We start from the raw sequence: 55,430 nt of genomic DNA on the forward strand, positions 1-55,430 counted from the left end.
CCGAGCCGACGGTGTGGTGCCGGTGGCCTACTCGTCGACCGTCGACATGTCGGCGTAGCGGGCACCCTTCGGCGCGGCCACGTCGTCGAGCTGGTGCATCTGCTCGGCGTCGAGCACGACGTCGTCGGCCGCGACGTTCTCGTCGAGGTAGGCGCGGCGCTTCGTGCCCGGGATCGGCACGATGCCCTCGCCCTTGGCGAGCAGCCAGGCGAGCGCGACCTGACCGGGTGTGGCTCCGACGGCCCGGGCGACCTCGTCGACCTGCTGCACGATGCGGATGTTGGCCTGCAGGTTGTCGCCCGAGAAGCGGGGTGCGAAGCGGCGAAAGTCGTCCTCGGCGAGCTCGTCGACCGAGCGGATGGTGCCCGTGAGGAACCCACGACCGAGCGGCGAGTAGGGCACGAAGCCGATGCCGAGTTCGCGGACGGTCGGCAGGATCTCGGCCTCGGGCTCGCGACTCCACAGCGACCACTCGGTCTGCAGGGCGGTGATCGGGTGCGTCGCGTGGGCGCGGCGGATCGTCTCGGGTGCGGCCTCGGACAGCCCGAGGAACCTCACCTTGCCGGCCGTGACGAGTTCGCCCATGGCGCCCACGGTCTCCTCGATGGGCACCCGGGGGTCGACGCGGTGCTGGTAGTAGAGGTCGATGTGGTCGATGCCGAGGCGCTGCAGCGATCCGTCGACCGACCGGCGGACGTACTCGGGACGACCGTCGACCGTGCGTTCGGCGCGGGCCTCGGGGTCGGTGACGTTGCCGAACTTCGTCGCGACCACGGCCTGGTCGCGGCGGCCCTTGAGAGCGCGGCCGAGCAACTGCTCGTTCGTGTGGGGGCCGTACATGTCGGCGGTGTCGAGCAGGGTGACGCCGACGTCGAGCGCCCGGTGGATGACACGCACCGACTCGTCGTCGTCGGTGCTGTTGCCGGTGTAGAAGGCGGACATGCCCATGAGGCCGAGGCCGAGGCGGCCGACGTCGAGTCCGCCGTCGACCTGGCCGAGTGTGGTGTTCTTCATGGTCCCGAGCCAACTCCCTCGCCCCCGGCGACGGCACAGGCCCGGTGCGCGGCCGGACGGAACCGCAGGAGGCGCGGTGCCCGTCGACCGGACACCGCGCCTCCTCGGTCTGCCGGGTTCAGGACCCGGCGCTCACGGCCGTCAGCGGCGCTCCACCCGGCGCCGGACGACGGCCGAGCCGGTGACGAGGGCGAGGCCCAGGGCCAGTGCGGCGGCGCCGAGGCCGAGCGGCAGGCCGGGTTCGCTGCCCGTGTAGGCGAGAGGTCGGCCCGAGCCGCCGGTGCCCGATCCGCCGGTGCAGGACCCACCGGCCGCGGGCACGACGGGTGCCGGCGACACGGTGGGGTCGGGGCTCGGCGCGGAGTCGGGCACCGGAGTCACCACGGGAGGCGCGGCGAGGGTGATGGTCGGGACGGTGCCGTCGGCGAACGGTGCCGTGAACGACCCGATGGCCTCGCCGTCGGCCACGACGTCGTAGGTCGTGCCGGGGACGAGGTCGTCGGCCCGGTAGACGCCCGCGGCGTCGGTGGTCGGGGTGGCGACGGGCTCGGGGTCGGTGGCGTCCGCCTCGATCAGCGACAGCTCGAGGCCCGCGGCGGGGGTGCCGTCGGCGTTCACCACGGTGCCCTCGACGGTGACCGTGTCGGGCGCGGCGATCTGCACCGGCGGGATGGTCCCGCTCGTCGCGGGTGCGGTGATCGTGACGGCCGAGTCGACGTCCTCGTTCAGGATCACCTCGTACTGCTCACCAGGGGTCAGGCCGCCGGCCGTGAACGAGCCGCCCGCGCCGGTCTCGACGCTCGCCACCGGCGTGGTCTCGCCGACCGGCACGATGTCGACGGTCGACCCGGTCGCGGGCGCCGACCCGTCGGGGTTCACGATGCTCGTCGTGACCTCGACGGTCGGGTCGAGCGTGATCGAGGCACCGGAGGCCGTGGTGACCGGACCCCGGGCGATGCCCGTGACCTCGTCGACCACGTTGTACTCGGCCGCCGGGTCGAGACCTTCGAAGGTGATCGAGCCGTCGGCGCCGGTCGTCCCGGACGCGACCGGGTCGATCTGGCCGGGCACGACGATGCTCACCGGACGGTCGGCGACGGGCGTGCCGTCGGCCTGCACGACCGTGACCGTGAGGGGTGCGGTGTCGGCCGGGGCCACGGCGCCCGTGAAGGCGAAGTCGAGTCCTGGCGAGTCGTCTCCGGCCACGGTGACGGGGCGGGCGGGCAGGTCGGTGGCACCGTCGGGCGTCGTGACGTCGACCTCGTAGGGCGTGCCCGAGACGAGACCGGGGACCGACCAGGTGCCGTCGGGGCCGACCGTCGTGGTGGTCCCGACGACCTCGCCGGTCGCCGGGTCGACCACCGTCACGACCGCTCCGGGGTAGGCCGTGCCGTCGTTCGTCACGGCGCCGCTCGCCGTGAACGTCTTGGTCACGAACCAGGTCTGGTAGACGGGGAATCCGGAACGCTGTTGGTACGTGAAGGTCAGCGTCGAGAGCGGCACGGTCGGGCTGAACCAGGCGGCGGCACCCTCGGTGTCGGCCGCGGTCGCGTTGCCGGTCAGGACGCCCGTGGTGGCGTTCCACGAGGGCACGTCACGCAACGCCGCGGCGTCGCACGACGGCAACGGTGCACCGGCGGTGCGGCAGTAGTTGTAGGTGCTCCGGAACCCGAGGGCGCTCGCGGGCACGGCTGCACCGGCGGCGTCGGTGGCCGACACGGTCACCTGGTCGGCGTCGACGTCGCCCAGCACGAACGACCAGTCGCTCGCGGGGGTGGCCCGGTCGAAGGTGTAGGTCGTGACCGAGGCGGCGGCCGTGTTCGGCGAGTCCTCGGCGGGACGGAGGTTGAGGTACGGGCGACCGCGGCTCGAGTCGTATTCGGCGCCGACCGGTGTGCCCGTCCCCTGCCAGGTGCTCGACCCGCTGGGGATCGTCGCCTGGCGGGAGGTCGACGTGAACGTCGCCTGCGGGAAGTCCCCGGGCAGCGTCATCGTGCCGGTGTAGGCACGGGCCGTCCCGTCCACGGTGAAGTCGGCCCAGCCGACCGTCCCCGGCCCGGCGGCGGAGGCGCTCGTCGCGCCTCCGAGTGCCAGGGCACCGGCCATGACGACCGTCACCGTCGCCGCCGCCCACGTCCTGATCCGCCTGTCGACCATTCTCGTCCCTCCGAGCCCACGCCTGATCTCGGGCCACGAGGTCGAGGTTATTTCAGTTGTTGATCTCGTGTCACACCCGGATCGGCCCGAGGCGTCGTCGTGGGCGTCGTCGTGGGCCGGGGACGGCGAAGGGGCGCCGCCTCGCGACCGGTCACCCGGTACGGAGGTCGGCGCCCCCTCGGGGACGTCGTGCGTCAGCGCTTCTTGGCGTTGGAGACGATGTCCTCCGAGTGGCTACCCGTCGCTCCCTTGGCCTTCTTGTCGGCGCGCTTCTCCTTCAAGGAGCGCACGGCGACCTTCGCGGTGGTCTTCTTCGCTGATTTCTCTGCCATGGTGGTGCCTCCGTCGCGGACCGCGATGATCCGATCCGCCCGAGGCTACGGTGCCCGGGCCCCGGTGTCTGTAGCGGCGACCATGTTCACGGCTCCTACACTGCCCAGTGGCCCGATCCGCCTCGGCCAGGTGCCCGGGCCCGCCCCGCACCCACCCGACCCCGACCACCGCCCGACCCCGCACCCACCCGACCCCGACGACACGCAGAGACGACAGGCCCCGATGACCCCCGTCCCCACCTCGACCTCGACCTCGACCCCGGCCGTCCCGACGCGCAGCGAGCGTCTCGACGAGCTGCCGTTCACCTCGAAGCACCGTCGTCTGCTCGCCGGCTCGGGCATCGGCTGGGCCCTGGACGCGCTCGACGTCGGCCTGCTCTCGTTCGTCATCGCCCAGCTCATGACCGTCTGGAGCGACCAGGCCGGCCAACTGGCCTGGGTCGCCTCGGCCGGGTTCGCCGGCATGGCGATCGGCGCGGCCGTCGGTGGCTCGCTGGCCGACCGCTTGGGCCGGAAGACCGTCTTCGCCCTGACCCTGCTGCTGTACGGGCTCGCCACCGGCCTCTCGGCCCTGTCGTGGTCGGTCGGCGTGCTGCTCGTCCTGCGCTTCGTCGTCGGCCTCGGCCTGGGCTCCGAGCTGCCGGTCGCGTCGACCCTCGTCAGCGAGTTCTCGCCCCGGCGCATCCGCGGTCGCGTGGTCGTGCTGCTCGAGGCGTTCTGGGCCGTGGGCTCGATCGCGGCCGCCCTCGTCGGCTACCTCGTGATCCCGACGAGCGACGACGGCTGGCGCTGGGCGCTGCTGATCGGCGCGGCCCCCGCGCTCTACGCGGTGTTCGTGCGCCTGAAGATGCCCGAGTCGGTGCGTTTCCTCGAGTCGAGGGGGCGTCACGACGAGGCCGAGCGCACCGTCCGCGGCTTCGAGGAGGCCGCCGGCGTCCCCGCCCCGACCGTCTCCGCCCCGACCGTCCCCGCCCCGACCGTCGCCGCCGAGGAGGCGCGGGTCGTCGAGAAGCCGGCCCGCGCCTCCGTCGGTCGGTTGTTCGGTGCCGGCATGGCGCGCCGCACGGTCGCGATCTGGGTGGTCTGGTTCATGACGAACTTCTCGTACTACGGCGCCTTCGTCTGGCTGCCGTCGTTGCTCGTCGCGGCCGGTTTCCCGCTCGTGCGCTCGTTCGAGTACGTGCTGATCATCACGCTGGCCCAGCTGCCGGGCTACGCGGCCTCGGCCTGGCTGATCGAGAAGTGGGGGCGCCGGGGGACGCTCGCGACCTTCCTGCTCGGGTCGGCCGTCGCGGCCGTGTTCTTCGGCTTCGGCGCCGTCAGCGGCAGCGTCGCGCAGATCCTCGTCGCGGGCATGGCGCTGTCGTTCTTCAACCTCGGCGCGTGGGGAGCGCTCTACGCCGTGACGCCCGAGCTCTACCCGACCCCGCTGCGGGGCACGGGAGCGGGGTGGGCCGCCGGCGTCGGACGCATCGCCTCGATCGCCGCCCCGCTGTCGGTGCCGCCGCTGATCGCCCTCGGCGGCCCACCCACCCTCTTCGTCGTCTTCGGCGCGGTCTTCGTCGTGGGGGCCGTCGCCGCCACGATGCTGCCCGAGCTCCGCGGCACCCGGCTCGCCGAGTGAGCGCGCGTCGCCGGTCGCGGCGTCGCCTCACGCCGCGTCGCCTGCTCGGCCTCGTCGTGGTGCTGGTGGCGGGGGCCGTCCTCGTGGCGTTCCCGCGCCTCCTCGGCGACGGGTCGGCGGGCGTCGACCCGGGAGGCGCGGGTGCGGTTCCCGTGCCCACGAGCGTCCCGGCCGCGGCGGCCGAGGCCGTCGTCGAGCGCGTCGTCGACGGCGACACGGTGGTCGTCACCGTCTCGGGGGAGCGCGAGCGCGTCCGCCTGATCGGCGTCGACACCCCCGAGACCGTGAAACCCGACGCGCCGATCGACTGCTTCGGCCCCGAGGCCAGCGCCTTCACGACGGCCACCCTGCCCGAGGGAGCGACGGTCTGGCTCGAGGACGACGCCTCGCAGGGTGACTCCGACCGCTACGACCGGTTGCTGCGCTACGTCTGGTCGCCGGACGGCACGATGCTCAACGAGCGACTGGTCGCCGAGGGCTACGGGCGCGAGGACACCTACGACGACGCGTACCGCTACCGTGACCGGTTCGTCGCCGCCGAGGCGTCGGCCGAGGCCTCGCGGGTCGGGCTCTGGGCGGCATGCGGCTGACGTGACGCGCGCCGGCTCGGCCACCAGAAGGCGTCACCGGTGAGGAAGACGAGCGCGGGCACGAGCACGGTGCGCACCACCAGGGTGTCGAGCAGCACGCCCAGGCAGACGATCACGCCGACCTGGGTCAGGGCGACGACCGGCAGCACGCCCAGCACGGCGAACACGGCGGCCAGCAGGATGCCCGCGCTCGTGATGACGGCACCGGTCGAGGCCAGGGCCCGCACCATGCCCTCGCGGGTGCCGTGCACGAGGCCCTCCTCGCGGGCCCGGGTGGTGAGGAAGATGTTGTAGTCCACCCCGAGCGCGACGAGGAACAGGAACGCGTAGAGCGTCACGGCCGTGTCGAGCGCGGGGAACCCCAGCACGTTCTGGAACAACCAGGTCGAGGCCCCCAGGCTCGCGAAGAACGTGGCCAGCACCGAGGCGATCAGCAGCACGGGGGCCACGAGCGAGCGCAGCAGCAGGGCCAGGACGGCGAACACGATCGCCAGGATGATCGGTGCGATCAGGTCGATGTCGGCCTGCGCCGCGACCTTCGTGTCGTAGGCGGTGGCGTCGCTGCCGCCGACGAGCGCGTCGGCGAGGCGGCCGCCGGCGTCGGCGTACCCGGACCGCAGGCGCTCGACGGTGTCGAAGGCGGCGTCGCTCTCGGGCTCGGCGGTGAGCTGCAGGTCGACGCGGGTCAGTCCGCCCTCGGTCTCGCCGGTCGTCGCCGTGTCGACGCCGTCCGTGCCGGACGCGAGCGCGGTGGCCTCGTCGGCGACCGTCGACGGGACGACCACGGTGGTGCGGCTGGTCAGCCCCGCCGAGAACGACTCGTCGATCACCCGTTGCGCGGTGACCGAATCGGGGTCGCCGAGCAGCTGGTCGGTCTGCGAGAGGCCGACGGCGTAGCCGCTCAGCCCGAGGCAGAGGACGCCGATGCCCGCGACGGACGCGACGGCCACGACGGCCGGACGGCGTCGGACGCCGCGCCCGAGACGGTCCCAGAAGCCGCGTCGCGGTGCCGCGTGGTGCGCCGCGCCTCCCGCGGTCCGGTCGTCCCTGCGGGTCGCGTCGGTCGCGTCGGTCGCGTCGGTCGCGTCGGACGAGGAGGCGCGGGGCACGAAGGGCCAGAACAGTCCGCGACCGCAGACCACCAGTGCCGCGGGCAGCGTCACGAGGGCGAAGACGATCGCGACGACGACGCCGACCGCGCAGGCGAGACCGAGGGCCCGGTTGCCCGTGAGCGACGCGAGCAGCAGGGTCAGGAGGCTCAGCGCGACCGTGCCACCGCTCGCCGCGATGGCGGGGCCGGCGCTCGTCACGGCCGTGCGCATGGCGCGGTGACGGTCGGGCTGGCGGAGGAGCTCTTCGCGGTAGCGCGCGACGAGCAGCAGGGCGTAGTTGGTGCCCGCGCCGAAGACGAGGACCGAGAGGATGCCCGAGATCGAGGCGTCGAGCGGGATGCCCAGCGGTTCGGCGACGGCGGCCGCGACCCGGCCGGCCAGGGCGTCGGCGGCACCGACGACGGCCAGCGGCACGATCCAGAGCACCGGGCTGCGATAGGTGACGATCAGCAGGACGGCCACGACGATCACCGTGACCAGCAGGAGCCGGACGTCCGCCCCGGCGAAGGCGTTCGCGATGTCGTCCTGGAACCCGATCGGACCGGTGAGCAGGGCGTCCAGTCCGGCGGGCAGGTCGGTCGAGGCCGCGTCACGCAGGCTCGTGGCCGTGCCCGCGACGTCGGCGTCCGCCGTCGCGGCGTCGAGCGGGACGGCGACGATCGCCGCGGTGCCGTCGTCGCTGATCTGCGGCCTGACGGCCTGCGGGGTCGTCGAGAGCTCGGCGAGGGACGCGGCCCGGGCGTCGACCGCGGCGAGGTCGCCGGCGTCGAGTCGGTCGCCCCCGTGGCTGAAGACCAGGATGCCCACCGTCGTCTCGGCGCTCGGGAACGACGCGAGGATCTCGGTCACCTCGGCCGACTGGCTCGTGTCGGGCACGCCCGACGGTGGGGCGGCGTCGCCCTCGCTCGTCGGCAGGACGGCGAAGAGCAGGGCGACGGCGACGGCCGTCGCGGCGAGCACGGCCCAGGCGGTGCGGTGGCCGCTGACGATGCGGGCGAGGGTGCGCATGATGATCCTTCAGTAGCTGAATGTCTTAGTTGCTAAGAGTATTGCAGATCACAGGAGCATCGACCAGACTCGTCACGCAGGAGGTTCCATGCCCACCCCGACAGACCCGGCCCCCACGGCGCCGTCGACCCGTCCGCCGCGCTCGCCGCAGGCCGACGAGATCGTCACCCACATGCAACGGTTGACCACCGAGTCGCAGAAGGTCGCCCAGGCCTTCGCCACTCGGCACGGACTCGGCCACATCGACCTCGAGGCGCTGCTGCACGTCATGCAGGCCGAGCGCGACGGCGACCCCGTGACCGCCGGCGGGCTCGGCGAGCTGCTGGGCGTCACCTCGGGGGCGGCCACGGGGGTCATCGACCGCCTCGAGAAGGTCGGGCACGTGCAGCGGAGCCGGGACGACGCCGACCGACGCCGGGTGCTCGTCCGCTACTCCGATCGCGCCCGCGAGGTCGCGGGGGCGTTCTTCGGGCCGCTCGGCGCGATGAGCGACCGGGTCATGGCCGACTTCGACGAGGCCGAGCTCGAGACCGTCCGGCGGTTCCTCGAGGGCATGTCGGGCGCGATGGCCGAGCGGGCCCGCGAGGTGGGGCGTCCCGACTGAGGCGACCCGTGCCTCCTCGGTGCCCGGGGCCCTGCCGTCGGCGGCAGCGGGTAACGTCGTCGTGACCCCGGAAGGCAGGTGGCACGTGACCGATCACGTCTCGGCCCTCGATCTCTTCTCGATCGGCATCGGCCCGTCGAGCTCGCACACCGTCGGCCCCATGCGTGCCGCCCGCGAGTTCCTCCTCGGCGTCGAGGCCGACGGCCGGTTGGCCGACGTGGCCCGGGTCGAGGCCGTGCTCTACGGCTCGCTCGCCGCGACCGGCCTCGGCCACGGCACGCCCTCGGCCGTCCTCGCCGGCCTCGCGGGCATGCAGCCGGAGACCTGCGACCCCGCGGTCGTCTCGGGCATGCAGCAGGCGGTCGAGCAGGGCGGCGGCCTGCGGTTGCTCGGGCGACACCAGATCGCCTTCGCCCCCAACGACCTGCGGATGGCGCCGCTGACCCGCATGCCGCGGCACCCCAACGCGATGAGCGTCGAGGCCCTCGACGTCGACGGCGTGAGCCTCGCGCGCGAGGTCTACTTCTCGGTCGGCGGCGGCTTCGTCGTGCGCGACGGCGACGATGAGCAGGCCGTGCCCACCGCCGAGGCGCCGTTCGCCTTCGCCGACGCCGACGACCTGCTGCGCCTCTGCGACGCCGAGGGCGTGTCGATCGCCGAGCTCGCCTGGCGCAACGAGGTCGCGCTGCACGGCGAGGCCGACGCCGCGGCGGGCCTCGACTCGCGCTGGGCCGCGATGCGGGCCTGCGTCGACGCCGGTCTCGAGGCCACGGGCGTCCTGCCGGGCTGGATGAAGGTGCCGCGGCGTGCCCGCCAGTTCGCGACCATGCTGCGCCAGCAGGACGAGCGGGTGACCGCCTTCGCACTCGGCGGCTCCGCGATCGACCAGGGCCGCGCCTCCTCGCTGCTGGCCTCCGACCTGCCGGCCCAGTGGCTGCAGGCCTACGCGATGGCCGTCAACGAAGAGAACGCGGGCGGCGGCCGCGTGGTCACGGCACCGACCAACGGGGCTGCCGGCATCATCCCGGCCGTGGGCTACTACGCGATGCGCTTCCACGGCGCCACAGCCGACGAGCTGGCCCGCACCTACCTGCTGACGGCCGCCGCGATCGGTTCGCTCTACAAGCGCAACGCCTCGATCTCGGGGGCCGAGGCCGGCTGCCAGGGCGAGGTCGGCTCGGCCGCGTCGATGGCCGCGGGGGCGTTGACCGCGCTCCTCGGCGGAACGCCCCGCCAGGTCGAGAACGCCGCCGAGATCGCGATGGAGCACCACCTCGGTCTCACCTGCGACCCCGTGGGCGGTTTCGTCCAGGTGCCCTGCATCGAGCGCAACGCCATCGCTGCGGGCACGGCCGTCGCCGCGACGCGCATGGCCCTGCTCGGCGACGGCAGCCACGTCGTCAGCCTCGACACCGTCATCGAGACCATGCGTCAGACCGGTCGCGACATGAAGGACAGCTACAAAGAGACCAGTCGCGCCGGGCTCGCCGTCAACGTCATCGAGTGCTGACCACGGGTGGCGGGCGGCCGACCCGAGGAGGCGCGGGTCGGGTCGGACGTCGCCGCTAGCCTCGTCGCATGACCCCGCCGCGCCGCCCCACGCCGTCCCGCCCCGCGACCCCGGGCGGCACCGACGCCCCGCGGCTCGATCCCGTCGATCCACAGGGACTCGTCGACCTCGGCACCGACCTGCTGGGACCGCGCGACAGCCGTGAGCTCGAGCGCTACGTCGACGCCGACCTGACCGACCGCGACCTCGAGGGGGCCGAGTTCACCGAGTGCGTCTTCGAGGCGCCCCGGCTCGGGTCGGCCCGACTGCGCGGTGCGCGCCTGGTCGAGTCGGTGCTGGCCGACTCGTTCGCCCCCGAGCTGGCCGCCGCGCGCAGCACCTGGCGTGACGTCCGCGTCGAGCGGCCCCGGTGGGGGTCGGCCGAGCTGTTCGACGCCGAGCTGCGGTCGGTGCGCCTGGTCGGCGGCAAGATCGACTTCCTCAACCTGCGCGGGGCACGGCTCACCGACGTCGTGATCGAGGGGGGCACGATCGGCGAACTCGACCTCGGGGGCGTGCAAGCCCTGCGGGTCGCGCTGGTCGACTGCCGCATCGGCACGCTCGACGTGACCCGCGCCTCCTTGTCGCACACCGACCTGCGCACGAGCGACTTCTCGCGCATCGACGGTTTCGAAGGGCTTCGCGGCGCGACCATCGACGAGCTGCAGCTGGCGACCTTCGCCCCGACGATGGCGGCTCACCTCGGGCTCGTGGTCGGCTGAGCCCGGGCCGCCCGTGTTGCGCCCGGCTACGCCCTGGCCGAACACGTCGGGGCGGCACGAGGCGGCGGTGCTATCGTCACCGACAGAGCAACGCGCTCCGGGGTCAGTGAAAATCTGAGCCGGCGGTCACAGTCCGCGACCCGTGTCGTCACCGAAGAGGTGAGGGCCCGGTTGAACCGGTGAAACTCCGGTACCGACGGTCATAGTCCGGATGAGAGGTGGCGCGGGCCCGGTCGTCCGTCCGCGGACCCCTGGCCGATGCGGACCCTCGCGTCGCGCACCCCCGGAGAGCCCTCGGCACACAGCCAGGCAGACCGGAGGACGACATGACGACGCAGGCCACCACGCCCCACGGGACCGACGCACGGACGCGTCGACCCGTCGACGCGACGAGCACGGCGGTGCGCTGATGTTCACCGGTCTCGTCGAAGAACTCGGACGCGTCGCGCGCGTCGACGACCAGGGCGACAGCGTCCGCCTCACGGTCCAAGGCCCGGCCGTGCTCACCGACGCCGCGCACGGCGACTCCATCTCGGTCAGCGGCGTCTGCCTCACGGTGGTCGCGCGGCAGGGTGACACGTTCACGGCCGACGTCATGCGTCAGACGCTGGCCATGAGCACGGTCGGGGCGTTCGGCCCCGGCACGCCGGTCAACCTCGAACGCGCTGCCCGCGTCGGCGACCGCCTCGGCGGCCACATCGTGCAGGGCCACGTCGACGGCACGGCCACGGTCGTCGAGATCGAGGAGGGCGACGCCTGGCGTCGGGTCCGGTTCGACCTCGCCGACGACCTCGCGCCCCTGCTCGTCGACAAGGGCTCGGTCACGCTCGACGGCGTGAGCCTCACGGTCAGCGCGATCAGCGACCCCGGCGAGGCGACGGGCTGGTTCGAGGTCAGCCTCATCCCCGAGACGCTCGCCGTGACGACCCTCGGCGGCAAGGCCGTCGGCGACCGGGTCAACGTCGAGACCGACGTGCTCGCCCGCCACGTGCGCCGCATGCTCCGGTTGGACGCGCTCGACGCCGATCGGCCCCGGGACGCGACCGCACCGGTCGACGCGGTGGACCCGTTCGACCCCGCCGCGACGGGGCGCCCGTGACCGGGTCGACACCTGCCGAGGAGGCGCGGGTCGACTCGCGCCTCGCACCGATCGAGCTCGCCCTCGAACACCTGCGTCGGGGCCGACCCGTCGTGGTGGTCGACGACGAGTCCCGCGAGAACGAGGGCGACGTCGTCCTGGCCGCCGAGCTGGCCTCGCCCGAGTGGATCGCCTGGACGGTGCGGGTCTCGTCGGGCTTCGTCTGCGCACCGATGACGAACGAGATCGCCGACCGGCTCGACCTGCCGCCGATGGTCGCCCGCAACGAGGACGCCCGGGGCACGGCCTACACGGTGAGCGTCGACGCGGCCGCGGGTGTCACGACGGGCATCAGCGCTTCCGACCGGGCGACGACCCTCCGCACGCTCGCGTCGCCGACGAGCGTGCGCGACGACCTCCACCGCCCCGGGCACGTCCTGCCGTTGCGGGCCCGCGACGGCGGAGTGCGTGAGCGCGACGGCCACACCGAGGCCTCCGTCGACCTGATGAAGGCCGCGGGACTGCGACCCGTCGCCGTGATCAGCGAGATCGTGGGCGACGACGGCGAGATGATGCGCCTGTGCGCCCTGCTCGACTTCGGCGCCCGAGAGGGGGTCCCGGTCGTGACGATCGCCGATCTCGTCACCTGGTTGGGCGACCGCGACCTCGACGAACCCGTCTCGGCACCGGAGGCACCGACCACCGACGCCACCACCGACACCATCACCCGCACCACCGAAGGAGATCCCGCATGAGCGGAGAAGGCGCACCCACCGACCTCGACGTCGACGGCACGGGAATCCGTGTCACGATCGTGGCCGGCACCTGGCACGAGACGATCACCGACGGCCTGCTGGCCGGCGCACTGTCGACGGTCGAGCGCCTCGGCGCGACCGCGACGGTCGTCCGCGTGCCGGGCAGTTTCGAGCTGCCCGTCGTGGCCAAGGCCGCCCTCGACGCCGGGGCCGACGCGGTCGTCGCCCTCGGCGTGATCATCCGCGGCGGGACGCCGCACTTCGAGTACGTGTCCGACGCCGCGACCTCGGGCCTGCTGCGGGTGACCCTCGACACGGGCAAGCCCGTCGGGTTCGGCGTGCTCACCCTGGACGACGAGCAGCAGGGCCTCGACCGCGCCGGCCTGCCCGGCTCGAAAGAGGACAAGGGCGCCGAGGCGGCCCACGCCGCCGTCGCGACGGCCGTCCAGCTGCGCGACCTGGCCCGGGCCGGCACGGCCCGAGTGGCCGGCTTCTAGGACCTGCGCTCCGCTGGTCCCTCGACCCGCGCCTCCTCGGGTCGACGACCCGCGCCTCCTCGGGTCCACGACCCGCGCCTCCTCGGGTCCACGACCCGCGCCTGCTCGCATCCACGACCAGCGCCTCCTCGGGTCGACGACCCGCGCCTCCTGCCAGGCCGTTCGCGACCTCTCCGGCCGCGTCGACCGTGCCGAACCCGACAGCCGGACGACGACACGCCGCTCACCTCGAGAGGGGAGCGGCGTGTCGGGCGGTCGATGTCGCGAAGTGCACACCCCGGCCGGGGTGACCGGTCAGGCGAAGACCTCGGACAGGAACGTCTCGAGCTGCTGCCACGAGCGACGGTCCGCGCGGGCGTCGTACTGCGCACCGTGGTCGGGCGAGTCGGTGCCGGGCACGGCGAAGGCGTGCAGGACACCGCTGTAGCTCAGCACCTGCCAGTCGGGTGCCTCGGCGGCGCGCATCTCGTCCTCGAACGCGACGACCGCCTCGTCGGGCACCACCGGGTCGGCCGCGCCGGTCATCACGAGCAGCGGGGCCGTCACGGCACCCTTCTCGGCGGGCATGCCGGTACCGAGACCGCCGTGGAACGACACGACGCCGGCGACGTCGGCACCCGCGCGGGCCAGCTCGAGGGCTCCCGAGCCGCCGAAGCAGTAGCCCATCACGGCGATCCGGGACGGGTCGACGCCGGGCTCGGCCCGGAGGCGCTCGAGGTTCGCCAGCAGGCGCGACCGGAACAGTGCGACGTCGCCGTAGTACTTGCCCGCCTCGCCGGCGGCGTCCTGCGGCGACGGGCGCACGCCCTGCCCGTAGACGTCGCCGGCCAGCGCCACGTAGCCGAGCCGCGCGAGCATCTGCGCGCGCACCTTGACGTGGTCGACGACGCCGAACCAGTCGTGCAGCACGAGCACGCCGGGCACGAGCTCGGACGAGGAGGCGCGGGCCGGCGTCGCGAGGAACCCCTCGAGATCGACGTCGGTCGCCGCGTACACCGCGTCCGACGTCGTGACGCCGCCCGGGTCGGGCACGCTGTCGAGGACGCGCTGCAGGTCGGGGGAGAGGGCGGGAGTGGGTTCGGTCGTGGTCACACGGGGACGCTACTCCCGGCGGGTCGGACGGTGCCGACCGGTCGCGACCGGGTCTCGTCCCGGAACCCGGGCGGGGTCTCAGCCCGGGGCGACGATCCGGGCCACCGCCTGTCGCACGACGTCGCAACGCCTCTGTTGCGGGCCGGTGTGCAGGTTGGTGGCCTCGGGCGTGACGAACCAGGCCAGCACGACGCCGAAGACCATGGTCAGCAACTCGTCGGCATCCCAGCCGGACGAGATGTCGCCGGCGTCCTGCGCCGCGCGCACCGAGTCCCGGCGCGCCTCGAGCTGGCCGTGGTCGAGCACGCCGGGGCTGGGCAGCGCGACGCCCTCGATCTGACCCCAGAGCAGCAGCCGGGCGTCGTCGGGGTTCGAGGCCAGGTGGTCGTAGAGTGCGCTCGCCCAGCCGGGCAGGTCGTGGGCGTCGAAGGGGACGACGGCGACCCAGCGCCCGATGCTCTCGCCGAGCGCGGCGTCGAAGAGGTCGCGCTTGGTCGAGAAGTGGGCGTAGAGGCGCTCTTTGCTCGCCTCGGCGTCGCGGGCGATCGTGTCGACGCGCGCCCCGGCGAGGCCGCGGGCGGCGAACTCGGTCCTCGCTGCCTCGAGCAGCCGTTCCCGTGGTGGGGTGGGTCGTCGTGCCATGCCCAGAGCATAGGGGTTCGATCCCACCGGACCACCCGGTTCGGATCGAGGTCTTCGCTTGCCGGACCGACCGCTTCGCTCTGCGTCCTGGCGGGCGCCGTCGGACCGTCGGACGGGTCAGAGGGTGCGGGCATCCGCCAGGTCGACGCCGGCCGCGGTCGCGACGCCGGCGTTGGTGATGCGCCCGGCGACCGCGTTGACTCCCCGGGCCAGCGACGCGTCGGCCGCGATGGCGTCACGCCACCCCCGGTCGGCGAGGGCCAGCGCGTAGGGCATGGTCGCGTTGGTCAGGGCCTGGGTCGAGGTCTGGGGGACGGCGCCGGGCATGTTGGCGACGCAGTAGTAGACGCTGTCGTGGACGGCGAAGGTCGGGTCGTCGTGCGTGGTCGCGTGCGAGCCCTCGAAGCAGCCGCCCTGGTCGATGGCGATGTCGACGAGCACCGACCCGGGACGCATCGACGCCACCATGTCGTCGGTGACGAGCTTGGGGGCCTGGGCACCGGGGATCAGCACCGAGCCGATCACCAGGTCGGCCGCCGCGACCTGGGCACCGATCTCGTAGGCCGTCGAGGCGCGGGTCTGCACCCGGCCGCCGAACTGCACCTCGAGGGCACGGAGGCGCGGCAGCGACACGTCGATGACGGTCACGTCGGCGCCGAGGCCGAGGGCGTTCGCGGCGGCGTGCTCGCCGGCGACGCCACCGCCGATCACGACCACCTTCGCCTTCGGGGTGCCGGGGACGCCACCGAGCAGCACGCCCGTGCCGCCGATGGGCTTCATGAGGTGGTAGGCACCGACCATCGTGGACAGGCGGCCGGCGACCTCGCTCATCGGCGAGAGCAGCGGCAGGCTGCGGTCGTCCCGCTGGACCGTCTCGTAGGCGATCGCGGTCGTGCCGGAGGCGAGGACGGCCTCGGTGCACTCGGGCGACGCCGCGAGGTGCAGGTAGGTGAAGAGGGTCTGGTCGGCCCGCATCAACGGGTACTCGGCCGCGATCGGCTCCTTGACCTTCATCAGCAGGTCGGACTCGCCCCAGACGGTGGCCGCGTCGTCCACCACCGTCGCGCCCGCGGCGACGAACTCGGCGTCGGAGAACCCCGACCCCCGTCCGGCACCCGCCTGCACGACCACGTCGTGACCGCGACGGGAGAACTCGTGTACGCCGGCCGGAGTCGCGGCGACGCGGTTCTCGTTGTTCTTGATCTCGGTGGGGATGCCGACGCGCATGGTTCGTCCTCTCGGGAGTGGCCTCGACGACGGGCGGCCGGTGCACGCCTCTGTTCGCCGAACTGAGGTCAGTGTGCTGTTTCGTGCCGATGCGTGCCAAGCTTTCCGCACGAGATTCTGTGCGGGGCCCTTGTCGCCGCACGATCGACGACGAGAGGTGTGGCGAGGCATGGTTGCGACGAACGACGTTCGGCTCGACGAGATCGACCGGCAGCTCGTGCGCCTGCTGGTCGCGAACAGCCGCACCCCGAACGCCACCCTGGCCGCGCAGGTGGGGATCGCTCCGTCGACGTGTCTCGCGCGCCTCCGGTCGCTCGTCGAACGCGGCGTCGTCGCCGGTTTCGGTGCCGACATCGACCTGTCGGCACTCGGGCTCGACCTGCAGGCGCTGATCAGCGTGACGATCCTCGCCTCGGCCCGGCAGCGCATCGCCGCCTTCTCGTCCGAGATCCGGGCCCTGCCGCAGGTGGTGCAGCTGTTCTTCCTGGGTGGGTCCGAGGACTTCATCATCCATCTGGCCGTCCGTGACACGAACGACGTGCGCGAGTTCGTGCTCGACCACCTCTCGGCGCATCCGGCCGTCGCTTCGACCCGCACCAGTCTCGTCTTCGAGCACCACCACCCCGGCCCGACCGTCTGATCGACCGGTCGACGACGCGCCGACGCGCCGATGCGCCGACGGGCCGACGGGCCGACGGGCCGACGGGCGGAGCCGACCTCAGCGCGTGGCGGCGAGCGCCATCGGCAGGTGGGGGATGCCGTCCTCGAGGAACTCGTCACCGTCGACCACGAAGCCGAACCGTGCGTACCAGCCAGAGAGGTGGGCCTGGGCGTCGAGCCGGATCAGTCGCCCCTCGCACCCGTCGACGGCCGCCCGCATCAGGTCGGCTGCGAGCCCACGGCCACGGGCCGCCGCCGCCGTCGCCACCCGGCCGATCCGACGGTCGTCGCCGTCGTGCAGCACCCGGAGCGTCGCCAGGACCCGGGCGTCGGCGTCGCCGTCGGCGAACCAGAGGAGGCGCGCGGTCGGTTCGAGGTCGCGCCCGTCGAGCTCGGGGTAGGGGCACTCCTGTTCGACGACGAAGACGTCGACCCGGAGGCGGAGGATCTCGTAGAGGACGACGGGGTCGATCTCGGCGACGGACGACGAGTGCAAGGTGGGGTTCACGCAGCCACGCTACCGGCCTCGCGGTCGTGGCCGGATGCCGTCGCCGGGCCGATCACCACGCCTCGCCCAGGGGCATGGTCGTGAAGGTGCCGCCGACGGGTGCGTCGGGCGGTTGCACCTGCCCGGCGAAACGGTCGGCGAACGCCTCGGCGTCGTCCTCGGGGTGGTACCCGATGGCCTCGCCCGCCGCCAGCGACACGACGCGACGGGTGTTGCGGCTGACGCCCCAGACGACGTGGTGACCGGACGGGGCCGTCGACAGGGTGGCCAGGATCAACCGGGTCGCGTCGGCCGGTGACAGCCACGTGCCGAGGCTGCGGACGTCGTGCGGCTCGACCTCGGCCGTCATGATGCGCGCCGACACCACGGTCGAGCCGAAGCGGTCGGCGTACAGGCTGCCGACGGCCTCGAGCAGCACCTTGCTGACGCCGTAGAACGAGTCGGGGCGTGGCGCGGGGACGTCGTGGTCGGCCGCACTCGAGCCGGGTTCGAACCCCACGGCGTGCACCGAACTGGCCGCGAGCAGGCGGGTCACGCCGGCGCGACGGGCGGCCTCGTGCACGACGTACGCGCTCTCGACGTTGAGGTCGCGGATCTCGTGCCACGTGCGCTCGCTGGCGTGGGACGCGAGGTGGACGACCAGGTCGGCCCCGCCGAGCGCCACCGTGAGGGACTCGAGGTCGGTCACGCCGACGTGTTCGAACGTCTCGTGCGCTCGGAGGTCGTCGGGCGGCGTGACCACGTCGAGCAGCCGCAGGTCGTGGCCGGCCTCGAGCAGCAGGGGGCGGACCCAGGTCGCGATGCGCCCCGAGCCCCCCGTGATCGCGATGGTCGCCATGTGTGCCGCCTCTCGTCGTGGGCCCTTCGGCCCGTCTCGTGGTCCGCCTCGATCCTGCCCGGGACCACCGACACCGTCCCCCGGGGCACGTCCGACGTCCGCCGAACGGCCCGCGCGAGGCGTCCCCGCGTCCTCCGGATGCCCCACCCGAGCCTGGCAGGGCTCTGACGAAGGCCTGGCAGGGCGCTCCACGGCCGCGGTCGGTGACGCGTCACCTCGTACCGTGACGGAGGGCCCGACGACGTGCCTCGATCCCGTCCCCGACCGAAAGGCACTTCCATGTCGTCAGCTCTCTCGTCCTTCGGACTCCTCCTGGTCCGCGTCGTCCTCGGGGTCGTCTTCGTCGCCCACGGGTGGCAGAAGCTCGCCGTCGACGGTCTCGCCGCGACGCAGGGGGCCTTCGGCGGCATGGGCATCCCGCTCGCCGAGGTCGCGGCCCCGGTCGCGGCCGTCACCGAGCTCGCGGCCGGTGTCGCGCTGGTCGTCGGCTTCGCCACGCGGGTCGCCGCCGCCCTCCTGGCGGTCACGGCGGTCGTCGCCCTGGTCGCCGTCCACCTGCCGAACGGCTTCTACTCGACGACCGGCGGCTTCGAGTACGTCCTCGTCCTCGCGGTCGCCTCGATCGCGATCGTGCTCACCGGGCCGGGCCGCTTCGCTCTCGACGCCCTGGTCGTCCGCGGCCGGCGTGCCCGTCGCGAGGTCCCGGTCGCACAGCCCGCCGCCGCCTGACCGACGACCCGGACCCGGCCCGTCGGCGAGGCCGGGACGGGTGAACGTGACGTGCTCACGAGGGTGATTTGCGCCTCCTCGTCCCGTTCCGGCCCTCGATCCGTGGTCGGGTGGACGTCGATGACCGTCTCCGCCGACCGCTCCCGCCCCCCGGGCGCCCGACCCCGGACCGGGTCGCCCGTCCTCGTCTTCGGGGACGTCCTCGACGACATCATCGTCAGCCCCCGGACGAGCGGCGCCCCCGGAACGGAGACGGTGGCCACCATCAGGCACCGGGCCGGCGGATCGGCGGCGAACACGGCGGCCTGGCTGGGGTCCTTGGGGGTCGACGTCTCGTTCGTCGGTCGGGTGGGCACGGCCGACCTGCAACGCCACTCGCAACTGCTCGCCAACGCGGGGGTCGTGACCCGTCTGGCGTACGACGCGCACGATCCGACGGGCACGGTCGTCATCACCGTCGACGGCTCGTCCCGCACCATGTTCACCGATCGGGGGGCGGGCGCCTCGCTGGGCCCCGACGACGTGCCGGACGACCTCGTCGCCGAGGCCGGTCTCGTGCACTTCACGGGCTACACGGTCACCCAGTCCCGCAGCCCCGTCGCCCTCCGACGCCTGGTGGGCCGGGCTCGGCAGGCCGGGGCGCTCGTCTCGGTCGCCCCGGGCAGCGCCTCGATCGTCCGCCGGTTCGGGGTGTCGGCTTTCCTCGCGGCCGTCCACGGGGCCGACCTGTTCTTCCCGTCGGACGAGACGGCTCGCGAGCTGACCGGGCTGGACGAGCCGATCGCCTCGGCGACGGCCCTGGCCGAACACGTCGGCGTGGTGGCCCTCGTCGCCGACGACGGGGGAGCCGTCGTGGTCTCGCGGGGGCAGCCACCGGTCGTGGTCGACGGGGTCGTCTCGCGCTGGGTCGACTCGGTGGGTCTCGTCGACGCGTTCTCGGCCGGGTTCATCGCCACGTGGGCGACCTCGCGCAGCCTGGGGGTCGCAGGACGCAGCGGTGCCCGCGCCGCCGCCCGGGCCGCCGGGGTGGCCGGAGGGCGGCCACCCGCCTGACGGCGTCGGACCCGACGAGCGCCCGACGGCCCCTGGGTCAGCGCGGACTCTCGGCGCTCACCAGCACCGTCTGGACCCGGGGCGGGCGCTCGGGGGTCAGCCGGATCTCGAACCGGACGACGCCGCGGGCACCGCGCCGACGCCAGACCAGGTGCGACGGTGACGACGACTCGTCGGCCGCGAGCAGGTCACCGTCGCCGGAGTCGTCCCAGCCCCCCACGGACTCGACGAGAGCGGCCCAGGAGGCGCGGCGCCGGTCGAACGGGAGGTCCAGTTCGACGTTCTCGCTGAACAACCCGTCGGGGACGGACCCGCCGCGGACCACGGCCTCGACCGCGTCCCGGGCCGTCGACGTCTCGGGCCACGGGCGGACGACGACACGGGCGTCGGCGCGGTCGGCCATCATGCCGTCGAGTGCGAGCCCGATCGGTTCGGAGACCTTCGAGTAGGTCGCGTTCTCGAACCCGACGGCGCCGAGGCCGGTCGCGGTCTGCCAGCGCATGTGGGCCGAGAACCCGGGGTAGCCCCCGCTGTGCGACACGACGGGGCCGTGGTCGGGATAGTGCTCGACGAACAGGCCGAAGCCGTAGCCGCCGGGGTGCCCGGCCCGGGCGGGGACGAACCGTTGCACCTGCTGCATCTCGCGTCGGGAGGCGCGCGAGAGGATGCCGTCGAGGTCGCCCTGACCCTCGGGGTCGAACGCCGAGCCGAGCCAGCGCGCCCAGCGCGTGAGATCGGTCACGGTGCTGAACAACCCGCCGATCGGCGAGAACGCGCCCGGGCCCGAGAACGGCAGGGCGTCGCCCCCGTCGGAGGCGCGGCGGTGGCCGATCGCGACTCCGCCGGTGGCCGGGACGGTCGCCTCGAACCCGGTGCTCGTCAGACCGAGCGGCTCGAGGACGGTCGACTCGACGACCTCGCGGTAGGGCCTCCCGGCGACGGCCGCGATCGCCCGGCCCACGAGGGCGAAGCCGAGGTTGGAGTAGGCGAAGGTCGTGCCCGGCACGCTGTCGAAGCTCAGCCCGGCCCGCAGCAGGGCGTCGAGTTCGTCGTCGGTGAGGGACTCCTGTCGATCGCCCCACGGATCGTCGGTGGGGAAGCCGGCCGACATGGTCAGGAGCATGCGCAGGGTCGGTACGGGGGAGTCGGCCGTCGGGAGGGCCACCTCGCCGAACGCCGGCACGACGTCGGTGATCGGTGCGTCGAGCGACACGAGCCCGGCGTCGCGTTGGGCGAGCAGGGCCGTCGCGGTGAAGCTCTTCGTGCACGAGGCGATGCGGTAGGCCGTGTCGACGCCGGGTGTGGTGCCGGGGGCGATCTCGCCGTACGAGCCGTCGTGCGTGAGGCCCGTGCGGTCGAAGGTCGCCCAGACGGCGCTGGGCCCGCGACGCTCGGGCGCACGAGCGGCGAACACGGCGTCGATTCCCGTGGGTGGGCCGGTGCGGGCGGGTTGTGATGACGTCGTCACGGAGGTGGTCCTCTCGGGGGGCGGGGTCATTCGGTACGGGTGGTGCGGCGCATCGCCTCGTAGGCGTCGAGCGCGGCCCGGCGCGAGGCCTTGAGGTCGACCATGGGCTCGGGGTACGAGTCGTCGTCGACCTCGGGAACCCAGCGGCGCACGTAGTCGCGGTGCTTGTCGAACTTGTCGGCCTGCAGCACGGGGTTGAACACCCGGAAGTAGGGGGCCGCGTCGGCGCCCGAGCCGGCCGTCCACTGCCAGTTGGCGGGGTTGTTCGCCTCGTCCGCGTCGACCAGGGTGTCCCAGAACCACTGCTCGCCGACCCGCCAGTCGGCCAGCAGGTTCTTGACGAGGAAGCTCGCCGTGACCATGCGCACCCGGTTGTGCATGTAGCCGGTGGTCCACAGTTCGCGCATGCCGGCGTCGACCAGCGGGATGCCGGTCGTGCCCTGCTGCCACGCCTCGAGTTCGCCCGGCTCGAGTTCGTGCCACGGGAACTCGTCGAACTCGGGCCGGTAGTTCTTCGTGGCCAGGTGAGGGTTCGCGAAGAGGACCGTGTGGTTGAACTCGCGCCAGACGAGTTCGCGCAGGAAGCCCGAGGCCTGCTCGCGGGCGTCGGGCGTGAGGTCGCCCCGCATGCGGTGCCAGACCTGGAACGGGCTGACCTCGCCGAACCGGAGGTGGGGCGAGAGGTGACTCGTCGCCTCTTGAGCAGGTTCGTCACGGAGGCCGTAGTCGGCCAGGTGTCCCGTGGCGAAGCGTTCGAGCGTGTCGAGGGCGGAGGCTTCGCCCGGGGTCCACGAGTCGCGGAGTCCCCCGGCCCAGTCGGGTGCCGTGGGCAGGAGGGACCACGAGTCGAGGTCGTCGCTGTCGGGCGCCGTGCGGGGCCCGTGCACTTCGTCGGGGGCCGCCTCGGGGTGGCGCGGCTCGGGCCGGTCGAGGCATGCGCGCCAGAACGGCGTGAAGACCTTGAACGGTTGGCCCTGCCCGGTCTGGATCGTCCACGGTTCGAACAGGAGGTTCGCCTGGAAGCTGCGCACGTCGAGCCCACGCTCGCGAAGCGACGACTTGAGGTCGGCGTCCGCGTCGCGGGCGGCGAGGCCGTACCGGCGGTTCCAGAAGATGGCACCGGCGCCTGTCTCGTCGACGAGTCGGGGCAGTTCGCGGGCCTGGGGGCCCCGGCGCAGGGTCAGTCGGCCGCCGATGGCCCGGAGCGACTCGGCGAGAGCGGCGAGGCTGTGGTGCAGCCACCAGCGCGAGGCGCCGCCGAGGGGGCGGATGCCGTCGGTCTCGTCGTCGAGCAGGAAGAGGACGACGACCGGTTCGCCCTTCTCGACGGCGGCCACCAGGGCCGGGTTGTCGGCGAGGCGCAGGTCGTCGCGCAGCCAGACGATCGAGGGCGACGTCATGCGTCGGCCCCGACCGGCGAGCCGAGGCGCAGCTTGGTGCACAGCTCGGCCAGGGAGGCCAGTTCGTCGTCGTCGAGCGCCCCGCCCACCCGCCGGCGGATCGCCTCGGCGTGGCTGATCGCCGTGCGTCGGTACAGGTCGTAGCCCTCGTCCGTCATGGTCACGATGATGCCTCGTCCGTCGCCGGGGTCGGAGGTCTTCTCGACGATGCCCTTCGAGGCGAGTCGGTCGACGAGGCGGCTGATGCTCGGCTGCGTGAGCAACAGGTGGCGGGTCAGGTCGCGGATGCGAGCCCGACGATCGGGCTGGTTCGACAGGTTGAACAGCACGTCGTACTCGTTGAACGAGATCTCGCTGGTCGGAAAGCACTCGGTCAGTTCACGCATGACGCTGACCTGGGCCCGGAACAGGGCTTCCCAGGCCCCCACGGCCATCGATGTCTCGCTCATGTCGTACCTCACGTTCGTCGAGGACGAGTCTACGAAAGGCCACCGTCCTCGGGCCGACACGGGTGGGCGCGAGACGCGCGCACCGCAGGGTCGGGGCACACGACAGGTCGTCGGGGCACACGACAGAGGGCCGGTCGCCCGATGGCGACCGGCCCTCTTCCCTTGCACCAGGAGTGTCCTGCAATCACATTCCGCCTCGGTCGCCACAGCAAACGACGTCGGCGAGACACAATCTATAACGGATCGGTAACGGTGGTCCAGGGGTGAACCCGAGCAGTTCCTGGGAACTCGGACCGAGCCGGCACCGCGGCCGCCGTGTGATGCGAGCAGGGCTCAGAACACGTCGGGCGACGGCGTCGACGCGTGGCGGATCGAGACGTCCGCGTGGCGGTCGAAGCGGTAGCCGACACCGCGGACGGTGCGGACGATGTCCTCGAAGGCGCCGAGCTTCGACCGCAGTCGACGGACGTGCACGTCGATGGTGCGTTCGTTCGGCACCTCGTCGTCGCCGTCGGCCCACAGGCTCGAGATCAGTTCGGTTCGTTCGATGGTGCGGCCCTCGCGCAGGACGAGGTACTGCAGCAGCTCGAACTCCTTGTACGTCAGCGGGGCCACGTCGCCGTCCAGCAGCAGGCGCTTGCGCGAGATGTCGACGACGACGCCACCACGGGCGCCGGGCTCGTCGTCGTCGGCGACCTGCCGGCGCTTCGCCAGGGCGGCCGGGTCCTGCAGGGCCAGACGGACCACGTCGACGTCGCGGCCGCCGGCGCCCTCGGGAGCCAGTGCCACGGCGGCGTGCGTCTCGGCCGACGGGGCGATCCGACCGACGAGTTCTTTGATCTGAGAGACGACGTCGCCGAGCGAGGTGCCGTCGGCGGCGGCCTTCAGTTCGTCGAGTCCGACGTAGAGGACGAAGCCGCGGGCCTCGGTGCCTTCGGGTACGGCGCGGGGCCGGGGGGCCGCGGGAGCCGTGGCGACGGGCGCGGCGGTCGGGGCGGCCGAGCGGGAGGGCGCGATCTCGCGGAGGGACGTGGGGGCGGCGGAACGGGCGGGCGAGACGGTGCGGGTGGCGGTGACGGGGCGGTCGAGGATGAGGGACATGACAGGCGGGGTCCTTGCGTGACGGCGGCGGTCCCTCGGCCGACGGGTCGCCGGGGACGGAGGGACTGCTCGATGTGTGTCGGTGCTCGATCCCGCCGGCGATGGTGCCGTACGTCACGAGCAGTCGGTGCGATGCACCGTTCGGGATGCGCGTCGAGGGTGGCGACGCGGAGCATCCTGGAGTCGGTGGCTCAGTGACCGGGTGGGGCCAGGAGCTCAGCTGGCGGTGTCAGCAGCTTCGACTCGGCGAGGTGTGTGACCGGATCAGGCACACATTCGACACATGACAGCGTGCATCGGCATCATCATGCCGGTGCTCCCGAGGGCCTCACGAGAGGTCGGGGCGAGCACGCTGTTAGTCATGGGGTCGATCTTGTTACACCCCGTGTCCTGATGTCAAGCGACGTTCGCGTTCCGGCGGCGTGGGTGGCCCGGAAACGCCGAACCGCGCCTCCTGCGGTCGAGGAGGCGCGGCCCGGGTCGTCGGAGCGGCGCGCGTCAGGCGAGCCCGTACAGGCGGTCACCCGCATCGCCGAGGCCCGGCACGATGTAGCCCTGCTCGTTGAGCTTCTCGTCGACGGCGCCCAGCACGACGTGGACGTCGCGGCCCTCCATCGCCTTCTCGACGGCGGCGAGGCCCTCGGGCGCGGCCAGGATGCAGACCGCCGTGACGTCGACGGCGCCGCGGTCGAGCAGGTAGTCGATCGCCGCGATGAGCGAACCGCCGGTGGCGAGCATCGGGTCGAGCACGAAGCACTGACGGTTCGACAGGTCGTCGGGCAGACGCTCGGCGTAGGTCGTGGGCTGCAGGGTCTCTTCGTCGCGCACCATGCCGAGGAAGCCCACCTCGGCCGTGGGGACGAGCTTGGTCATGCCCTCGAGCATGCCGAGGCCGGCGCGCAGGATCGGCACGACGAGCGGTCGAGGCTGGCTGATCTCGAGGCCCGTGGTCGGGCCGACCGGGGTCTCGATGTCGACGGGGCTCGTGCGGACGTCGCGCGTGGCCTCGTAGGCCAGCAGCGTGACGAGCTCTTCGGTCAGCGCCCGGAAGGTGGGGGAGGGCGTGCTCTTGTCGCGGAGCACGGTCAGCTTGTGGGTGATCAGGGGGTGGTCCGCTACGTGCACTCGCATAGGCTCAACGGTAGCGGAGTCGGCCGGTTCCGCGAGCCGTCCCGACCCCGCAGAGGCCCCGTGATCGCCGTCCCGCCCGAGTTCGACGACTGGATGTCCCTCGCCCTCGCCGAGGCCGACGCCTGCCGCGTCTCGGCCGACGTGCCGGTGGGTGCCGTCGTGGTCGACGCCGACGGCGTGGTGATCGCGACGGGCCGGAACGAACGCGAACTGCGCCAGGACCCGACGGCCCACGCCGAGGTGATCGCCCTCCGGGCCGCCGCAGAGCACACGGGTGACTGGCACCTCACGGGCACGACCCTCGTGGTCACCCTCGAACCGTGCCCCATGTGCGCCGGGGCCCTGCTCGCCGCGCGCGTGCCGCGGCTCGTCTACGGCGCCTGGGACGACAAGGCAGGAGGCGCGGGCAGCGTCTACGACATCGTCCGCGATCGCAGGCTCCCGCACCGCGCCGAGGTCTACGCCGGCGTGCGCGAGGCGGAGTGCCGGGCGCAGCTCGACGCGTTCTTCGCCGAGCGACGCTGAACCGCACCGCCGCCGGTGGGCGACCCGCGCCTCCTCGGGGTCAGTCGGCGGCGCGGATGACGATCGCGTCGGTCGGCGGGTCGACCTGGCCCGGCTTCACCCAGACGTCGGGTTCGACGTAGATGACGCGGGCGATCGGCACGGCTTCGCGGATGCGCGACTCGACGGCGTTGATGGCGCTGGCGACGTCGGCCAGCACGGTGCGTCCGGGCATCGCGACCTTCACGCCGACGAGGAGCTCGTCGGGGCCGAGGTAGAGCGTCTTCATGTGGATGATCGACTCGACCTCGGGGCCGCCGGTGACGGCTGCGCGGATCTTCGCGACGTCGTCGGCCGAGGCCCCCTCGCCGACGAGCAGGCTCTTCGTCTCGATGCCGAGGATGATCGCGACGGCGACGAGCAGCACGCCGATGGCGAGGGTGCCGATCGCGTCGAACACGCCGTCACCGGTGATCCAGGTCAGCACGACGCCGACCATGGCGAACGAGAGGCCCAGCAGGGCGGCGGCGTCCTCGAGCAGCACGACCGGCAGTTCGGGGGCCTTGGCACGGCGCACGAACGACACCCAGCTCTGCTGCCCCTTGCTCGGTCGGGACTCGCGGATCGCCGTGCGCAGCGAGAAGCCCTCGAGGGCGAGCGAGATGGCGAGCACGAGCACCGGCAGCCAGGGCACCTCGAGCGGGTGCGGCTCGCGCAGCTTCTCGATGCCCTCGTAGAGCGAGAAGACCCCGCCGACGCTGAACAGGATGATCGACACGACGAAGGCGTAGACGTAACGCTCCCGACCGTAGCCGAACGGGTGCTCGGCGTCGGCCGCCTTCTTGGACTTGCGGCCGCCCAGCAGCAGCAACACCTGGTTGCCCGAGTCGGCCAGCGAGTGGACGCCCTCGGCGAGCATCGACGACGATCCCGAGAAGGCCCAGGCGATGAACTTCGTCACCGCGATGCCCAGGTTCGCGCTGAGTGCGGCGATGATCGCCTTGTTGCCGCCGTGACTGCTCATCGGTTCCGATCCCCTCGTGTGGTCCTGGTCGATCCTAGGATGGCCGGATGGTCACCACCCTCCCCACCACAGCGATTCTCGGAGCCGGCTCGATGGGCGGCGCGATCCTGCAGGGCCTGCTGCGCCCCCAGGTGTCCGTCGACGGGGGCGTGCGGGTCACGAACCGCACCGAGGTCAAGGCCCGGGCGCTGCGGCACGGCGCCGTCACCTCGCTCGCGACCGAGACCGACCCGAGCGCCAACTCCTCGGCGGTCGTCGGTGCGCGGCTGGTCCTGATCGGCGTGAAGCCGCACATGGTGGTCGACCTCCTGCACGAGATCGGTCCGGTGCTCGACGCGGGTGCCCTCGTGGTGAGCCTCGCCGCGGGAGTCACGACCGCCACGATGGAGGCCGCCCTCCCCGAGTCGGTCTCGGTGCTGCGCTCCATGCCCAACACGCCGTCGCACGTCGGTCTCGGCGTGACCGGGCTCAGCGCGGGCTCGCGCTCGACCGACGCCGACCTCGACCTGGCCCGGTCGCTCTTCGCGGTGGTCGGTGACGTCGTCGTCGTCCCCGAGTCGCAGATCGACGCGCTCAGCACGATCTCGGGTTCGGGCCCCGCCTACGTCTTCTACCTGATCGAGCAACTGCAGGAGGCGGCGGTCGCCTTGGGCTTCACGCGTGCGCAGGCCGCCACCATGGTCCAGGGCACGTTCCGCGGCGCGAGCGAGCTCCTCGCGACGAGTGACGTCCTGCCGGCCGACGCCGCGCCGGCCGAGTTGCGTCGTCGGGTCACCAGCCCCGGCGGCACGACCGAGCGCGCCGTCGCCGAGCTCGCCGACGGTGGCCTGCTCGAGCTGTTCGAGCGGGCCACCCAGGCCGCCCTCGCCCGCAACCGCGAGATCGCCGAAGGCCGCTAGCCGCGGTCAGCCCTCGAGGGCGGCGAAACGTTCGATCGCACGGCTGTCGCCCGACACGATGATCAGGTCGTGGTTGCTGATGACCGTCTCGGGGGTGGCCTCGACGAACGCACCCCCGGGGCTCTTCACGCCGACGATCGTGATGCCGTACTTCTTCCGGATGTTCGACGCGGCCAGCGAGGCACCGCGGACGGGCTTCGGCGGGTACATCTTGACGATGGCGAAGGCGTCGTCGAACTCGATGTAGTCGAGCATGCGACCCGACACGAGGTGTGCGACGCGCTCGCCGGCCTCCCGCTCGGGGTAGATGACGTGGTTGGCACCGATGCGGGCGAGGATCTTGCCGTGCGACTGGCTGATCGCCTTCGCCCAGATCTGCGGCACCTTCAGGTCGACCAGGTTGGCCGTGATGAGCACGCTGGCCTCGATCGACGAGCCGACGGCGACGACCGCGATCGAGAAGTCCTGCGCACCGATCTGCTTGAGTGCGTCGATGCTGCGGGCGTCGGCCTGCACCGCGTGCGTCACGCGGTCGGCCCATTTCTGGACGAGCCCGGCGTCGGTGTCGACGGCCAGCACGTCACGGTCCTGCCGTTCGAGTTGTCCGGCGGTCGCGGCGCCGAACCGCCCGAGGCCGATGACGAGCACCGGGGCGTCGTGCTTGATCTTGTCAACCAACGATCGGTCGCTCCTCGGCTCGGGTGAACAGCTGGCGTCGTTGGCTGGCGGCCAGGGCGACGGAGAGTGTCACTGTACCAACGCGGCCCATCCACATCGTGACCGCCAGGATGTACTTGGCCGAGTCCGGGAGGCGGTCGGTCAGACCGGTGCTGAGCCCCGAGGTGGCGAACGCCGAGATGGACTCGAACAGCACGTGGTCGAGGGGCTCCTTCGTGATGTGCATGATCAGGATGCTCGACACGGCGACGATCGTCGCACCCCAGAGGACGACGCTGACGGCCAGGCGCAGGACGTCGCTCGGGATGCGGCGGCCGAAGGCTTCCATCGACCGCTGACCGCGCGCCTCGGCGAAGGCCGCCAGGAAGAGCACCGCGAGGGTCGTCACCTTGATGCCTCCGGCGGTCGAGGCCGACCCGCCGCCGATGAACATGAGCATGTCGGTGACGAGCAGGGACGACCCGTTCAGGTCGGAGATCTGGATCGTCGAGAAACCGCCCGACCTCGTCATCATGCTGAGGAAGAGCGACTGGAACACCGTCGGGCCGGCCTCGATGCCGCCGAACGTCTTCGGGTTGTCGAACTCGAGGACGATGTAGAGCACCATGCCGAACACGATGAGGATCGCCGTCGTCAGCAGGGTCAACTTGACGTGGACCGACCAGCGCCGGGGGTTGCGCGGGTTGCGGGCCAGGGCGTAGATCACCGGGAACCCGATGCTGCCGAGGAACACCCCCACCATGATCAGGCTCAGGAACCAGTAGTCGTTCTCGAACGCGGCGAGTCCCTCGGCGTTCGGCGTGAACCCGGTGTTCGTGAAGGCCATGGCCGAGTAGTAGAAGCTGTCGAGCACGGCGTCGCCGACGGGGATGCCGTCGATGAGCATGCGGGGGATCATCAGCACCGCGATGACCAGCTGGATCACGAACGAGCTGAGCGCCACCGTCGTGAGCAGGCCACCGATCTCGCCGAGCCGCACCGCCTGACCCTCGGGAACGGGGCCGGCGTGCACCCGCAGCGGGTTCTGGTCGCCGGCCGCCATCAGTCGAGCGCGCAGGCCGAGTTTCCGTGAGACGACGAGACCCATGATCGAGGCCAGCGTGAGCACGCCGATCGCCCCGATCTGCACGCCGACGAAGATGACGACGTGGCCGAACAGGGACCAGTGGGTGGCCATGTCCACCGTCGCGAGGCCGGTCACGCAGATGACCGAGACGGCCGTGAAGACGGAGTCGGCCAACGGGGTGATCGTCCGGTCGGCCGACGAGATCGGCAGCGAGAACAGCAGGGTGAAGACGACGATCAGACCGGTGAAGATCAGGATGGCGAAGCGCGCGGGCGACTTGCGACCGATGTCGTCGATCGCGTCGCTGAGTGTGCGCCAGGGCGAGCGGCCGGGGTCCGAGGGGCGGCGTCGACCGGCGACGGGGGCGCGAGTCACGTCGGTCATGCTATCCCGGGTCACTACGCTGGTCGCATGCCGGACATCTTCGCCGTGATCGCCGACGCCACCCGCCGAGACCTCCTCAAGGTGCTGCTCGACGCCTCGCTGTCGACCGACTCCGCCAATGCCGACATCAGCGTGGGCGAGATGGTCACCTCGCTCGGCGTCAGCCAGCCGACGGTCTCGAAGCATCTGCGGGTGCTGCGCGAGGCGGGTCTCGTGCGGGTCCGTGAAGAAGGGCAGCACCGCTACTACTCGCTCGAGCCGGGGCCGCTCGAGGTCGTCGAGGACTGGTTGATCCCGTTCGTCAGCGCGGACTCGTTGACCTCCGAGGCGCTGGCCAGCACGCCCTTCGCGGCCTGGGCCGGAGCCACCGTCCCCGCCCCGCTCCGGCGGGCGGCCGAGAACCTGCCCGATGCCGAGGACGTCGGGAGCACGCTGGGTCGCTACGCGGCCGGAGCCCAGCACCGCGCCTCCTCGGCCCTGCACGACGCGCAGAGCGCGCTCGGTGCCCTGGACGAGCGCGTCATCGACCCCGTCCGCAAGCGGTGGGGACGCACCGGACAGTAGCGACCCGGGCACCTTTACACCGAGTCACACGCGCGCCTAGAGTTGCCCCCAGGCACACGGGGAACACCCGTCTGCTCCACAGCCCCGCCCCGGGGCCCGAGTCGAGGCAGGGTCATGTCGCAGGATCTGTCGGATGTGCGGTTCCTCACGGTCGCCGAGGTGGCCGACATGATGCGCGTGTCGAAGATGACGGTCTACCGCATGGTCCACTCGGGCGAGCTGCCGGCGATCCGCTTCGGGCGGTCCTTCCGCGTGCCGGAATCGGCCGTCGCGGCCGTGTTGCGAATCGGCATCGCCGACGTCGGGTAGGCCCACTTCGACTTTCTCGGGCCGTCCTAGTAGACTGACCCGAGGCATTTTTCCGCGGTTCTGTTTCGGACCCGGTCGGTCCAATCCAGAAATCAGTGAGGTCCTCTATGGGTTCTGTCATCAAGAAGCGTCGCAAGCGCATGGCGAAGAAGAAGCACCGCAAGCTGCTTCGCAAGACTCGTCACCAGCGTCGCAACAAGAAGTAGTCGCTCGACACGAAGGCCCCCGCCGACCACCGGTCGCCGGGGGCCTTCGTCGTGCCCGGGCGCCATTCGGCCCTCGCTACCCTTGAGGGCATGGCCGAACCGCAGATCACCCTCCTGACCAAGCCGGGCTGCCACCTGTGCGACGACGCCCGTTCCGCAGTGCACGGCGTGCTGGCCGAAGCCGAGTTCGTCGATGCCGGCATGGTCGTCGACGAGAAGAACATCCTCGACGACGCCGAACTCACCGCCGAGTACGCCGAAGAGATCCCGGTCGTCCTGATCGACGGTCGCGTGCACACCATCTGGCGAGTCGAGCCCGAGCGGCTCCGGAAGGCGCTCCGCGCGGCTTTCGCATGACCAATTCCTCCAATATTTATTCTTCCAATTAATCGTTTCAGATGGCACGCTCTTCCTGAGTGCAGAGTTGCACAGATTGGAAGAGGACATGATCGGGAAGAACAGGACGACCGCACCATTGATTGCTGTAGTGCTCATGCTCGTGACGATGTCGATTGCTGGAACAGGGAGTGGGGCATTCGCTGCTGACCAGCCCGACGACGCAGAGGCCGTCATGGCCGTTCAGAGCCAGGGGCACACGGTTTCTTTCGTGTCGGGCGAAACCCCGCGAGGGCCGTCGTCCTCGCCCCGAACGCGTCAAGGTCTGGGCAATGCGGAGGCAGGCGCGGACGGGCAGTACATTCGCGTACTCACTGAGCAGGAGCTAGTCGACTTTGGTTTCTCGGTCCTGATCGACGGGCGTCCGGCTCGTCTCGAACTCGACGAACGGGGAGGCGTGCGGATCTTGGACGACAACGGATCTGCCATCAACTCGCTCGCGCCACCCGTGGCCGTCGACGCGGACGGACGAGATCTTCGCTCGTCCTACGAGATAGCCGGCAACACTGTTCGGCAGCGCTTGGACGATGTTCCCGCGACGTTCCCCGTGACGATCATGGCGCGACTCGAGTGAAACTTTCAATTCTGTACCGTCATGTACAGCCGGAACGAGACGCGCCAGCTCACCAATTCAGGTCTTGTGGCATCACTCATCGCCGCAGCGTGTGGGCCTGTCGGATGGGCCTGCGGAATCGCGACGGCGGCGATGGTGCAGACTGCCAATTCGGCGGTGGCCCAGGGGCGGTGCGTGGGTATCAGGCGCACGTCGTTGCCAAGCCTGGTCACGTGGCCCGTCATCGAGAATTGCCGTCAATGAAACAGCGAGGAAGTGACCGTGTCGTTCCTCGTCGGTCAATGACGGTCAGCTATGCCCCTTCGACTCGTGGAGGGCTGTTGATCGCCATCGTCATGATGGCCGGCGGGCTTGAGTTGCACTTCACGGGCGTGCTGGGGCGGTTCGATCAAACGGTGGTGCTGCTGGTGTTCTTGGTGCTCATCGGCGGCTTGCCGCGAGTAGTCGCCAGTGGCAGCGGGTGGTGGCGGACGCGAGCAAAGGAAGTCCCGGCGGCGGTTGTCTACGGTCTGGGCCTTCTCGTGACGATCACAGCCGTCTCATTGACTGAATCGATGTCGTCGCCCGTGCCGGCCGTCGCGGCTCTGGTGGTGCTGGGTGTCCTGACCTTCGTCTCTTGTTCGAGGGCCGTCGCCGTCGGTCCTGTTCGCCGTACCAGTCAGGGCTGACGAAAAGTTGGCGGTCCGGTCTCATTCGAGACCGGACCGCCAATCAACCGATCCGTGGCGAGGAGCTACGGCTGGAGGCGCGTGGGGCCGCGGAAGAGGAAGGTCACCTCGCGCAGGTTGGCCTGGTGCAGCATGAGCATCAGCACGCGGGCGAGGCCCATGCCGAAGCCACCGTGCGACGGGGCGCCGTAGCGGAAGAAGTCGAGGTAGCCGCCGAGTTCTTCGGGCTTGAGGCCCTTCTCGCGGATCTGCTGCTCGAGCACCTCGATGCGGTGCTCGCGCTGGGCGCCGGTCGAGATCTCGGTGCCGTTGAAGATCAGGTCGTAGCTCTTGGTCAGCTGCGGGTCGTCCTCATGACGCATGTGATAGAACGGGCGGATCGAGATGTCGTAGTCGGTCAGGAAGACGAACTCGTGGCCGAACTGCTCTCGCACGTACTCCGAGATGCGGCGCTCGCCCTCGGGGTCCATGTCGGCGTCGGCACGGGGCACCTCGTAGCCGCGCTCGGCGACGATGCGCTTCGCCTCGGCGAGGGGGATGCGGGGGAACGGCGTCACGGGGACGGTGACCTCGACGTCGAAGAGCGCCTTGATCTCGTCGCCGTGCTTCTCCTTCACGGCCGAGAACGCGGCCACGAGCAGTTCTTCGTGCATGCGCATGACGTCTTCGTGGCTGTCCACGTAGCTGATCTCGGAGTCGACGCTGGTGAACTCGGTCGCGTGACGCGAGGTGAACGACGGGTCGGCGCGGAACACCGGCGCGATCTCGAAGATCTTGCCGAAGCCGGCCGTCTGCGCCATCTGCTTGAAGAACTGGGGGCTCTGCGCCAGGTAGGCGGCGCCCTCGAAGTAGTCGACCTTGAAAAGCTCGGCGTTCGACTCGCTCGCCGTGGCCATGAGCTTCGGCGTGTGGATCTCGACGAAGTCGCGCTCGATCCACCAGGTGCGCATAGCGTGCTCGAACGTCGTCTGCACGCGGAAGACGAGGGCGTTGCGCGGCACGCGCAGGTCGAGGAAGCGGTAGTCGAGTCGCTTGTCGATGCTGCTGTCGGCGGCGATCGGGGTCTCTGGGTCGGCCAGCGAGTCGACGACGAGCGTCTCGACCTTGACCTCGATGCCGCCGAGCTTGACGCGCTCGTCGTGCTTGAGTTCGCCCGTGACGGTGACGAAGCTGCCCTGCGACAGCGACGAGATGGCGTCCGCGACGTCGTCGGTCTCGCCCGCGGCTTCGAGCACGTCGGCGGCCGTACGGGGGCGGACCAGCTGGAGGGCACCGGTCTCGTCGCGCAGGACGACGAACTGCACCTTCTTCTGATCACGCACCGTCTCGACCCAGCCGGTCACGGTCACGGGTCCGTCGGGCAGCGCGGACAGGTCTTTGATGAGGGTGCGTTCGATCACGAGGCCCGAGTTTACAGTCACCGCCTCCCGCGGCCCGCCGCACCGCTCGTCCGCGCCGCGGCGAGCTTGGGGCTTCCCGTGTGGGAGGTGTGCAGGCGGTCCCGACCTAGACTCGTCCGCATGCCCGCGCAGCAGATCCATCTCGTCCGGCACGGTGAGGTGCACAATCCCGAGCACGTGCTCTACGGCCGCCTCGACGGGTTCGGCCTGAGCGATCTCGGCCACCGGATGGCGGCTGCCTCGGCCGAGGCCTTCCACGAGCAGGGGGTTCCGGTCCGTGCCGTCTTCGCCTCACCGTTGCAGCGCACCCGCGAGAGTGCGGCGCCGTGGTCGTCGGCCTTCGGGCTCGAGACGCAGGTCGACGAGCGATTGATCGAACCGACCAACAAGTACCAGGGTCGGCGGAGCGACTTCAGCATCGCCAAGCAGCTCAAGGTGCCGGCCGAGTGGCCGTGGATCGTCAACCCCCTGAAGCCCAGCTGGGGCGAGGCCTACGTGAGCATCGCCGCCCGCATGCTCTCGGCGATCGACGAGGCCTGGTCGAGCGTCGACGACGGAGACGTCGTGCTCGTCAGCCACCAGCTGCCCATCTGGATGGTCCACCGCAGTGTCACCGGTGCCCGCCTGTTCCACGATCCGCGCCGCCGCCGCTGCACGCTCTCGAGCATCACCACGCTCGAGCGTCGCGAGGGGGGCTTCGTCGAGGTCGGCTACCAGGAACCCGCTGCACACTTGAACCAGTCCGCCGTCGACCTGGGAGCAGTGTGAGCCAGACCATCCGCCCGACCCGAGCCCGACTCATGGCCCGCGGCCTCGCCCTGGCCGGCGTGGTCGCCCTCGTCGCCACGGGGTGCTCGACCGCCGACGACCTCGCGACGCAGTACGGCAACGGCACGACCGAGAACTACATCTCGGGCAACGGCACCGTCACCGAGATCGCGCCCGAGGACCGCACCGAACCGGTCGCGTTCACGGCCGAGACCGACGCCGGCGAGACCGTCTCGCGGTCCGACCACGACGGCGAGGTCGTCGTCCTCAACTTCTGGTACGCCGCGTGCCCGCCCTGCCGTCTCGAAGCCCCCGAGCTCGAGAAGCTCAACAAGTCGTACGCCGACAAGGGCGTCGAGTTCCTCGGCGTCAACGTGCGCGACCAGGCCGACACCTCCCTGGCATTCGCGCGGACCTTCGACGTCACCTATCCGTCGGTCGTCGACGCCAACGACGGGGCCGTCCAGCTCGCCCTCGCGGGCACGATCGCACCCAACGCCGTGCCGACCACGATCGTCCTCGACAAGCAGGGCCGCATCGCCGCGCGCATCCTGGGCGGTCTCGACGGGCCGAGCATCCTCGACACCCTGATCTCCGACACCCTCGCCGAGACGTCCTAGGTGTACCAGGGCAATCCCTTCTTCGACGCGGTCGTGGGCGGTCAGCTCGCCGTCGGCCTGCCGGTCGCCCTGCTGGCGGGGCTCATCTCGTTCCTGTCGCCCTGCGTGCTGCCGCTCGTGCCGGGGTACCTCGGTTACGTCGGCGGCCTGACCACCGGGGCGACCGAGGCAGGGGCCAAGCGGCGCGACCGCCGCCGGCTCGTGTTCGGCGTCGTCCTGTTCATCCTCGGCTTCTCGGTCGTCTTCGTCGGCACCTCGCTCGCCTTCGCCTCGGCCGGGTTCTGGCTGATCCAGTGGCGCGAGGTCGTCACGCGGGTCATGGGCGTCGTGGTGATCCTGCTCGGCCTCGTCTTCATCGGACAGTTCACGTTCCTGCAGCGCACCCTGAAGCCCGGGTTCCTCCCGAAGACGGGCCTCGCCGGGGCACCGCTGCTCGGCATCGTCTTCGGCATCGGGTGGACGCCGTGCATCGGCCCGACCCTGGCCGCCGTGCAGGTGCTCGCCCTGGGCTCGGGCTCGGCCTGGCAAGGTGTCCTGCTCGGGGCCTTCTACTGCATCGGCCTCGGGGTGCCTTTCCTGCTCGTCGCGCTCGGCTTCGGCTGGGCCTCACGGTCCATCTCGTTCGTCAAGCGGCACATCCGCGTCGTCAACATCGTCGGAGGGTCACTGCTCGTGCTCATCGGTCTGCTCATGGTCACGGGCCTCTGGTCCAGCCTCATGTCCCACGTCGGGGCGGTGATCGCGACCTATGGCACGATCGTCTGACCGCGACGGGGGCGACGCGACCCGCGCCTCCTCGGCCGCCGCCGGCGCCGACACAGGGGTGACCGACACCGGGCTGACCGACGCCGACGCGACCGACGTCGGCGGCGACCCGTTGCGTCCGAGCGACCACATCGACTCGGTCCGCCCGGGGCCTTCCGACGGTGCGGGCATCACGCAGCCCAAGCTCGGGCCCCTGGGCTACCTGCGTTTCTTCTGGCGGCAGCTGACCAGCATGAAGACGGCGCTCTTCCTGCTGATGCTGCTCGCCGTCGCGGCGATCCCCGGCTCGCTCGTGCCTCAGCGCACCTCCGACCCCAACGGCGTCGTCCAGTACCGCACCGACCACCCCGACCTGTTCCCCGTGCTCGACAAGCTCGGTGTCTTCGACACCTATTCGTCGCCCTGGTTCTCCGCCGTCTACCTGCTGCTCTTCATCTCGTTGATCGGCTGCATCATCCCGCGGACGCGGCACCACTTCGAGGCGCTGCGGGCCCGCCCGCCGAAGACCCCCGCGCGGCTGTCGCGCCTGGCCGGCTACCGGTCGATCACCCTCGAGACCGCAGGAGGCGCGGGTGACGACGCGATCACGGCCGCCCGTGCCGTCGACGCGGCCCGTGCCCAGCTGAAGCGCTCCGGCTACCGCACACAGGTCTTCGGCGACTCCGTCAGTGCCGAGCGCGGCTACCTGCGCGAGACCGGCAACCTGGTCTTCCACTCGGCACTCGTCGGAGTGCTGCTCACCGTCGGGGTCGGCGGCGGTTTCGGCTACTCGGGCCAGCGTGTGGTCGTCGAGGGGCAGACCTTCTCGAACGTGCTCGGCTCGTACGACTCCTTCAACCCGGGACGCTGGTTCGACGAGACGCAGCTCTCGCCGTTCTCGATCGCGCTCGACGAGTTCTCGACCGAGTACGCGCCCGACACCGCCGGCGGTGCCGGCATGGCCACCGACTTCACGGCCGACGTCACCGCCCAGGCGCGGGGCGGCGACGCCGAGAAGACGCAGATCAAGGTCAACTCGCCTCTGTCGATCGGCGGTTCGAACGTCTACCTGCTGGGCAACGGTTACGCGGTCGACGTGACGGTGCGTGACGGCGAGGGCAACGTCGCGTTCCGCGACACGGTGCCGTTCCTGCCGCAGGACACGAACCTGACCTCGCTCGGCGTCATCAAGGTGCCCGACGCCCTGCCCGACCAGCTCGGCATGATCGGGTTCTTCTACCCCACGGCGGCGGACAACGGCACGGGGGCCCTGACGTCCACCGACCCGGACACGACGAACCCCGTGCTCAGCCTGAATGTCTACTCGGGCGACCTCGGGCTCGACGCGGGCGTGCCGACGTCGGTCTACACGCTCGACACCGACGGTCTGACCCCGCTGGCGGGCACCGACGACGACGCGCAGGAGAAGGCCGTCCAGCTGACCCCGGGCGAGACGGCGACGATCCCCGACGGTCTGGGCACGATCACCTTCGACGGCGTCAAACGGTTCGCCTCGTTCGACATCCACCACGACCCGTCGCAGGTCTGGGTGCTGCTCTTCGCCGGGCTCTCGTTCGCCGGTCTGCTGACCGCGCTGTTCGTGCCGCGCCGCCGGGTCTGGGTCAAGGCGACCGAGACCGACGGGGGCGTCCGGCTCGAGTACGCCGGGCTCGCCCGCGGCGAGGACCCCACGCTCGGACGTGCCGTCGGCGACATCGCCAAGGCGCACCTCGGCGGTCTGGGCGTCCCGGCCGACGTGGCCCGCGAGGTGGCCGACGACCCGGCCCGTCACGACGTCGAGAAACCCGGCCCCGACGCGGGCGGACGCGGACGTAAGATCTGATGGTGACCGCCGACCTCGCCTACTACTCGCTCGTCGCCGTGTACTCGGCGATGGCCATCTACACGATCTCGTTCGTGGCCTTCGCCCTCGACCTGGCGAAGCGGTCCGGTGACGCCCAGCAGGCGGCGGCCCGTGCCGCCAAGGCCGAAGCCCTCGCGACGGCGTCCGTCTCACGTTCGGCAGCGGGTGGCAGCACGGTCGTCCTCGACCGGCCGTCACGCGGTGCGGGCGGGGCGGCCTCCGCCTCCACCGGTGCGCCCGCCAAGGCGTCGAGCTTCGAGCGCGTCGCCATCGCGATGATGCTGCTCGGGTTCGTCGTGCACGTCGCCTCGGTCGTGCTGCGCGGCCTCGCCGCCGGTCGCGTGCCGTGGGCCAACATGTTCGAGTTCTCCCTCACCGGCACCGCGATCATCGTCGGCGTCTACCTGGCCGTGCAGCTGGTGGTCAACCTGCGGTTCCTCGGCGCGTACGTCATGGGCCTCAACCTGGTGCTGCTCGCGATCGGCACCGTCAACTACTACGTGGCGGTCTCGCCTCTGCCGCCAGCGCTCCAGTCGGCGTGGCTGGTGATCCACGTCTTCGTGGCCATCCTCGGCACCGCGTTCTTCGCCATCGCCGCCGGGCTCTCGGCCGCCCAGCTCGTGCAGACGAAGCGTGAGCAGTCCAAGCTCGCCGGTCTGCGCTTCCTCGACACCCTCCCGGGTGCCGAGCGCCTCGAAGACCTGGCCTACCGCATCGCCCTGGTCGGCTTCGTCCTCTGGACCTTCACCCTCATCGCTGGTGCCATCTGGGCCGAGCGGGCCTGGGGTCGCTACTGGGGCTGGGACACCAAAGAGGTCTGGACCTTCATCATCTGGGTGCTCTACGCCGGGTACATCCACGCGCGGGCGACGCGTGGGTGGCGTGGGGCCCGCTCGTCGTGGTTGTCGATCATCGGCTTCGCCGCCGTCATGTTCAACTTCTCGGTCGTCAACGTCTTCTTCAAGGGTCTGCACGCCTACTCGGGTCTCTGATCGACCGGCGCCTCGGCGTCGCCCGATGAGCCGCGTGAACCGACGTCAGTCGGCGAGCACCGCGTAGGAGGCGCGAAGCCGGTCCAGCCACATCCCCCGTCGGTCGTCGTCCACCGCGTGACGGCGGAGCAGGTCGACGTCGACGTCGACACGGCGCACGTCGACCGCCCCGTCGGCGGGCAGCAGGGGATCGCGCGTCACGTCGGCCCCGAGCAGGGCGGCCGTGCCGAGACCGCAGTCGTGGCGGAGGTCCGGCACGGCGGCGGCGAGGTGCGCGCCCATGCTGAGCCCGACCGACGTGTCGAGGGCGCTCGAGACGACGACGGGCAGCCCGGCCGCGGCGACGATCCGGAGCGCGGCGGTGACGCCACGGAGCGGTTGAGCCTTGATTACGAGCAGGTCCGCGGCACCGGCCCGGGCGACGGCCAACGGGTCGTCGGCCTTCCGGACGCTCTCGTCGGCCGCGACGGGGACGCCCAGCCCCGAGACGCGGCGTCGCAGCTCGGCGAGCTCGGGCACCGTGGCGCACGGCTGTTCCGCGTATTCCAGGGCGTACGGTGCCAGGCCGACCAGCGCCTCCTCGGCCGACTCGACCGACCAGCCCCCGTTGGCGTCGACGCGGACGTGGCCCTCGGGGCCGACCCACTCGCGGGCCGCGGCGACGCGGGCGATGTCGTCCGCGAGGGTCTGTCCGCGTTCGGCGACCTTGACCTTGACCGTCCGGCAGCCCCGGTAGCGGGCGAGCACGTCGGGCACCCGGTCGGCGGCGACCGCCGGCAGGGTGGCGTTGACCGCCACCCGTCGGACACCCACGTCGGGGAGTCGGCCCCAGCCGAAGTCGATCGTGGCCGCGAGCCAGGCTGCCGACTCGGCCGGCCCGTACTCGAGGAAGGGGCTGAACTCGGTCCAGCCCGACGGGCCCTCGACCAGCAGGGCCTCGCGCTCGTCGAGCCCGCGGAACCGCGTGCGGAGGGGGAGGCGGACGACGTGGGCACCCTCGACCAGTTCGGCCAGGGGCGGCAGCGGGGGAGTGGTGGACGGTGCGCGGTCGACGGTCGGCATCCGTTCAGTGTCGCACCGGCGACCCCGGTAAGGTCGTGCGTCATGGTCGACCGCGAACCCGTACCCGCCCGAGAACCGGAGTGGTCGGACGACGAGCTCCCCACCCGTGGGCGTGACGGCGGCGGCTCCGCCGCGTCGCAGTCGGACGGGCTCCAGGTCTTCGACGGCCCCGGTCACGACGTGGTCGACCGGCCTCCGCGCAGCCGACGGCTGGGCGTCGTCACGTTCGTCCTGGCGACCGTGCTGCTCGCCCTGGACGGGCTGGCCCTGGGCCTCCTCGCCGCGGACGCCGTGAGCCCCGCCGCCGTCCTCGCCCTCGTCACCCTGCTGGCCTCGATCGTCGTCGGGGTCGTCGGGCTGATGGCCGTCGTCATGCGCCGCGGCCGCTGGTGGGGTGTGGCCGCGGTGGTCCTCAGTTCGCTGTCGAACCCGTTCGTGCTCGTCTGGCTGATCGGTCGGTTCGTCTCGACGGTCTGACCGCGGGCCACCGCGGTCGGGGCGACGTCGGACCCCGTCGGTAGGCTGGCGACATGGCTTCCGAGGTGTCCGACCTGTTCGATCCGACCGAGTGGCGCAGCGTCGAGGGCTTCGACGCCCTGACCGACGTCACCTACCACCACAGCGTCGACGGCCGCGTGGCCCGCGTGGCCTTCGACCGTCCCGAGGTGCGCAACGCGTTCCGGCCGCACACGGTCGACGAGCTCTACCGGGTGCTCGACGACGCCCGCATGAACAGCCGCATCGGGGTCGTCCTGCTCACGGGCAACGGTCCCAGCGCGAAGGACGGCGGCTGGGCGTTCTGCAGCGGCGGGGACCAGCGCATCCGTGGTCGTGACGGCTACAAGGCCGAGGGCGACCAGGCGAACGTGCCCGATCCGGCGTCGGCCGGTCGACTGCACATCCTCGAGGTGCAGCGTCTGATCCGGTTCATGCCCAAGGTCGTCATCGCCGTGGTGCCCGGGTGGGCGGCGGGTGGCGGCCACTCGCTGCACGTCGTCTGCGACCTGACGATCGCCAGTCGCGAGCACGGCAGGTTCAAGCAGACCGACGCCGACGTGGGCTCGTTCGACGCGGGGTACGGCAGCGCCTACTTCGCCAAACAGATCGGGCAGAAGTTCGCACGCGAGGTGTTCTTCCTCGCCGAAGAGTACAGCGCCGATCGCGCCTACCAGATGGGGGCCGTGAACCGCGTCGTGCCGCACGCCGACCTCGAACGCGAGGCGCTCGAGATGGCCCGGACCATCCTGACGAAGTCCCCGACCGCCATCCGCATGCTCAAGTTCGCCTTCAACGCGACCGACGACGGCATCGTCGGTCAGCAGGTCTTCGCGGGCGAGGCGACCCGTCTGGCCTACGGCACCGACGAGGCCGTCGAGGGGCGCGACTCGTTCCTCGAGAAGCGCGCGCCCGACTGGTCGCCCTTCCCCTGGCAGTACTGATGTCCGCGTCCGCGGTGGCGAGCCCGTCAGGGCCGGGCGACCGTTCGCGTCGCCTCCGACGGTCCTTTCAGAGGTGCGGCGCGTGACCCGCCCCCTGCTCCCCGTCGACGCGCGTGACCCCGGTGCCGTGCTCGACGCGCTCCGGGTCGCGCTCGAAGGTGGTCCCGCCGTGGCCCCCCGGACCGACGACCGAGTGCCCGTGGACCTGCCCGGGGTCGTGCCGCAGGCGGTGTCGCTGGTCGTCGAGACCAGCGGCTCGAGCGGACGCCCCAAGCGCGTGGCGGTGTCCTCCGACGCCGTGCTCGCCGGTGCCGCCGCGGCCGACGGCGCCCTGGCCGGGCCGGGGCAGTGGGTGCTCGCCCTGCCGGCGCACTACGTCGCGGGCCTGAACGTGCTGGTCCGTTCGCTCGCCGCCGGGACCGAGCCGGCCCTGCTCGCGCCGGGGCACTTCGACATCGGTGCCTTCGTCGCCGCCGCCGAGCGGCTCGATCACGCCGTGCGGTACTCGTCCCTCGTGCCGGCCCAACTCTCGACGGCGCTCGACGCCGCCGAGGCCGATCGTGCCGTGGCGGACGTGCTGCGCCGCTTCGACGCCCTGCTGGTGGGCGGCCAGGCGACCCCCGCAGCCCTCGTGGAGCGGGCTCGCCGGCTGGGCGTCACCGTCGTGCGCACCTACGGGTCGAGCGAGACCAGCGGCGGGTGCGTGTACGACGGCGTGCCCGTGGGCCGCACCCGTGTCGAGGTCGTCGACGGCCAGGTCGAGCTGAGCGGGCCGTCGCTGGCCGAGGGGTACCTCGACGATCCCGAGCGCACGGCCGCGGCCTTCGTCACGCGCGACGGCCTGCGGTGGTACCGCACGGGCGACGCGGGCACGGTGTCGCCCGACGGGGTGCTGACCGTCAGCGGCCGGCTCGACGACGTGATCGTCTCGGGCGGTGAGAAGGTCTCGCTCGGCGTCGTCGAGCGGGTCGTGCGCGAGCAGCCGGGGCTCGCCGACGCCGTGGTCGTCCGCGCGGCGCACGCCCGGTGGGGCGAGGTGCCCGTCGTGGTCACCGACGCCGCGCCTCCTGTGCCGACGGAGGCCGACGACCCGGCGGACGATGACCCGGCGGCCGACGACCTCGCGGCCTTGCGGTCCGCGGTGGCGGCCGTCGCCGGTCGTGCCGCGGCACCCGACCGCATCGTCCGGGTCGACACGGTGCCCCTGCTCGCGAGCGGCAAGCCGGACCGGGTGGCCCTGACCCGCCTGGTCGCCGATCTCGCGGCAAGCTGATAGCCGGCTGCGAACTAGACTCGACCCCGTGGCGAAGACGAAGACCCCGACCCCCAAGCGCAGCGGCCGCCCCGGTGGCCGACCCGGCGGGCGGCCCGGCAAGCAGCCGGCCCGTCGAGTGACCGCCGGCGACTGGATCGGCGGTGCGCGCCTGCGCACCCTGCCCCTGGGCATCGCCCCGGTCGCCCTCGGCACCGGCGTCGCTCGGGCGAACGGCGGCTGGGACCTCACCCTGGCGCTGCTCTGCCTCGCCGTCGCGGTGTTCCTGCAGGTCGGCGTCAACTACTCGAACGACTACTCGGACGGCATCCGCGGCACCGACGACTTCCGGGTCGGGCCCTCACGCCTGACCGGTTCGGGCAGCGTCCGCCCGAAGACCGTGCTGAAGGTGGCGCTCGCGTTCTTCGCCCTCGCGGCCGTCGCCGGTGTCGTCGTCGTCGTCATCACCCAGATCTGGTGGCTGCTCGCCGTCGGTGCCGCCGCGGTCGTCGCCGCGTGGTTCTACACGGGCGGCAAACGGCCCTACGGCTACAACGCCCTGGGTGAGCTCTTCGTCTTCGTGTTCTTCGGGCTCGTCGCGACCGTCGGCACGACGTTCGTGCAGCTGCGAGAGTTCCCGTTCGACGCCTGGGTGGCGGGGGTCGCCGCCGGGCTGTTCGCCTGCGCGGTCCTGATGATCAACAACGTGCGCGACATCCCGCAAGACACCGCCGCCGGCAAGCGCACCCTCGCGGTCGTCGTCGGCGACCCGGTGGCCCGGGCGCTCTACGCGCTCTTCCTGCTGCTGCCGTTCTTCATCCTCGTGTACTTCGCCTTCCTGTACCTGCACGCGCCCTACGTCTACTTCACGCTCGTCGTCGCGGTGCCCGCCGCGGTCATCGGCGTCACGGGCAAGACCCCACGGGAGCTCATCCTCGCCCTGCAGCTGTCGTCGTTGACGGCACTGGTCTGGGCACTGGCCCTGTCGGCCGCCCTCTTCTTCTAGGGGTCTGCTCTTCCAGGATCTGCCCCGGGCGTTCGGCCCGAGAGGATCAGGCCTGACCGTCGAGGCGGCGCGCGCGATCGGCGTCGCCCGCGTCCTCGGCGATCGCCTCGTCCTCGGCGACCGAGTCGTCGTCGAGCTTCGCCGGGCGCGACCGGCGGTCGGCGAGGTCGAGGGCGACCTTGCGGCGCAGGGGTGCGAAGAACAGGTACGAGACGCAGAACCCGACGACCGCCGCGATCAGCGTGGCCCAGAAGGGGTCGAACCTCAGCACCAGCAGGAGGCCCAGCACGACGGCGAACAGGCCGAGGCGGACGATCGAGTACTTGAGCCAGGGTTTCACGACGAGGAGTCTACGGTCCGCGAGGTGTGCGCCCGCCGCGCGGCGGACGGCCCGCGCGAACCCGGACCGCCGGCCGAGGAGGCGCGGTGCAGCACCCCGGGAGCCGTACGTCACAGCTCCGCAACGGCCGACCGACCATCAGGCGTTGCACCGGATCGAGAACTAGGCTCGGTCCATGGTCAGGCTCTTCATCGTGGGCATCGTCGCCGCGGCGGCATTCGTCATCTTCGCGCTTATCGACTGCCTGTTCGCCGACGCCTCACGGTTCCGGGCACTCAACAAGCCGCTCTGGGCCGTCATCATCGTCCTCCTCCCCGTCATCGGGGCCGTGCTGTGGTTCGTGCTCGGGCGGGCGCGCAAGAGCGGCCGCCCCGCCACTACGCGCACCGTGGCACCCGACGACGACCCCGAGTTCTCCGGGACGTCCTGGCGCACCACGAGCGACCTCGACCGCGAGACGACCGACGAGCGCATCCGTCGACTCGAACAAGAGCTGCTCGACCTCGACAACGACGACAAGACCGGCAAGCAGTAAGTGACCAGCCCGTCGACCGAGTACGCCCTGTCGCTGCTCGCGTCCCTCACCGATGCCGGGGTCCGTGACGTGGTGCTCAGCCCCGGCTCCCGCAGCCAGGCCCTGGCCCTCGCCGCCGCCGAGTTCGAGACGGCCGGTCGGCTGACGGTCCACGTCCGCATCGACGAGCGCTCGGGTGGGTTCCTCGCACTCGGCCTCGCCGCCGAGACGGGCGTCCCGAGCGTCGTGATCACCACGTCGGGCACCGCCGTGGCGAACCTCCACCCTGCCGTGCTCGAGGCACACCACTCGGGTGTGCCGCTGATCGTGCTGAGCGCCGACCGTCCCCGCGAGATGCGCGGGATCGGCGCGAACCAGACCACGGTGCAACCGGGTCTCTTCGCGAGCGCCGTCGGCTGGGTGCGCGACGTCGAGGCACCGCGCTCCGGTCCGATCGACCACGAAGCCGTCCGCACCCTCGCCCGAGAGGCCGTCGCCGAGGCCCTCGGCGGCGACTCCCACGGCGCCCTCGGGCGGTCACGCGGCCCGGTCCAGCTGAACGTCGCGTTCCGCGAGCCCCTGTCGTCCGGCGAGCAGTCGTTGCCCGCCGCCCGCCCCGAGCCGATCGAGCTCGCGCCCACCGCGGCACCGACCGCCCTCGAGGTCGACACCGACCCCGCGACCCTGGTCGTCGCCGGGCACGCCGCCGGGCCCGAGGCCGAGGCCGTCGCCAGGGCACTGGGCGCCCCGCTCGTGGCCGAGGTCTCGAGCGGGGCGCGCTTCGGGCCGCACCTGGTCTCGTCGTACCGTGCCCTGCTCGACGACGCCGACTTCGGCGGTCGCGTCCGTCGGGTGGTGGTCTTCGGACACCCCACCCTCAGCCGTCAGATCCCCTCGCTGCTCACCCGCGACGGGGTCGAGGTCGTCGTCGTCCGTGCGGCGGGGGCCGAGGCCTACGACCCGAGTCGCTCGGCCCGCGTGGTCGAGGCCGTCGAGGTGACCCGCGCCTCCTCGGGGTCCGGTTCGACCGACGACGCCGCCCACCGTGCGTGGGTGGGGCGCTGGGTCCACACCGGTCGTCGGCTGCTCGAGGCCGAGGCCGCCCGGCAGGACCCCGACGAGACCGACGCCACCACGGTCGAGGGATCGTCCGATCGGAGCGAAGCGGCCGAGCAGGCCGAGTTCCTGCGTCGCGAGGTCCAGCTGCTGCGGCGGCCGATCACGCGTCGAGCCCTGGCCGAGGCCCTCTGGCGCGTCAGCTGGCCGCACGACCGACTCGTGCTGGGGGCGTCGAGGTTGATCCGCGAGCTCGACCAGGTCGTGCCGGGCAAGAAGATCCCCGTGCACGCCAACCGGGGGCTCGCGGGCATCGACGGCACGATCGCGACCGCCACGGGCATGGCTCTCGCCAGCCAGCGCGACGACCCCGCAGCCGGCACCACCCGGGTGCTCGTCGGCGACCTGACGTTGCTGCACGACGTCGGCTCGATGCTCCTCGGCCTCGGTGAGACCAGGCCCCGGCTGCAGGTGGTCGTCGGCAACGACGGGGGCGGCACCATCTTCGACGGACTCGAGGTCGCGGCCACGGCGTCGCCCGAGGCGATGACCCGTGTGCAGTTCACCCCGCACGAGGTCGACCTCGCGGCTCTCGCCCTCGCCTACGGCTGGCGGCACGTCGAGGCGGCCACGCGGGCAGAGCTCGACCAGGCTCTCGTCGCCCGGTACGACGGCCCGGTGGTGATCGAGGTCCCCCTCTCTCGCTGACCGTCCACCCCACGACGGGGCGGATCGGGGCGCTCGGCCGTAGGGTCGGGGGCATGGCCAAGACGTGGACGACCCCTCCCTCCCAGTCCCTCCGAGCCGGTGAGGGCTTCGTGCTCGCCGACGTCGACACCTCGTCCACCCCGGGTTTCGCGGGTGACAAGGCGTATGCGCAGCAGGCGCTCGAGTCGGGCCGCGAGACCCTGGGCGAGCTGCAGGAGAAGCTGTTCGCACAGAGCCGCAGCGGGGGCAGCACCGGCAACGTCCTGCTCGTCCTGCAGGCGATGGACACCGCGGGCAAGGGCGGCATCGTCCGACACGTCGTCGGGGCCGTCGACCCCCAGGGCGTCGCCCACCACGCGTTCAAGGCACCGACCCCCGACGAGCTCGCGCACGACTTCCTGTGGCGGGTGCGGCGCGAGCTGCCCGGCCCCGGCATGATCGGGGTGTTCGACCGCTCGCACTACGAGGACGTGCTGATCGGCAAGGTCCGTCGCCTGGCCCCGCCCGAAGACATCGAGCAGCGGTACGCCGACATCGTCGCGTTCGAGGACGAGCTCGTCGCGAACGGCACCACCCTGGTCAAGGTGATGCTGCACATCTCGTCCGACGAGCAGAAGGAACGCCTCGCCGACCGGCTCGACCGCCCCGACAAGCACTGGAAGTACAACCCCGGCGACCTGGAGGAGCGTCTCGTCTGGAACGACTACCAGGACGCCTACGAGACGGCGATCCGTCGCACCTCGACCGAGACCGCCCCGTGGTTCATCGTCCCGGCCGACCGCAAGTGGTACGCCCGGATCGCCGTGCAGAAGCTGCTGACCGACGCCCTCGCGTCGCGCGGGCTCGACTGGCCCGTCGCGCAGTTCGACGTCGAGCTCGAGAAGACCAAGCTCGCCACCTCGTAGCCGGCGCACCGGCCGACGACATCAAGAGGCTAGGAGGCGCGGGTCCGCAACGCGTCGCCCGTCCCCGTGGGCAGCCGCAGCCCCTCGATCAGGCTGAGCAGGGCCAGCACGGCCAGGACGATCAACGCGGCCTGGTACCCGGACGCCGCGGCTGCCGGGCCGTCGGCCGACGCCACGAGGTCGGCCACGCGGACGGCGAGGGCCGTCGCGGCGACGCCGAGCCCCACGGCGAGCTGGCTCGTGATGGACGCGATGGCGTTCGCCGGGCCGATCATCTCGGCGGGGACGTCGGCGAACTGCAGGGTGTTGTAGGCCGTGAATCCGACGGACCGGAAGACGCCGCTGAGCAGCAGGACCCCCGCCACGACGACCGGCGAGGTGTCGGGGCCGACCAGCGCGGCCGCGACGAAGGTCGCCGCGAGGGCCACTGTCGCGACGACGATGATCGGGACGACGCGGAACCGCTTCAGCAGTGGCGTCGTGAACGGTTTGACGGCCAGGTTGCCGACGAACACCCACATCAGCATGAGGCCCGCCTCGACCGGCGACCAGCCGAAACCGTCCTGCAGCAGCAGCGGGACGACGAAGGGGATGCCGTTCACGACGGCCCGGTAGAGCGATCCGCTGAGGTTCGTCACGCGGAACGACCCGATGCGGAAGGCCGTGAGGTCGAGCAACGGGTGCGCCGCCCGACGGAACCACCGCACGGCCACGAGGCCGAGCACCACCGCCAGCACGGCCAGCAGCACGCCGGGTAGGAGCGTCGTGGGCTCGCCGAGCAGCTCGAACGCGAGCACCAGCGCCACGATCGACCCCGCCACGAGCACCAGACCGACCAGGTCGAGCGGCTGGCGGTCACCGACCTCGGGAGAGGGGACGACCCTCCAGGCGACCACGAGCAGCGCGAGGCCGACCGGGACGTTGACCAGGAACACCCACTGCCACCCGAGGTGCTCGGTGAGCAGTCCTCCGAGCAGCGGCGCCACGACGGGTGCCACGAGCGCGGGCCAGGTGAGGTAGGCGATCGCTCGGATCAGCTCGGACTTCTCGGTGCTGCGCAGGACGATCAGACGACCGATGGGCACCATCATGCTTCCCGCGAAGCCCTGCACGACCCGGGAGGCCGTGAGGGCGACCAGGTCGGTGCTCGCGGCACAGGCGACCGAGGCGAGGACGAAGAGCACGACGGCCGCGAGGAACACGCGGCGGGCGCCCCAGCGTTCGGCGAGCCAGGCGCCCAGCGGGATGAACGCCGCCACGGCGACGAGGTAGCCGGTCACGGCCAGTCCGAGTTGCGCGGGCTGGACGCCGAAGTCGGTCGCGATCGTGGCGGTCGCCGTCGAGAGGATGGTGGCGTCGAGGTTCTCCATGAAGAACGCGGCCGCCACGACGAGGGCGACCGGACGCGACCACGTCGTCGCGGGGGTGGGCGCGGTCATCGGCTGAAGGCGTCGACCACGGGGCGGAACTTCATCGCCGTCTCGGCGACCTCGCGCTCGGGCACGGACTCGGCGACGACGCCGGCCCCCGCGAACGCCCGCACCGAGCCGTCCCGATCGACCTGGGCGCAGCGCAGCGCGATCGCCCACTCGCCGTCGCCGTCGGCACCGACCCAGCCGACCGGGCCCGCGTAGCGACCACGGTCGAACGGTTCGAGCTCTCGGATCAGGGCCAGCGCCTCCTGCGTCGGGGTGCCGGCGACGGCCGCCGTCGGGTGCAGCGAGGCGATCAGGTCGAGCGAGCTCGAGCCGTCGGTGAGGCGGCCGCGGACGTCGCTCGCGAGGTGCCAGAGATTCGGGAGGCGCAGGGTGAAGGGCTGCTCGCCGGTCACGACGTCGCGGGCGTGCGGCCCGAGCGAGAGCAGCAGGCTGCGCAGGGCGAAGGCGTGCTCGTCGAGGTCCTTCGGGGACGTCGCCAGCGAGAGGGCGGCCTGCTCGTCGGTCGTCGAGTCGACGCCGCGCGCCGCGCTGCCGGCGAGCACTCGGGCCGACACCTCGCCGCGTTCGGACTTGACGAGCGTCTCGGGGCTGGCCCCGATCAACCCGTCGACGGCGAAGGCGTAGCAGTCGGGGTAGGCGGTCAACAGGGTGGCGGCGACGAGGCGCAGGTCGGCCTCGGGTGGCAACGTGCCGACGAGGTCACGGGCCAGGACGACCTTGCTGACGCGGCCGTCGCCGATGGCGTCGACGGCCCGGGCCACGGCCTGGGCGTAGCCGTCGGCACCGAGGGCGCCGTCGACCAGCGAGAGACGGACGGAGGCGCCGACCGGCTTCCCGGGGGGCAGCTCGGCGCCGTCCACCCGCGTGATCCAGGCGACCCCGTCGCGCCGTCCGATGACGATGCTCGGGACGATCAGCACGCTCTTCTCGGCGGACTCGTCGTCGAACGCGAACGAGCCGAACGCGACCAATCCGGTGCCGGGCACGCCGACCTCGTCGTGCACCGTGGCGGCGGCCGCGACGGCACGCCAGGCGTCGGCGGCCTCGGTCATGCGGTGGGGCCCGGAGAACTCGAGGCGGAGGGCCTCGCCGACGCCCGCCATGCCCGCCCCGCCTCGGACGAAGACCAGCGGACGTGACCGGTCGACGACGTCGAGCAACGGGCTGACGTGGTCGATGCGCGTGGTGCGGACGGCGAGTGACGGAACGCGGGACGCGGGGGACTTCACTCGTCGACCCTACTCGGGACACCCCCAGTGCTTGACGGTAGGATCCACCATCGTGACCAAGGCCGACATGAACAAGCAACCCGACGAGGTCGCCTCGATGTTCGACGGCGTCGCGCGCCACTACGACCGCACGAACGACGTGCTCTCGGCGGGCAACGCCGTCCTGTGGCGCATCGCCACCGTCAAGGCGATCGGCGCCGGTCCGGCCGACAAGGTCCTCGACATCGCAGCGGGCACGGGCACCAGCTCGGCGGCCATCGCTCAGCGAGGTGCCGAGGTCGTCGCGCTCGACTTCTCGAAGGGCATGGTCGAGGTCGGTCGCGAACGCCACCCCGAGCTCGAGTTCGTCGAGGGCAACGCCGAGTCGCTGCCCTTCGACGACGACACGTTCGACGCCGTCACCATCTCGTTCGGGCTGCGCAACGTCAACCGGCCCAAGGTCGCGCTCGCCGAGATGAACCGCGTGCTCAAGCCCGGTGGCCGGCTCGTCGTCTGCGAGTTCTCCACGCCGCCGTTCGGTCTGCTGCGCGCCGCGTACCGGGCCTACCTCAAGTACGGCATGCCCCTCGTGGCCAAGTTCACCAGCAGCAACGGGCCGGCCTACTCGTACCTGGCCGAGTCCATCGAGCAGTGGCCCGAGCAGCAGGTCCTCAGTCAGTGGATCCGCGGCGCCGGGTTCACCCGGGTCGCCCACCGCGACCTCAGCTTCGGCATCGTCGCCCTGCACCGCGGTCGCAAGCCAGCGTCGGGTGCCGCGCGCTCCTCCTCGCGGTCGAAGCGGGCCACGTCGTGAACGCCGGCGCCCCTCCGGCACAGCGCAACTCGTTGGGCCGTTCGCTCGGCCTCGGTGAGAAGCTGTTCGCCACGCCGACCGAGCGTCGTTTCGTGGCCGCGGTCGACGACGGCCTCGAGCTCGTCGAAGAGGGGTTGCTGCGCGAGATCGCCTTCGCCGACGACATCGCCGACGCCACGACGCGGTACCTCCTCGCCGCCGGCGGCAAGCGCGTCCGGCCGACGCTGACGCTGCTCATCGCCCAGCTGGGCGACGGCGCGACGCCCGGCATCGTCGCCTCGGCGCAGGCCACCGAGATCACCCACCTCGCCTCGCTGTACCACGACGACGTCATGGACGAGGCGCAGATGCGTCGGGGGGTCCCGAGCGCCCAGACCGTGTGGGGCAACAACGTGGCGATCCTCGCCGGCGACCTGCTGTTCGCCCGGGCCAGCACGATCGTGTCGGGGCTCGGCCAAGAGGCCATCCTGCTGCAGGCCGAGACCTTCGAACGGCTCTGCCTCGGTCAGCTGCACGAGACGGTCGGCCCGCGCGAGGGAGACGACCCGATCGCCCACTACATCGACGTGCTCGCCGACAAGACGGGGTCGCTCATCTCGACCGCCGCCCGCGCCGGCGTCATGTTCAGCGGTGCACCGCGTGAGTACCTCGCTCCCGTCGCCGAGTTCGGTGAGAAGATCGGCATCGCGTTCCAGCTGATCGACGACGTCATCGACCTGTCCGACCAGCCCGCCGAGACCGGCAAGAAGGCCGGCACCGACCTGCGGGCGGGCGTCGTCACGCTCCCGGTGCTGTACCTGCGTCAGCTGGCGCAGACCGACCTCGAGGCGTCGTCGCTCTTGTCCGAGATCGACCGGATCGTCGACGCCACGCGTGCGGCGGCGAAGCGGTCGGGTGTCGAACCGACCACCGAGGGCGGCTCGTCGGCACCGCTCGCCGACGCGACGGCCCACCTCGACGACGAGTTCGCCGACCTGGTCCGACGGGTCCGCGAGCACGAGGTCACCGAACGCACCCGGGTCGAGGCCCACCGCTGGGCCCGAGAGGCCCTCGACGCCCTGGCGCCGCTGCCCGACGGGCCCGTCAAGAAGGCGCTCACCCGCTTCGCCGACCGCGTGGTCGAGCGGTCCGCCTGACCGGCGCCGCGCCTCCTCGTCCGTCTCGTCCTCGAGCACCATCGTCCAACCGGCCGGCCTCGCCGAGCCACCCCAGATCTAGGGAGAACCCGTGACCACCTTGCGACTGGCCATCGTCGGCGCCGGACCGGCCGGCATCTACGCCGCCGACATCCTCGCGAAGGCCGAGAAGGCCTTCGACGTCTCGATCGACCTCTTCGAGCAGCTGCCGGCGCCCTACGGTCTCGTGCGCTACGGTGTGGCGCCCGACCACCCCCGCATCAAGGGCATCGTCAACGCCCTGCGCGACGTGCTCGACAGCGGTGACATCCGGGTCTTCGGCAACGTCCGCTACGGCGTCGACATCGGGCTCGACGACCTGCGCAAGCACTACAACGCCGTCATCTTCTCGACCGGTGCCATCAAGGACGCCGACCTCGACATCCCCGGCATCAACCTCGAGGGCAGCTACGGCGCGGCAGACTTCGTCAGCTGGTTCGACGGCCACCCGGACTTCCCCCGCACCTGGCCGCTCGACGCGACGTCGGTCGCCGTCGTCGGTGTCGGCAACGTCGCCCTCGACGTCTCGCGCATCCTGGCGAAGCACGCCGACGACCTGCTGCCCACCGAGATCCCCGACAACGTCTACGCGGGTCTCAAGCAGTCCTCGATCACCGACGTCCACGTCTTCGGTCGCCGGGGTCCCGCACAGGTCAAGTTCACGCCGCTCGAACTGCGCGAACTCGGCGAGGTGCGCGACGTCGACATGATCGTGTACGACGAGGACTTCGACCACGACGAGGCGTCGAAGACGGCCATCGCGACCAACAAGCAGGTCTTCGTCATCGACAAGGTGCTGAACCAGTGGCGGCAGCGCGAGGTCGGCACGGCGTCGCGTCGCCTGCACCTGCACTTCTACGCCAAGCCGGTCGAGGTCGTCGGCGACGCCGACGGTCGTGTCGCGGCCTTCCGGTACGAGCGCACCCGGCCGGACGGCCAGGGTGGCGTCGAGGGAACGGGCGAACTCCGCGACGTGCCGATCCAGGCCATCTACCGCGCGGTCGGCTACTTCGGCTCGCCGCTCGACGGCATCCCGTTCGACGAGCACCGCGGCGTGATCCCGAACCACGAGGGCCAGGTCATGGACGACGAGAACCAGATCGTCCCCGGCGTCTACGCCACCGGGTGGATCAAGCGGGGCCCCGTCGGCCTCATCGGTCACACGAAGTCCGACGCGATGGAGACCGTCAAGCACCTCATCAACGACCAGGCCAGCTGGTGGCAACCGGTCGACCCGTCCGACGAGGCAGTCCCGGCCCTGCTCGAGCAGCGCGGGGTCGAGTACACCGACCTCGAGGGCTGGCACCGGCTCGACGAGCACGAGATCGCCCTCGGCGGGGCCCACGAGCACGAGCGTGCCCGGGTCAAGGTCGTGGAGCGCGACGAGATGGTGCGCGTCTCGCGCGCCGTCGAAACGGAGTCGACGCCGGCCTGACCTCCCCGCTCGCCCGCACCGCGCCTCCTCGGCTCCCCTCGACGGCGGAACCGAGGAGGCGCGCGGTCGTCACCGAGCTCGTCGGTCGTCGGTAGGGTGGTCCCCATGGCAGACAGTTCCTTCGACGTGGTCAGCAAGGTCGACAAGATGGAGGCCGACAACGCCCTCCACCAGGCCCAGAAAGAGATCGAGCAGCGCTACGACTTCAAGGGCGTCGGTGCTTCGGTCGACTGGAGCGGTGAGAAGCTGCTGCTCAAGGCGGCCACCGAAGAACGCGTCAAGGCCGTGCTCGACGTGCTCGAGTCGAAGTTCATCAAGCGCAGCATCAGCCTCAAGCACCTCGACGTCGGCGAGCCCTTCGCCAGCGGCAAGGAGTACCGCATCGAGGCGTCCCTCAAGCAGGGCATCGAGCAGGACGCGGCGAAGAAGATCGGCAAGATCATCCGCGACGAGGCACCCAAGAGCGTCAAGAGCCAGATCCAGGGCGACGAACTGCGCGTTCAGTCCAAGAGTCGCGACGACCTGCAGGCGACCATGGCGCTGTTGAAGAAGGCCGACCTCGACGTCGACCTGCAGTTCGTCAACTTCCGCTAGTCACCCGCGGCTCACGGTTCAGAGGTCCCGTCCATGGTCGAACCCGCCTGGGTGGCGCCGACGATCGCCGTGCTCGGCATCGTGCTCGACATCGCGATCCGTGTGTTCGCCATCATCTACGTCCCGATCAACCGGCGGCCCCAGACGGCCACCGCATGGTTGCTCGCCATCTTCTTGATCCCCTACGTCGGGTTCGTCCTCTTCTTGTTGATCGGCAGCACCAAGCTGCCTGCGCGTCGTCGTGAGAAGCAGAGCGAGATCAACAAGTACATCATCGAGACGACCGAGGGCATGGAGCGCGTCAAGCGCGACCACCCGTGGCCGGCCTGGCTCGACTCGGTGGTCGAACTCAACCGAACGCTCGGGGCGATGCCGCTGGTCGGCGGCAACACCGGTGAGATGCACACCGACTACGACGAGTCCATGGCGGCCATGGTCGAGGCGGTCGACGGCGCGCACCGCTACGTCCACGCCGAGTTCTACATCACGAGCCTCGACCGCACGACCGAGCCGTTCTTCCTGGCACTCGAGAACGCCCGTCGACGGGGCGTCACCGTCCGTGTGCTGATGGACCACATCGCCAGCCGGGGATACCCCGGGTACCGCAAGGCCCGACGGCGACTGGACGCGATGGGCGTGGAGTGGCGGCTGATGCTGCCCGTGCTGCCGCTGCGGGGCAAGTACCAGCGGCCCGATCTGCGCAACCACCGCAAGCTGCTCGTGATCGACGGTCGGGTGGCCTTCACGGGTTCGCAGAACATGGTCGACAGGAGCTACCAGAAACGCAAGAACAAGCGCCGCGGCCTCGAGTGGAAAGACTTCATGGTCCGCTTCGAGGGCCCCATCGTGGCCGGCATCAACGCCCTGTTCGTCACCGACTGGTACAGCGAGACCGACGAGTTGCTGCTGCGCGAGGCCGACCCCGTGCACACGGCCGACCGGCTCGAGACGATCGACTGCCAGGTGGTGCCGAGCGGGCCGGGTTTCGACGGCGAGAACAACCTGCGGCTGTTCAATTCGCTGCTCTACAGCGCGCAGGAGCGCATCATCATCACGAGCCCCTACTTCGTGCCCGACGAGTCGATGCTCTACGCCGTCACGACGGCGGCCCAGCGGGGGCTCGACGTGCAGCTCTTCGTCAGCGAGATCGGCGACCAGCCGGTGGTGTACCACGCGCAACGCTCCTACTACGAGGCCCTGCTGCGGTCGGGGGTTCGCATCTTCCTCTACCGCTCGCCGACCGTCTTGCACGCGAAGCACTTCTCGATCGACGACGAGGTCGCGGTCATCGGCTCCAGCAACATGGACATGCGGTCCTTCAGCCTCAACCTCGAGATCTCGGTCATGGTGCGCGGACGCGAGTTCGTCGACCGGCTGCGCGAGGTCGAGCAGACCTACCGCGACGCGAGCCGCGAACTGTTCCTCGACGACTGGCTGGTGCGCCCCTTCCGCTCAAAGGTCCTCGACAACGTCGCACGCCTCA

General features: G+C 71.5%; 57 protein-coding genes, 1 pseudogene and 1 riboswitch (1 of these 59 cut by a window edge). Of the genes and pseudogenes, 36 read left to right on the plus strand and 22 right to left on the minus strand.

Going from position 1 to position 55,430, the window contains the following annotated elements; all coding sequences use genetic code 11:
• Positions 1-27 precede the first annotated feature (27 nt).
• The 3 genes from ASE87_RS01320 to ASE87_RS16435 all read right to left on the minus strand — a co-directional run bounded on the left by ASE87_RS01320 (position 28) and on the right by ASE87_RS16435 (position 3,503).
• Positions 28-1,014, minus strand: a complete 987-nt coding sequence (locus ASE87_RS01320; protein WP_043593039.1) for an aldo/keto reductase — start codon at positions 1,012-1,014, stop codon at positions 28-30.
• 141 nt (positions 1,015-1,155) lie between these two features.
• Positions 1,156-3,171: a hypothetical protein gene (locus ASE87_RS01325; RefSeq protein WP_157489626.1), complete on the minus strand. Its 2,016-nt coding sequence runs from the start codon at positions 3,169-3,171 to the stop codon at positions 1,156-1,158.
• Positions 3,172-3,365: 194 nt separating this feature from the next.
• A complete protein-coding gene (locus ASE87_RS16435) occupies positions 3,366-3,503 on the minus strand; it encodes a hypothetical protein (RefSeq protein WP_171007362.1) in 138 nt (45 codons plus the stop codon).
• A 223-nt stretch (positions 3,504-3,726) separates the two neighbouring features.
• Between ASE87_RS16435 and ASE87_RS01330 the strand changes: the two genes are divergently transcribed.
• Both ASE87_RS01330 and ASE87_RS01335 read left to right on the plus strand, forming a co-directional pair.
• A complete protein-coding gene (locus ASE87_RS01330) occupies positions 3,727-5,127 on the plus strand; it encodes an MFS transporter (RefSeq protein ID WP_056225347.1) in 1,401 nt (466 codons plus the stop codon).
• Positions 5,124-5,717: a thermonuclease family protein gene (locus ASE87_RS01335; protein ID WP_056225350.1), complete on the plus strand. Its 594-nt coding sequence runs from the start codon at positions 5,124-5,126 to the stop codon at positions 5,715-5,717. Before ASE87_RS01330 ends, ASE87_RS01335 begins: the two co-directional genes overlap by 4 nt.
• On the opposite strand, the gene ASE87_RS01340 is transcribed toward ASE87_RS01335, so the two are convergent.
• Complete coding sequence (locus tag ASE87_RS01340) at positions 5,642-7,837, minus strand: MMPL family transporter (protein ID WP_056225353.1); 2,196 nt, start codon at positions 7,835-7,837, stop codon at positions 5,642-5,644. The two genes, ASE87_RS01335 and ASE87_RS01340, sit on opposite strands and share 76 nt — an antisense overlap.
• Before the next feature lie 88 nt (positions 7,838-7,925).
• Here ASE87_RS01340 and ASE87_RS01345 point away from each other — a divergent pair, with 88 nt between their 5' ends.
• From ASE87_RS01345 to ribH, 6 genes and pseudogenes are all read left to right on the plus strand, one after another.
• The gene (locus ASE87_RS01345; RefSeq protein ID WP_052505075.1) at positions 7,926-8,441 is read left to right on the plus strand and encodes a MarR family winged helix-turn-helix transcriptional regulator; all 516 of its coding nucleotides are present in this window, start codon (positions 7,926-7,928) and stop codon (positions 8,439-8,441) included.
• 85 nt (positions 8,442-8,526) lie between these two features.
• Positions 8,527-9,951 (plus strand): L-serine ammonia-lyase, encoded by a 1,425-nt coding sequence (locus tag ASE87_RS01350; protein ID WP_056225356.1) that lies wholly within the window; start codon positions 8,527-8,529, stop codon positions 9,949-9,951.
• A 68-nt stretch (positions 9,952-10,019) separates the two neighbouring features.
• Positions 10,020-10,712, plus strand: coding sequence for a pentapeptide repeat-containing protein (locus ASE87_RS01355; RefSeq protein WP_056225359.1), 693 nt, complete (start codon positions 10,020-10,022; stop codon positions 10,710-10,712).
• 90 nt (positions 10,713-10,802) lie between these two features.
• A riboswitch (FMN riboswitch) is annotated at positions 10,803-10,939 on the plus strand.
• A gap of 182 nt (positions 10,940-11,121) precedes the next feature.
• The gene (locus tag ASE87_RS01360; protein ID WP_056225362.1) at positions 11,122-11,811 is read left to right on the plus strand and encodes a riboflavin synthase; all 690 of its coding nucleotides are present in this window, start codon (positions 11,122-11,124) and stop codon (positions 11,809-11,811) included.
• Between the two features lie 50 nt (positions 11,812-11,861).
• Positions 11,862-12,533 (plus strand): annotated as a pseudogene (gene ribB, locus ASE87_RS01365) (3,4-dihydroxy-2-butanone-4-phosphate synthase); the annotation flags it as partial.
• A gap of 8 nt (positions 12,534-12,541) precedes the next feature.
• Positions 12,542-13,042 (plus strand): 6,7-dimethyl-8-ribityllumazine synthase, encoded by a 501-nt coding sequence (gene ribH, locus ASE87_RS01370; RefSeq protein WP_056225366.1) that lies wholly within the window; start codon positions 12,542-12,544, stop codon positions 13,040-13,042.
• Positions 13,043-13,336: 294 nt separating this feature from the next.
• Here ribH and ASE87_RS01375 read toward each other — a convergent pair whose 3' ends face one another.
• The 3 genes from ASE87_RS01375 to ald form a co-directional block, all read right to left on the minus strand.
• Positions 13,337-14,134: a dienelactone hydrolase family protein gene (locus tag ASE87_RS01375; RefSeq protein ID WP_043593025.1), complete on the minus strand. Its 798-nt coding sequence runs from the start codon at positions 14,132-14,134 to the stop codon at positions 13,337-13,339.
• 78 nt (positions 14,135-14,212) lie between these two features.
• A complete protein-coding gene (locus tag ASE87_RS01380) occupies positions 14,213-14,776 on the minus strand; it encodes a TetR family transcriptional regulator (RefSeq protein WP_056225368.1) in 564 nt (187 codons plus the stop codon).
• A gap of 117 nt (positions 14,777-14,893) precedes the next feature.
• On the minus strand, positions 14,894-16,003 hold the full coding sequence (ald, locus tag ASE87_RS01385; protein ID WP_056225371.1) for an alanine dehydrogenase: 1,110 nt from the start codon (positions 16,001-16,003) through the stop codon (positions 14,894-14,896).
• Between the two features lie 169 nt (positions 16,004-16,172).
• Between ald and ASE87_RS01390 the strand changes: the two genes are divergently transcribed.
• Positions 16,173-16,643 (plus strand): Lrp/AsnC family transcriptional regulator, encoded by a 471-nt coding sequence (locus ASE87_RS01390; RefSeq protein ID WP_043593020.1) that lies wholly within the window; start codon positions 16,173-16,175, stop codon positions 16,641-16,643.
• Between the two features lie 78 nt (positions 16,644-16,721).
• On the opposite strand, the gene ASE87_RS01395 is transcribed toward ASE87_RS01390, so the two are convergent.
• Complete coding sequence (locus ASE87_RS01395) at positions 16,722-17,171, minus strand: GNAT family N-acetyltransferase (RefSeq protein ID WP_043593019.1); 450 nt, start codon at positions 17,169-17,171, stop codon at positions 16,722-16,724.
• Positions 17,172-17,223: 52 nt separating this feature from the next.
• A complete protein-coding gene (locus ASE87_RS01400) occupies positions 17,224-18,009 on the minus strand; it encodes an NAD(P)-dependent oxidoreductase (protein WP_056225374.1) in 786 nt (261 codons plus the stop codon).
• Between the two features lie 279 nt (positions 18,010-18,288).
• Between ASE87_RS01400 and ASE87_RS01405 the strand changes: the two genes are divergently transcribed.
• Positions 18,289-18,738: a DoxX family protein gene (locus ASE87_RS01405; protein ID WP_043593016.1), complete on the plus strand. Its 450-nt coding sequence runs from the start codon at positions 18,289-18,291 to the stop codon at positions 18,736-18,738.
• A gap of 120 nt (positions 18,739-18,858) precedes the next feature.
• The gene (locus ASE87_RS01410; protein ID WP_157489627.1) at positions 18,859-19,791 is read left to right on the plus strand and encodes a carbohydrate kinase family protein; all 933 of its coding nucleotides are present in this window, start codon (positions 18,859-18,861) and stop codon (positions 19,789-19,791) included.
• A 37-nt stretch (positions 19,792-19,828) separates the two neighbouring features.
• Here the strand turns inward: ASE87_RS01410 and ASE87_RS01415 are convergent, their stop codons facing one another.
• The 5 genes from ASE87_RS01415 to upp form a co-directional block, all read right to left on the minus strand.
• Positions 19,829-21,259, minus strand: coding sequence for a serine hydrolase (locus tag ASE87_RS01415; protein ID WP_162235847.1), 1,431 nt, complete (start codon positions 21,257-21,259; stop codon positions 19,829-19,831).
• Between the two features lie 26 nt (positions 21,260-21,285).
• Positions 21,286-22,659, minus strand: a complete 1,374-nt coding sequence (locus ASE87_RS01420; protein ID WP_056225382.1) for a deoxyribodipyrimidine photo-lyase — start codon at positions 22,657-22,659, stop codon at positions 21,286-21,288.
• The gene (locus tag ASE87_RS01425) at positions 22,656-23,108 is read right to left on the minus strand and encodes a MarR family winged helix-turn-helix transcriptional regulator (RefSeq protein WP_043593012.1); all 453 of its coding nucleotides are present in this window, start codon (positions 23,106-23,108) and stop codon (positions 22,656-22,658) included. Before ASE87_RS01425 ends, ASE87_RS01420 begins: the two co-directional genes overlap by 4 nt.
• A 333-nt stretch (positions 23,109-23,441) precedes the next feature.
• The gene (locus tag ASE87_RS01430) at positions 23,442-24,209 is read right to left on the minus strand and encodes a winged helix-turn-helix domain-containing protein (RefSeq protein ID WP_082452228.1); all 768 of its coding nucleotides are present in this window, start codon (positions 24,207-24,209) and stop codon (positions 23,442-23,444) included.
• A gap of 498 nt (positions 24,210-24,707) precedes the next feature.
• Entirely contained in the window at positions 24,708-25,340 is a 633-nt protein-coding gene (gene upp / locus ASE87_RS01435) for a uracil phosphoribosyltransferase (protein ID WP_043593011.1), read from the minus strand.
• Positions 25,341-25,433: 93 nt separating this feature from the next.
• Between upp and ASE87_RS01440 the strand changes: the two genes are divergently transcribed.
• Positions 25,434-25,865, plus strand: a complete 432-nt coding sequence (locus ASE87_RS01440) for a nucleoside deaminase (protein ID WP_043593089.1) — start codon at positions 25,434-25,436, stop codon at positions 25,863-25,865.
• A 40-nt stretch (positions 25,866-25,905) separates the two neighbouring features.
• Here the strand turns inward: ASE87_RS01440 and ASE87_RS01445 are convergent, their stop codons facing one another.
• Positions 25,906-26,868 (minus strand): cation diffusion facilitator family transporter, encoded by a 963-nt coding sequence (locus tag ASE87_RS01445; RefSeq protein ID WP_043593009.1) that lies wholly within the window; start codon positions 26,866-26,868, stop codon positions 25,906-25,908.
• 47 nt (positions 26,869-26,915) lie between these two features.
• Here ASE87_RS01445 and proC point away from each other — a divergent pair, with 47 nt between their 5' ends.
• On the plus strand, positions 26,916-27,767 hold the full coding sequence (proC, locus tag ASE87_RS01450) for a pyrroline-5-carboxylate reductase (RefSeq protein ID WP_043593007.1): 852 nt from the start codon (positions 26,916-26,918) through the stop codon (positions 27,765-27,767).
• A gap of 6 nt (positions 27,768-27,773) precedes the next feature.
• Here proC and ASE87_RS01455 read toward each other — a convergent pair whose 3' ends face one another.
• Together ASE87_RS01455 and ASE87_RS01460 are read right to left on the minus strand one after the other, a co-directional pair.
• Positions 27,774-28,445 (minus strand): TrkA family potassium uptake protein, encoded by a 672-nt coding sequence (locus ASE87_RS01455; protein WP_043593005.1) that lies wholly within the window; start codon positions 28,443-28,445, stop codon positions 27,774-27,776.
• The gene (locus ASE87_RS01460; protein ID WP_056225385.1) at positions 28,438-29,895 is read right to left on the minus strand and encodes a TrkH family potassium uptake protein; all 1,458 of its coding nucleotides are present in this window, start codon (positions 29,893-29,895) and stop codon (positions 28,438-28,440) included. Before ASE87_RS01460 ends, ASE87_RS01455 begins: the two co-directional genes overlap by 8 nt.
• A gap of 27 nt (positions 29,896-29,922) precedes the next feature.
• On the opposite strand from ASE87_RS01460, the gene ASE87_RS01465 reads away from it, so the two are divergent.
• From ASE87_RS01465 to ASE87_RS01485, 6 genes are all read left to right on the plus strand, one after another.
• Positions 29,923-30,459, plus strand: a complete 537-nt coding sequence (locus ASE87_RS01465) for a helix-turn-helix transcriptional regulator (protein ID WP_082452229.1) — start codon at positions 29,923-29,925, stop codon at positions 30,457-30,459.
• Between the two features lie 114 nt (positions 30,460-30,573).
• Complete coding sequence (locus ASE87_RS01470; protein WP_043593002.1) at positions 30,574-30,768, plus strand: helix-turn-helix domain-containing protein; 195 nt, start codon at positions 30,574-30,576, stop codon at positions 30,766-30,768.
• A gap of 107 nt (positions 30,769-30,875) precedes the next feature.
• Positions 30,876-30,974 carry a 30S ribosomal protein bS22 gene (locus ASE87_RS15675; RefSeq protein ID WP_003792170.1) on the plus strand — a complete coding sequence of 33 codons (99 nt, stop codon included), beginning with the start codon at positions 30,876-30,878 and terminating at the stop codon, positions 30,972-30,974.
• 90 nt (positions 30,975-31,064) lie between these two features.
• Positions 31,065-31,331 (plus strand): glutaredoxin family protein, encoded by a 267-nt coding sequence (locus ASE87_RS01475; protein ID WP_056225388.1) that lies wholly within the window; start codon positions 31,065-31,067, stop codon positions 31,329-31,331.
• Positions 31,332-31,419: 88 nt separating this feature from the next.
• A complete protein-coding gene (locus tag ASE87_RS01480) occupies positions 31,420-31,944 on the plus strand; it encodes a hypothetical protein (protein WP_157489628.1) in 525 nt (174 codons plus the stop codon).
• 320 nt (positions 31,945-32,264) lie between these two features.
• Positions 32,265-32,612, plus strand: coding sequence for a hypothetical protein (locus tag ASE87_RS01485; RefSeq protein WP_137847623.1), 348 nt, complete (start codon positions 32,265-32,267; stop codon positions 32,610-32,612).
• Positions 32,613-32,677: 65 nt separating this feature from the next.
• Here the strand turns inward: ASE87_RS01485 and aspS are convergent, their stop codons facing one another.
• The gene (aspS, locus tag ASE87_RS01490; RefSeq protein ID WP_056225394.1) at positions 32,678-34,012 is read right to left on the minus strand and encodes an aspartate--tRNA(Asn) ligase; all 1,335 of its coding nucleotides are present in this window, start codon (positions 34,010-34,012) and stop codon (positions 32,678-32,680) included.
• Positions 34,013-34,132: 120 nt separating this feature from the next.
• Here aspS and ASE87_RS01495 point away from each other — a divergent pair, with 120 nt between their 5' ends.
• From ASE87_RS01495 to ccsB, 5 genes are read left to right on the plus strand one after another with little or no spacing between them, the layout of a single operon-like run.
• Positions 34,133-34,780, plus strand: coding sequence for a histidine phosphatase family protein (locus ASE87_RS01495; protein WP_043592993.1), 648 nt, complete (start codon positions 34,133-34,135; stop codon positions 34,778-34,780).
• Positions 34,777-35,400 (plus strand): TlpA disulfide reductase family protein, encoded by a 624-nt coding sequence (locus ASE87_RS01500; protein WP_235472161.1) that lies wholly within the window; start codon positions 34,777-34,779, stop codon positions 35,398-35,400. Before ASE87_RS01495 ends, ASE87_RS01500 begins: the two co-directional genes overlap by 4 nt.
• Positions 35,401-36,165, plus strand: coding sequence for a cytochrome c biogenesis CcdA family protein (locus ASE87_RS01505; RefSeq protein ID WP_043592991.1), 765 nt, complete (start codon positions 35,401-35,403; stop codon positions 36,163-36,165).
• A complete protein-coding gene (locus ASE87_RS01510) occupies positions 36,149-37,987 on the plus strand; it encodes a cytochrome c biogenesis protein ResB (RefSeq protein ID WP_082452230.1) in 1,839 nt (612 codons plus the stop codon). The genes ASE87_RS01505 and ASE87_RS01510 overlap by 17 nt, the downstream gene beginning before the upstream one ends.
• Complete coding sequence (gene ccsB / locus ASE87_RS01515) at positions 37,987-39,000, plus strand: c-type cytochrome biogenesis protein CcsB (protein WP_043592990.1); 1,014 nt, start codon at positions 37,987-37,989, stop codon at positions 38,998-39,000. The genes ASE87_RS01510 and ccsB overlap by 1 nt, the downstream gene beginning before the upstream one ends.
• A 45-nt stretch (positions 39,001-39,045) precedes the next feature.
• Here the strand turns inward: ccsB and ASE87_RS01520 are convergent, their stop codons facing one another.
• On the minus strand, positions 39,046-40,062 hold the full coding sequence (locus ASE87_RS01520; RefSeq protein WP_056225397.1) for an o-succinylbenzoate synthase: 1,017 nt from the start codon (positions 40,060-40,062) through the stop codon (positions 39,046-39,048).
• Positions 40,063-40,104: 42 nt separating this feature from the next.
• Between ASE87_RS01520 and ASE87_RS01525 the strand changes: the two genes are divergently transcribed.
• The 4 genes from ASE87_RS01525 to ASE87_RS01540 all read left to right on the plus strand — a co-directional run bounded on the left by ASE87_RS01525 (position 40,105) and on the right by ASE87_RS01540 (position 43,759).
• Complete coding sequence (locus ASE87_RS01525) at positions 40,105-40,539, plus strand: hypothetical protein (protein ID WP_056225400.1); 435 nt, start codon at positions 40,105-40,107, stop codon at positions 40,537-40,539.
• A 53-nt stretch (positions 40,540-40,592) separates the two neighbouring features.
• Entirely contained in the window at positions 40,593-41,501 is a 909-nt protein-coding gene (locus ASE87_RS01530) for a 1,4-dihydroxy-2-naphthoyl-CoA synthase (RefSeq protein WP_043592984.1), read from the plus strand.
• Between the two features lie 82 nt (positions 41,502-41,583).
• The gene (locus ASE87_RS01535) at positions 41,584-42,774 is read left to right on the plus strand and encodes an AMP-binding protein (RefSeq protein WP_056225403.1); all 1,191 of its coding nucleotides are present in this window, start codon (positions 41,584-41,586) and stop codon (positions 42,772-42,774) included.
• A gap of 28 nt (positions 42,775-42,802) precedes the next feature.
• Positions 42,803-43,759 carry a 1,4-dihydroxy-2-naphthoate polyprenyltransferase gene (locus ASE87_RS01540; RefSeq protein ID WP_137847617.1) on the plus strand — a complete coding sequence of 319 codons (957 nt, stop codon included), beginning with the start codon at positions 42,803-42,805 and terminating at the stop codon, positions 43,757-43,759.
• A gap of 46 nt (positions 43,760-43,805) precedes the next feature.
• Here the strand turns inward: ASE87_RS01540 and ASE87_RS01545 are convergent, their stop codons facing one another.
• A complete protein-coding gene (locus ASE87_RS01545) occupies positions 43,806-44,099 on the minus strand; it encodes a DUF4229 domain-containing protein (protein WP_056225410.1) in 294 nt (97 codons plus the stop codon).
• Between the two features lie 175 nt (positions 44,100-44,274).
• Between ASE87_RS01545 and ASE87_RS01550 the strand changes: the two genes are divergently transcribed.
• The 3 genes from ASE87_RS01550 to ASE87_RS01560 are packed head-to-tail and all read left to right on the plus strand — an operon-like array spanning position 44,275 to position 47,282.
• A complete protein-coding gene (locus ASE87_RS01550) occupies positions 44,275-44,634 on the plus strand; it encodes a PLD nuclease N-terminal domain-containing protein (RefSeq protein WP_043592976.1) in 360 nt (119 codons plus the stop codon).
• Positions 44,635-46,377: a 2-succinyl-5-enolpyruvyl-6-hydroxy-3-cyclohexene-1-carboxylic-acid synthase gene (gene menD, locus ASE87_RS01555; protein WP_056225413.1), complete on the plus strand. Its 1,743-nt coding sequence runs from the start codon at positions 44,635-44,637 to the stop codon at positions 46,375-46,377.
• A gap of 53 nt (positions 46,378-46,430) precedes the next feature.
• Positions 46,431-47,282, plus strand: a complete 852-nt coding sequence (locus ASE87_RS01560; protein ID WP_056225416.1) for a PPK2 family polyphosphate kinase — start codon at positions 46,431-46,433, stop codon at positions 47,280-47,282.
• A gap of 29 nt (positions 47,283-47,311) precedes the next feature.
• On the opposite strand, the gene ASE87_RS01565 is transcribed toward ASE87_RS01560, so the two are convergent.
• On the minus strand, positions 47,312-48,721 hold the full coding sequence (locus ASE87_RS01565) for an MFS transporter (protein ID WP_056225419.1): 1,410 nt from the start codon (positions 48,719-48,721) through the stop codon (positions 47,312-47,314).
• The gene (locus ASE87_RS01570; protein WP_043592970.1) at positions 48,718-49,950 is read right to left on the minus strand and encodes an isochorismate synthase MenF; all 1,233 of its coding nucleotides are present in this window, start codon (positions 49,948-49,950) and stop codon (positions 48,718-48,720) included. The genes ASE87_RS01565 and ASE87_RS01570 overlap by 4 nt, the downstream gene beginning before the upstream one ends.
• A 52-nt stretch (positions 49,951-50,002) precedes the next feature.
• On the opposite strand from ASE87_RS01570, the gene ubiE reads away from it, so the two are divergent.
• From ubiE to cls, 5 genes are all read left to right on the plus strand, one after another.
• Positions 50,003-50,743, plus strand: coding sequence for a bifunctional demethylmenaquinone methyltransferase/2-methoxy-6-polyprenyl-1,4-benzoquinol methylase UbiE (gene ubiE / locus ASE87_RS01575; RefSeq protein WP_231567022.1), 741 nt, complete (start codon positions 50,003-50,005; stop codon positions 50,741-50,743).
• Positions 50,740-51,879, plus strand: coding sequence for a polyprenyl synthetase family protein (locus ASE87_RS01580; RefSeq protein ID WP_056225422.1), 1,140 nt, complete (start codon positions 50,740-50,742; stop codon positions 51,877-51,879). Before ubiE ends, ASE87_RS01580 begins: the two co-directional genes overlap by 4 nt.
• A gap of 91 nt (positions 51,880-51,970) precedes the next feature.
• Entirely contained in the window at positions 51,971-53,353 is a 1,383-nt protein-coding gene (locus tag ASE87_RS01585) for an FAD-dependent oxidoreductase (protein ID WP_056225426.1), read from the plus strand.
• 105 nt (positions 53,354-53,458) lie between these two features.
• Positions 53,459-53,947, plus strand: coding sequence for a YajQ family cyclic di-GMP-binding protein (locus tag ASE87_RS01590; protein WP_043592964.1), 489 nt, complete (start codon positions 53,459-53,461; stop codon positions 53,945-53,947).
• A gap of 33 nt (positions 53,948-53,980) precedes the next feature.
• Positions 53,981-55,430: the 5' portion of a cardiolipin synthase gene (gene cls, locus ASE87_RS01595; protein WP_056225429.1), read on the plus strand. Its footprint extends 17 nt past the window's final position; 1,450 of the gene's 1,467 nt are visible here — the first part of the coding sequence; the start codon lies at positions 53,981-53,983; the stop codon falls past the right edge of the window.

Source organism: Frigoribacterium sp. Leaf44, from assembly GCF_001421865.1.
Classification (GTDB): domain Bacteria; phylum Actinomycetota; class Actinomycetes; order Actinomycetales; family Microbacteriaceae; genus Frigoribacterium.

Bases quoted from the DNA above. Each gene is read 5' to 3' on its own strand.
- ASE87_RS01320 (WP_043593039.1), bottom strand. From the start codon at position 1,014: ATGAAGAACACCACACTCGGCCAGGTCGACGGCGGACTCGACGTCGGC.
- ASE87_RS01325 (WP_157489626.1), bottom strand. From the start codon at position 3,171: ATGGTCGACAGGCGGATCAGGACGTGGGCGGCGGCGACGGTGACGGTC.
- ASE87_RS16435 (WP_171007362.1), bottom strand. From the start codon at position 3,503: ATGGCAGAGAAATCAGCGAAGAAGACCACCGCGAAGGTCGCCGTGCGC.
- ASE87_RS01330 (WP_056225347.1), top strand. From the start codon at position 3,727: ATGACCCCCGTCCCCACCTCGACCTCGACCTCGACCCCGGCCGTCCCG.
- ASE87_RS01340 (WP_056225353.1), bottom strand. From the start codon at position 7,837: ATGCGCACCCTCGCCCGCATCGTCAGCGGCCACCGCACCGCCTGGGCC.
- ASE87_RS01345 (WP_052505075.1), top strand. From the start codon at position 7,926: ATGCCCACCCCGACAGACCCGGCCCCCACGGCGCCGTCGACCCGTCCG.
- ASE87_RS01355 (WP_056225359.1), top strand. From the start codon at position 10,020: ATGACCCCGCCGCGCCGCCCCACGCCGTCCCGCCCCGCGACCCCGGGC.
- ASE87_RS01360 (WP_056225362.1), top strand. From the start codon at position 11,122: ATGTTCACCGGTCTCGTCGAAGAACTCGGACGCGTCGCGCGCGTCGAC.
- ribH (WP_056225366.1), top strand. From the start codon at position 12,542: ATGAGCGGAGAAGGCGCACCCACCGACCTCGACGTCGACGGCACGGGA.
- ASE87_RS01380 (WP_056225368.1), bottom strand. From the start codon at position 14,776: ATGGCACGACGACCCACCCCACCACGGGAACGGCTGCTCGAGGCAGCG.
- ald (WP_056225371.1), bottom strand. From the start codon at position 16,003: ATGCGCGTCGGCATCCCCACCGAGATCAAGAACAACGAGAACCGCGTC.
- ASE87_RS01390 (WP_043593020.1), top strand. From the start codon at position 16,173: ATGGTTGCGACGAACGACGTTCGGCTCGACGAGATCGACCGGCAGCTC.
- ASE87_RS01400 (WP_056225374.1), bottom strand. From the start codon at position 18,009: ATGGCGACCATCGCGATCACGGGGGGCTCGGGGCGCATCGCGACCTGG.
- ASE87_RS01405 (WP_043593016.1), top strand. From the start codon at position 18,289: ATGTCGTCAGCTCTCTCGTCCTTCGGACTCCTCCTGGTCCGCGTCGTC.
- ASE87_RS01410 (WP_157489627.1), top strand. From the start codon at position 18,859: ATGACCGTCTCCGCCGACCGCTCCCGCCCCCCGGGCGCCCGACCCCGG.
- ASE87_RS01420 (WP_056225382.1), bottom strand. From the start codon at position 22,659: ATGACGTCGCCCTCGATCGTCTGGCTGCGCGACGACCTGCGCCTCGCC.
- ASE87_RS01425 (WP_043593012.1), bottom strand. From the start codon at position 23,108: ATGAGCGAGACATCGATGGCCGTGGGGGCCTGGGAAGCCCTGTTCCGG.
- ASE87_RS01430 (WP_082452228.1), bottom strand. From the start codon at position 24,209: ATGTCCCTCATCCTCGACCGCCCCGTCACCGCCACCCGCACCGTCTCG.
- upp (WP_043593011.1), bottom strand. From the start codon at position 25,340: ATGCGAGTGCACGTAGCGGACCACCCCCTGATCACCCACAAGCTGACC.
- ASE87_RS01440 (WP_043593089.1), top strand. From the start codon at position 25,434: ATGTCCCTCGCCCTCGCCGAGGCCGACGCCTGCCGCGTCTCGGCCGAC.
- ASE87_RS01445 (WP_043593009.1), bottom strand. From the start codon at position 26,868: ATGAGCAGTCACGGCGGCAACAAGGCGATCATCGCCGCACTCAGCGCG.
- proC (WP_043593007.1), top strand. From the start codon at position 26,916: ATGGTCACCACCCTCCCCACCACAGCGATTCTCGGAGCCGGCTCGATG.
- ASE87_RS01460 (WP_056225385.1), bottom strand. From the start codon at position 29,895: ATGACCGACGTGACTCGCGCCCCCGTCGCCGGTCGACGCCGCCCCTCG.
- ASE87_RS01465 (WP_082452229.1), top strand. From the start codon at position 29,923: ATGCCGGACATCTTCGCCGTGATCGCCGACGCCACCCGCCGAGACCTC.
- ASE87_RS01470 (WP_043593002.1), top strand. From the start codon at position 30,574: ATGTCGCAGGATCTGTCGGATGTGCGGTTCCTCACGGTCGCCGAGGTG.
- ASE87_RS15675 (WP_003792170.1), top strand. From the start codon at position 30,876: ATGGGTTCTGTCATCAAGAAGCGTCGCAAGCGCATGGCGAAGAAGAAG.
- ASE87_RS01475 (WP_056225388.1), top strand. From the start codon at position 31,065: ATGGCCGAACCGCAGATCACCCTCCTGACCAAGCCGGGCTGCCACCTG.
- ASE87_RS01480 (WP_157489628.1), top strand. From the start codon at position 31,420: ATGATCGGGAAGAACAGGACGACCGCACCATTGATTGCTGTAGTGCTC.
- ASE87_RS01495 (WP_043592993.1), top strand. From the start codon at position 34,133: ATGCCCGCGCAGCAGATCCATCTCGTCCGGCACGGTGAGGTGCACAAT.
- ASE87_RS01510 (WP_082452230.1), top strand. From the start codon at position 36,149: ATGGCACGATCGTCTGACCGCGACGGGGGCGACGCGACCCGCGCCTCC.
- ccsB (WP_043592990.1), top strand. From the start codon at position 37,987: ATGGTGACCGCCGACCTCGCCTACTACTCGCTCGTCGCCGTGTACTCG.
- ASE87_RS01520 (WP_056225397.1), bottom strand. From the start codon at position 40,062: ATGCCGACCGTCGACCGCGCACCGTCCACCACTCCCCCGCTGCCGCCC.
- ASE87_RS01525 (WP_056225400.1), top strand. From the start codon at position 40,105: ATGGTCGACCGCGAACCCGTACCCGCCCGAGAACCGGAGTGGTCGGAC.
- ASE87_RS01530 (WP_043592984.1), top strand. From the start codon at position 40,593: ATGGCTTCCGAGGTGTCCGACCTGTTCGATCCGACCGAGTGGCGCAGC.
- ASE87_RS01550 (WP_043592976.1), top strand. From the start codon at position 44,275: ATGGTCAGGCTCTTCATCGTGGGCATCGTCGCCGCGGCGGCATTCGTC.
- ASE87_RS01560 (WP_056225416.1), top strand. From the start codon at position 46,431: ATGGCCAAGACGTGGACGACCCCTCCCTCCCAGTCCCTCCGAGCCGGT.
- ASE87_RS01565 (WP_056225419.1), bottom strand. From the start codon at position 48,721: ATGACCGCGCCCACCCCCGCGACGACGTGGTCGCGTCCGGTCGCCCTC.
- ASE87_RS01590 (WP_043592964.1), top strand. From the start codon at position 53,459: ATGGCAGACAGTTCCTTCGACGTGGTCAGCAAGGTCGACAAGATGGAG.